Genomic DNA, 54,928 nt, shown 5'->3' with positions numbered 1-54,928 from the left:
TGTGTCCGCTGCACTGTCGGCATGTACTTCGGTTACAGGCCGCGATCGCTCGCACCGGCGCCGGCCTCGCTGGTGTGCCGCCGCCCCACGGGGGAACGCGCATGGTGATCCACCTCGCCCGCTACCGCCTCGACGACGAGATTCGGTGGGCGACCGTCGGCGACGGTGGCCTGTCGCCGCTGGCCGGCAGCTACGCCTCGACCGCGGACCTCATCCGTGACGGCGCCGACGACTGGCGGTCGGCCGCTCGGCGACCTGCCCGAGTGCCGACCGAGTCGGTGGAGCTGCTGTCCCCGGTGACCACGCCCTGCCGCGTCCTGTGTCAGGGCGCCAATTACCGGCAGCACGCGATCGAGTCCGGGATGGATCCCGACGCGCGGCCCTTCAACCTGTTCTTCGACAAGACGGACGCCGCGGTCACCGGTCCCGACACGCCCGTCACCCGGCCGGCCCACGTGCGGCTGCTCGACCACGAGATCGAGCTCGCCCTGGTGCTGCGCAAGCAGGTCACCCAGCCGGAGACCGTCACCGCCGAGAATCTCCACGAGTACGTCTTCGGCATCACCATCGCCGACGACCTCTCCGCCCGCGACGTCCAGCTCCCGCAGGGCCAGTACCTCAAGGGCAAGAGCTACCGCGGATTCTGCCCGGTCGGGCCCTATCTCGCGGTCCCGGAACCGGGCGAGTTCCCGCTCCTGGACGACCTGGAACTGCGCCTGGAGGTCAACGGCGAGCTTCGCCAGCACGACAGCACCCGCAACCTGCTCTACCGGCCCGCTGAGACTCTCACCGAGCTGACCACGTTCTGCGACCTCAGTCCCGGAGACCTGCTGCTCACCGGCACCCCCCACGGCTGTACCGCGACCACCCCGCCGGCGCTGGTCCGCCGCCTGGCCACGGCGCTGCTACCGGAGGACAGGCTCTGGCGGATGTTCATCCGCTCCAACCTCCGCAAGCCCTACCTCCAGCCCGGTGACCTCGTAACCGCGAGCATTCGCAGCCCCGACGGCTCCATCGACCTCGGCCGCCAGCACACCACCATCACCACATCCTGATAGGACCGATCATGGAAGCCGCCAAAGAAGTCGGCACCCACAAGCCCGCGTACGACACCGCGCCGGCCTTCGTCGCGCACTGGGTCGTCAAGACCGCCCGCCGCGACGAGATGATCACGTGGTACCGCGTGGTCTTCGGCGCCCGCGTGGTTCACGAGGGCCGGCAGGTCACCTTCCTCAGCTGGGACCACGAGCATCACCGGCTGGCGCTGGTCACGGTGCCGTCTGTCCTGCGCTACCTCTTCCCGCTGGCACGGCTGCGGCGCAAGCTTTACGGGATCGACCACCTCGCCGTCCAGTTCGCCTCGCTCGAACGCCTGCTCACCACCTACGAGCGACTCAAGCGGGCGGGCATCCACCCGGTCTGGTCCATCAACCACGGGCCGACCACCTCGCTGTACTACGAGGACCCCGACGGCATCCGCCTGGAGTTCCAGGTGGACAACTTCCCCACGACTGAGGCCGTTGCCGCCTTCTTCGGCAGCGAGGAGTTCGCCGCCAACCCGATCGGCACCGAGTTCGACCCCGACCACCTGCTTGAGCGGCTGCGCCGCGGCGACGACCCGGCCGAGCTGCTCCGGCCCGGCGCGGGCACCCCGCCCGGCGCCACGCCACGGGCCAACAGACGAGCGGTCACCTGGAAGACTCTCTAGGCCATGCGCACCGCACCGGTCGTGATCGCGGGCGCAGGCCCGACGGGAAGCCCCCTCGCACCACTGCTGGCCCGACACGGTATGCCCAGCACGTTGCTCGAACGCCGCGAGCAGCCCCTGATGCACCCTGCGGCCCACATCATCAACGCCCGCTCACTCGAGATCTGGCACCACACGTCACCCCGGCTGGCCACGGAGATCACCGCGCTGGCGCCGCCCATAGACACGATCAACATCATCCGCTGGTGCTCACGGCTCACCGAGTCGCTCGGCGAGATCGACCTGCTGTCGGACCCCGACCGTCTTACCGACCTGCAGGCGAATAGCCCTTTCCTGATCGCCCACATCGGACAGCACCAGCTCATGCCTGTGCTCTGGGCGGCGCTGGAGCGGGAGCCGCTCGTCGACTTCCGCCGCTCCAGGAACCGGGCACCGGCAGGTGTGAGTTCGAACCCGGCGGGTCGACCGGGTCAGAAGTTTCACGCCGAGTTCCGTCTCCAGCTGTTTGATCTGCTGCGACAGCGGAGGCTGGGCGATGTGCAGACGTTCCGCGGCGCGCCCGAAGTAGCACTCCTCGGCGACGGCGACGAAGTAGCGGATGTGCCGTAGCTCCATGCGGGGAGCATAAGGTCGCGGTTCCCGGCCCATACCGCCTGATCAGTGGGGAAGGACGCGCAGGGCCTCCAGCGCCGCCCCGAGATCGGCCAGGGTGCGGGGGTCGGACAGGGAGCGACCGGTCAGTTCCTCGATCCGGCGCAGCCGGTAACGGACCGTGTTCGGATGCACGAACATCCGCTCGGCGGTCTCCTGTGCCCGACCCCCTGCGGCGAACCAGTGGCGGAGAGTCTCCAGGAGGCGCGTCCGGTCGTGCGGGGGCAGAACGAGCACGGGTCTCAGGATGACGTGCACCAGGCGGATCGCCTCCTCGGGCGCCGCCGCGACGACCATGGCCAGCGGATGGTCGTCGAACCGGGCCACGCCTGCCGACTCCCCGGCCAGCCCGGCAAGCGCCAGCCGTGCGAAGCGCAGCGCCCGGGGGGCGTCGCCGAGCGAGTCGAACAGCGGGCTGATCCCCATCCGGGCGCGGCGCCGCCGCAGGGTCCTGAGGCTCAGCGTCTCGGCGTCCGGCACGGCGAGGGACAGCACACCGATCTGCTGGTCCAGCATCAGTCCCCAGGCCGAGGGCACGTGAGCCTCGCGCAACGCCGCCTCGATCCCGGGCAACGCCTCCTCCCCCGCCCCGAGGTCCGCGGCGACCACCACCGCATAGGGTCCGTCCTTGGGCAGCCCGAGGTGGCGCGCCGCGCCGTCGAGGCCGGCGCGGTCCGTGATGTCGCCCCTGCACACTGCCTCGACCAGTGCTGAACGTCTCGCCTCGCGCTGCCGGCTCAACTCGGTGGAGGTCTCCCGGTATGCGGTGGCGAGCACCTCCGCGTACCGGCCGAACAGCATCCAGATCTCCGAGGCTCCGGCTGCGAGCTGGGCCTCAGCCACCTCGGGGTGGCGCCGGGCTTCGTCGAGGATGCGCGCCCACAGCGAGTCGAACGCGATCCGGTAGGCCTGCAGGGTGTCCACGAGCGGGACACCCTGCTCGGCGCGGATCCGCCCGGTCTCGCGCGCCGGGCGGGTGTCGGGCTCGCTGCCCTCGGCGAAATACGCCAGGACGACGCGCGCATTGCGTTCAAGGGAAAGTCGAAGCGATTCCCCAGGAACAACCGAATCGTCGGCGTAGGAATCAACCTCGGCACGAATGCGCACCTCCAACGCCTCACTGAATTCGCGAAGGCGCTCCTGCAGCAGCGAAGCGACACCGGAGAGGTCCATCTCCGCAGCTTAGGGCGGTGTCCTTGTTCCTGGGAACAAGCAGTCCAGAGCGATGCTGTATGTGCCGCCATAGAACCCTCCTCGTCACGGGCGGCAGCATGCCGCCAAGCATCGCTGGGACGCGCGGTGCACGTAGTCGCAAGAGGAGACAGGCATGCCCAATCTCGCGGAGTTCCTGGTGGCGACGGCCGCCCGACAGCCGGAGCACCCGGCGCTGCGGCTGGGAACGGCGACCATCAGCTACGCGGAGCTGGACGAGGCGAGCGCCCGAGCCGCCGCTCTGCTGCGTGCCGAGGGGGTCCGGCCCGGCGACCGGGTCGCCCTGATGCTGCCCAGCTCACCCGAGTTCGTCATCCTCTACTACGGCATCCTGCGCGCCGGCGGCATCGTCCTGCCGCTGAACCCGCTGCTCAAGGAGCGGGAGGTCGCCTACCACCTGGGCGACAGCGGTGCCGTGCTGCTCTTCGAGTGGCACGAGGCGCCGGGTGAGGGCGACAAGGGCGCTGCCGCCGCCGGCGTGCGGCATCTGATCGTCGAGCCCGCCGACTTCGCCGAGCGTCTCGGGCGGCACGAGCCCGATCGACAGGTCGCCGCGGTCGACGGGGACGACATCGCGGTCCTGCTCTACACCTCCGGCACCACCGGGCGCCCCAAGGGCGCCTCGCTGACCCATGCGAACCTGCGCCACAACACCGAGATCATCGCCACCGACCTGGCCAGGATGAGCTCGGACGACGTGGTGGTGGGCTGCCTGCCGCTCTTCCACATCTTCGGCCAGACCTCCGCCCTCAACGCCGCGGTGAAGAGTGGCGCTCTGCTCGTGCTCGTCCCCCGGTTCGACGCGGAGACCGTGCTCGACATCCTCGCTCGTGAAGCCGCCACCGTGTTCCAGGGCGTCCCCACCATGTACGCGGCGCTGCTGCAGCACCCAGCTGCAGCGAACGTGGATGTGCCCACCCTGCGTACCTGCATCTCGGGCGGGGCCGCGCTGCCGGTGGAGATCCTGCACGGCTTCGAGCGCCGTTTCGGCTGCACGGTGCTGGAGGGCTACGGCCTGTCCGAGACCAGCCCCGCCGTCTCCTTCTGCCACCCCGACCGTCCGCGCAAGCCCGGCTCGGTGGGGAGGCCCGTCCGCGACGTCGAGGTACGGCTGCTGGACGCCGACGGACAGGAAGTGGCCACCGGCGAGGTGGGCGAGCTGGTCGTGCGCGGCCCGAACGTGATGAAGGGCTACTGGAACCGTCCCGAGGAGACGGCGGCGGCCATCCCCGACGGCTGGTTCCGCACCGGTGACATGGCCCGGCGGGACGAGGACGGCGACCTGTACATCGTCGACCGCAAGAAGGACCTGATCATCCGGGGCGGCTACAACGTCTATCCGCGCGAGATCGAAGAGGTCCTGCACGAGCACCCCGCCGTCGCCCTGGCCGCCGTCGTGGGCGTGCCGGACGACAAGCTCGGTGAAGAGGTGGCCGCCGCGGTCGTCCTGCGCCCCGGTGCGCAGGCCACGCCGGAGGAGCTTCAGGAGTTCGTCAAGGAGCGGGTGGCGGCGTACAAGTACCCGCGCCGCGTGTGGCTGACCGACTCCCTGCCGACCGGGCCCACCGGCAAGATCCTCAAGCGGGAGATCACCGCACCCAGCGTCTGAGGAGAAGGGATGAGGGCCTCCGAGCAGCTGTGGCGGCTCGGAGGCCCTTACGTCTGACTGGCGACAGCGGTCGGAACCGGGTGTGGTCGGCGCTATCCGATCCCGCCCGTACGCCCGGCGAACTGTGCGCGTCGCCGGGCCATCCACGCGGCGATCTGGGCCCGCGAGGTGAACCCGAGCTTGGCGAGGATCCGCTCGACGTGACCGTCGGCGGTGCGCTTCGCGATCACCAGCCGATGGGCGATCTCCCGGTTGGACAAGCCGGATTCGATCAGGGCGGCGACCTCCAGCTCCCGCCTGGTGAGTGGCTCGGTGGCATCGGCGCGCCGGGCCACGGCCGTACTCCCCTCGGCGCCCAGGGCCAGATCGATCACATCCCGCAGGCGCCACAGCGGAACGGAGGGCTCGCCACCCCCGGAATCCGGCAGATCGGGCCGGTGGGCGCAGTGGCGTTCCGCGAACTCCGAGAGCTGCGGCCCGAATGCGGCGATCGACGTGCCGAGGGAACGCCACACTCGCCGTGCCGCCTCGCACAGGGCGGCCGCGCGGTCCACCTCACCACGGTCGTAGGCCACCCAGGCCAGCAGGTCGGTGCACAGGGCTACGCCGAGCCCTTCGGACGGGAGCTGAACCCGCAGTGCCGCACGGGCCGATCGCTCCGCCTCCTCCAGGTGGCCCAACGTCCACTCGGCCAGGCCTTCAGCCCAGAGGGAGAAGGTGTGGGCGGACTTGTCTCGGTACGTCTCGCACAACGCCACCGTGCTGCGGCTGAGCTCCACGGCCTCGGCTGCCCGGCCGGCGCAGGCGAGCGCGGTGGCGAGCATATAGCGAGCGGCGAGTTCCAACTCACGATCACCGCGGTCGCGGTGTCCGTCGACAGCGGTCCGCAAGCCCTGCACCGCGGTGTCGGCGTCCCCGGTGAAGAGCGCCCACAGCGCCCCCCAGTGGGTGACACGCAGCTTCACGCCGGGGTCGTCCAGTTCCTCGGCGAGGTCCGCGAGTGTGCTGAGCCACCGTGCGGCACTGCGGTGGTCTCCCTGGATCAACGCGATCCAGATCATCACCCACACGCCCTCGGCCCGCTCCGGCGACGGCGCGGTGACCGCGGCGAGTGCCGCCTCCATCCGCGTCCGGCCGTCGGCGAGGAACCCTCCGGACAGCCAGTGGTAGCGCAGCCGTGCCATCAGGCGCAGAGCGGCTCGTTCCTCCCCCGGAGTGGAGAGGCTCCACTGCACTGCTGCGACATGGTCCGCGTGTTCCAGGCGCATCCGCTCCAGCAGGGCCTCCTGCTGGGGACCGCACCACTGGTCGAGGACCCCCTGGGCCCGGCGCAGCATCACGTCGCGATGTCTGCGCCGCAACTCGTCCGCTTCGCCTGCCTGTTCGGCGTGTTCGGCCGCGATCTCACGGACGGGAGCAAGCAGGCGGTACCGCATGGTGCCGACGTCGCGCTCGGCCAGCAGGATCGACTGCCCGACCAGACGCTCGATGGAATCGACGACGACGTCGGGGTGCAGTTCGCCAAAAGCGCAGACCTCTTCGGCGAGCTCAAGATCGAAGGTTGCGGGAAACACCGACAAACGGCGCCAGAGGATCTGCGCGGTCTGCGGGCAGAGCTGGTGGCTCCAATCCACCATCGCCCGCAGTGATCCGTGCCGCGGCCGGGACTCGGCGTCCGGCGCGGTCAACGATGCCAGTCGCCAGCCGAACCGTTCCACCACCTGCTCAACGGTCAGCGCTCGCAGTTTCGCTGCTGCCAGCTCGATGGCCAGCGGTATGCCTTCCAGTAGTCGGCACAGCTCGACCACGGCCTCAGCGTTGTCCTCGGTGACATCGAACTCGGGATCGACGGCATGCGCCCGCTCCACCAGCAGGCTCACCGACCCGTCCGCGATCAGCTGCGCAGCCGGGGTGGCCGGTTCGGGCACGCTCAGTGGCAGCACCGGCCGCAGCACCTCCCCCTCGACACCGAGGGGTTCCCGGCTCGTGGCCACCACGCGCAGCTGCGGAGCCTCGCGCAGCATGACCGGCACCGCCGCCCGCACGGAATCCAGCACGTGCTCGCAGTTGTCCAGAACCAGCAGCAGTTTGCGGTTGCTCAAGAAGGACAGCAGCTTCTCACGCGGTTGCGTGGCGGACTGATCGTTGATGCCCAAGGCGCTGACCACCGCGGACTCCACCTCCGCGCCCCCTGCACCGATGCTCAGATCGGCCAGGCGGACCAGCCACGCGCCGTCGGGGAAGCCGACGCGAGCTCGATAGGCCAGTTCCAGGGCCAGCCGCGTCTTACCCACACCGCCTGCCCCGACGAAGGTCAGCAACCTGGATTCCGAGAGTGCCCTCTGTGCGACGTCGAGATCGCTCCTTCGTGCGATCAAGCGATTCAGAGACGGACCGACCCGGTTCCCTCCTCGTTGAGGGGATGGGGCGCTAGTCATGCAGAGATCCTAGGCGAGTCCAACCCGAACACCACCCCCTTGCGGGCCTGATCAATGCCGGCGACCATCCACTCTTACAGACGACCAGCAGTCTGTACGAGTGGCAGCTGAACAATCTCAGAGCCGCAATGGGCAGATCCGCCCTCTCACACTCGCCGCACGTTCATTCCCCCGTCGATCACGGTGGCGGTGCCGTTGACGAACGAGGCGCCCTCCGAGGCCAGGTAGGTGGCCAGCGAAGCCACTTCCCCGGGTGTGCCGAGTCGTCCCTGCCCTCGGGTGATCAGATCCTTCAGCGGCGTTCCGGTGGCGGCCTCGAACTCTGTGAAGGCGCGCTCGATCATAGGGGTCTCGATGAAGCCGGGACAGATCGCGTTGGCGCGCACGCCAAGGTCGCGCAGCTCAAGCGCCATCACCTCGGTCATGCGGACGACACCGGCCTTGACCGCCGCGTAGGCGCCGAGCAGGGGGAACCCGACGACGCCGGCCAGCGAGGCGATGTTGACGATCGCGCCGCCGCCGTCCGTCAGCGCGGGAACCGCGTGCTTGTAGACCAGCCAGGTGCCCCGCAGGTTGACCGAGTACATCCGGTCGAACTGGTCCTCGGTCATTTCGTGGAGGGGACCGAAGTGCTCGACACCGGCGTTGTTGACCAGCACGTCGAGTCCGCCCAGGGCACGCGTGGCCTCGGCGACCGCCGCGGCCACGCTGTCGCCGGAGCGGACGTCGCAGGTGACGCCGACGGTGTCGTGGCCGATCTCCAGGGCTGCCTTGTCGGCCCCCTCGATGTCGGCGATCACGACGCGGGCACCCGCGGCCACGTACGCCTCGGCGACCGCGCGGCCGATGCCCCGGTGCGCGCCCGTCAGCAGCGCACGCTTGCCCTCCAGAATTCCGGTCATTCTGATTCTTTCCTCTCCGGTCTGCGTCATGGTGATCGTGGTGTGGTGTCCCGCCCTCGCACGCCGGACGGTGGCAGGTGTCCCCTGGCGTGCGATGGGCGAGCGTCAGCCGAGGAGCGCTTCGGCCTTCTCCGCGCCGGCCTCGGCCGACAGCAGCGGCGCGAGGAAGTCGCTGATGGCGTCCTGGATCTCGGCGGAGCGAGGGATCGCGCCGGAGAGGATGAACGTGGTGTGGATCAGACCGCCGAGGCGCTTGCAGACGGTCGGCACGCCGGCTTCCGTCAGCGCTCGCGCGTAGTCCTCGCCCTCGTCACGCAGCGGATCGACCTCCATGGTGACCACGAGTGCGGGCGGCAGGTTCGACAGGTCGTGGGCGTGTGCCGGGGCGGCCCAGGGCGACGTCACGTGGGCAGGGTCGCCGAGGTACCAGGCCGCCATGCGCCCGCCCAGCTCGGTGGAGATGATCGGACCGCGAGCGAAGGTCTTGCGGGACTCGGTGTCGGCGGTGAAGTCGGTCGGCGGAGTGACGAGGACCTGGGCGGCGAGGCGCGGTCCGCCCTCGTCCCGGGCGCGGAGCGCGGCCACTGCGGCCAGGTTCGCACCGGCGCTCTCGCCACCGACGGCGATCCGCGCCGGGTCGCCGCCGTACTCGGCGATGTTCTCGGCCGCCCAGCGCAGCGCCACCATCGTGTCGTCGATCGCCGCCGGGAAGGGGTGCTCGGGGGCGAGGCGGTAGTCCGGGGACACGACGAGAGCGCCGAGGCGCTGGGCGAGGGACGCGCAGGGCTCGTCGTACAGGTCCAGGCTGCCGGCGACCCAGCCGCCGCCGTGGAGGAAGACGACCACGGGCAGCGGGCCCTCGACCGGCGGCCGGTACAGGCGCACCGTCCGCTCACCACCGTCGGTCCGGTACTGGGTGTCGGTGATGCCGACATCCGCGGGAACCGGCAGCTGGAGGTGCTTGAAGGTCTCGATGCCTGCTCGGATCTCCTCGAGGGAGGACTCCTCGAGCGGCTTGGCACCCATGTTCATCAGGCCGCCGAGGAGGAACACTGCCGCACCGTCGATCTTGATCAGGTTCGGCAGGTCTCGCGCGTCCCCGTCGAGCGAGAAACCGGCGTACTCGGACGCCTGGACCTCCGCGCAGATGGCGCGGTACATCGGCGCGCCGGTGAACAGTGAGATCGGCCTGCGCGGCTTGCCCGGAATGTTGTCGCCCATGTACCAGGTGACCGCCTTGGGGAACAACGTCACGTCGGCGACCTCCGCGACCACCTCGTTGTACCGGTCCTCGGCCGCGGCCGTCACCTCGGCCGTCCGGTGACCGTGCGCGTCCGTATAGGCGATGAGGTCGGCGATGAAGTCGACACTGTCCTCGATGGCGGTCGGGTTGTTGAAGAGGGCCGCCGCGCTCTGCGGACCGTTGACGTGGAACAGGTTCGGGAAGCCGTGGTTGGCCATGCCGATGTACGCGCGCTGCCCGTCCGCCCAGTGGTCGGTCAGTTTCCGGCCGCCGCGGCCCACCACGCCCATCCGCATCAGGGCGCCCGCGCCCACGTCGAAGCCCGTGGCGAGCACGATCACGTCGAACTCGTACTCCTCGGCCGTGGTGGCGATGCCCTTCTCGGTGATCCGCTCGATCGGGGTCGTCCTGGCGTCGACGAGACGCACGTGCGGCAGGTTGAACGTCTCGAAGTACTTCGTCTCGAACGTGGCGCGCTTGGCGCCGTACGGGTGCCCCTTCGGAGTCAGCAGTTCCGCGGTCTTCGGGTCCTTGACCCGCTCCCTGATCCGGTCCCGGATGTAGTCCGCGGCCGTCTCGTTGGCGGCAGGATTGAAGATCAGGTCGAAGTAGGTGGACGCGAGCATCCGGAAGCCGCCGCCGTCGTAGTACGTGTCGTACGTCTTGCGGCGTTCCTCGGGGCTGTCCGCCATCGCGGAGCGCGTGGCGCGCGGGAACGCGGCGCCGGCCAGGCTGTTGCGCGACTCCTCCCGCAGCCTCGGGTAGTCGGCGACGGTCTGCTCGAACTCCTCGTCGGTGAGCGGACGGTTCCCGAGGGGACAGGCGAAGTTCGCGGTCCGCTGGAACACGGTCAGTTCGGCGACCTGCGGAGCGATCGTCTGGGTGACCTGGATACCGGTCGAGCCGGTACCGACCACGGCCACACGCTTGCCGGCCAGTTCGACGCCGTCGGCCGGCCACCGGCTGGTGTGAACGACCGTGCCTCGGAACGTCTCCTGGCCCGGGAAGTCGTTCGGCTTGTTCACCGTGAAGGCGCCGGCCGCGTTGATGAAGAACCGCGCGATGGTGACGCCGCCGTCGTCCGTGCCGACAACCCAGCGCTGAGCGGCTTCGTCCCAGACCGCAGACGTGACGCGCGTGCTGAACCGGTAGCTGCGGCGCAGGTCGAACCGGTCGGCCACATGCTCCAGGTAGGCCAGGATCTCCGGCTGCGCGGCGTACCGCTCTTTCCAGCGCCACTCCCTCTGCAGGTCCTCGTCGAAGGAGAAGGAGTAGAAGATGCTCTCGAAGTCGCAGCGCGCGCCGGGGTACCGGTTCCAGTGCCAGACGCCGCCCGGTCCCGAGGCCGCCTCGAAGGACTGAACCAACAGGCCCTGCTGGTTGCGAAGGCGGTGGGTGGCGTAGAGGCCGGAGAAGCCGGCACCCACGATGACTGCGTCGACATGTGTTTCGTTCATGTGCCGACTGTGGGTTCAGCACGTTGCGAGGGCTACGGGTAGGGATACCTGATGCCATACCTGATCCCGTACCTGTCTTCTGCCGGGACGGTCGGCTGAGGCAACCCGGTTCAGATGCGAAACCGCTGGTGAACGGGGTGAACAGCCTGATTCGCGAGACTTCGGCGATCTTTTGCAACTGATTGCACAAACGGGCTCCGGGGTCATAGAACTGCTCGCATGTCGCAGCACGACTCAGGAGCAGGATCCCTGCCGATGTCCCGCTACTCTCACCTGCTGAGCCCGCTCGATTTGGGGTTCACGACCCTGCCGAACCGTGTCCTGATGGGCTCGATGCACCTGAGCCTGGAGGAGGCCGAGCGGGGCTTCGAACGGATGGCCGCCTTCTACGCCGAGCGGGCCCGCGGCGGCGTCGGGCTCATCGTCACGGGCGGGATCGCACCGGATGAACGGGGTCGCCCCTTCCCGGGCGGTGCCAAGATGACCACGGAGGCGGAGGCGGAGCAGCACGCGCTCGTCACCGAGGCGGTGCACCGTGAGGGTGGCCGGATCGCCATGCAGATCCTGCACACCGGCCGATATGCCCATCACCCCGACCTGGTCGCCCCCAGCGCCCTCCAGGCGCCGATCAGCAAATACCTGCCGCACGCGCTCACCGATGACGAGATCGAGGAGACGATCGAGGCGTTCATCCGGGCGGCCGCGCTCGCCAGGGCAGCCGGCTATGACGGCGTCGAGATCATGGGGTCAGAGGGCTACCTGATCAACGAGTTCATCGCCCCGGCGACCAACCACCGCACCGACCGCTGGGGCGGCAGCTACGAGAACCGGGTCCGCTTCCCCCTCGAGATCGTCCGCCGCGTACGTGAACGTGTCGGCCCCGACTTCATCCTCATCTATCGCCTGTCCATGCTCGATCTCGTCCCCGACGGCAGCACCCTGGACGAGGTGGTCACGCTCGCCAAGACGGTCGAGGCGGCCGGCGCCACGCTCATCAACACCGGGATCGGCTGGCACGAGGCACGCGTCCCCACCATCGCGACCTCAGTACCCCGCGGCGCGTACTCGTGGATCACCCAGCGTCTGAAGGGATCCGTTTCCGTCCCCCTGGTGACCAGCAACCGCATCAACACCCCGGAGATCGCCGAGGAGTTGCTGGCGGAAGGCCGAGCGGACATGGTCTCGATGGCCCGTCCGTTCCTCGCCGACCCCCACTTCGTCGCCAAGGCACGCGCCGGACGCCCGGAGACGATCAACACCTGCATCGGCTGCAACCAGGCCTGCCTGGACCACAGCTTCAGCGGAAAGATCACCTCCTGTCTGGTCAACCCGCGTGCTTGCCGCGAGACCGAGCTGGTGCTGTCCCCGACGCGCCGCCGCAAGCGCCTGGCCGTGGTTGGGGCAGGTCCGGCCGGGCTGGCGGCGTCGGTGACGGCAGCCCAACGCGGCCACGATGTCACGTTGTTCGACGCCGACGACAAGATCGGCGGCCAGCTCAACATCGCCCGGCGGATCCCGGGCAAGGACGAGTTCGACGAAACTCTGCGCTACTTCCGCGTCCAGCTCGATGAGCACGGCGTGGACGTCCGCCTCGGCACGAAGGTCACCGCTGCGGTGCTGGCAGAGGGCGCCTATGACGAGGTCGTCGTCGCGACGGGCGTCACCCCGCGCGTTCCTGACATCCCGGGCCGGGAACGCCCGGATGTCGTCAGCTATCTGGACGTGCTGCGCGACCGGGTGCCGGTGGGCGAGCGGGTGGCGATCCTCGGGGCGGGCGGTATCGGGTTCGACACCGCGCTCTACCTGACCGACCCGGGCGACCAGGCCAGCCGACGTCCGGACGTCTACTTCCGACACTGGGGCGTCGACACCGAATACCGCACGCGTGGCGGACTGGGCCGGCCTGAGCGGCCCACGGTGCCGCGTACCGTTCACCTCCTCCAGCGCAAGTCCAGCAAGGTCGGCGCCGGTCTGGGCGCGACCACGGGGTGGATCCACCGGGCCGAGCTGAAGCACCGCGGGGTCACCATGGTCGCGGGGGTGACGTACCGGCGCATCGACGATGAGGGTCTGCACGTCACGGTCGACGGAGAGGAGCGAGTGATCCCGGTCGACACGGTCGTCCTGTGCACGGGCCAGGAACCCAACCGAAGCCTCTACGAGGAACTGCGCGAGGACGGGCTGCCCGCTCACCTCATCGGTGGCGCGGACCTGGCCGCAGAACTCGACGCCAAGCGGGCGATCCGCCAGGGCACGGAACTGGGGGCGACGCTCTGACGCCAAGCGACTCGGTACTCCGGCGACATTGAAGTTTTCAGGCTGCAGGAGCCGTTCGATCACGTGGGTGACGACGGCCCGGACAGGGAGAGAAGCCGTGTCTCGACTGAACGGAAAGATCGCGCTCATCACCGGTGCCGCCCGCGGTATCGGTGCGACAGTCGCCCAGGCGATGGCCGCCGAGGGTGCGAAGGTGGTCATCGGCGACGTGCTGGACGAGGAGGGAAACGCGGTCGCGCAGAAGATCGGGCCGTCCGCCACCTACGTCCACCTCGACGTGACGAACCGCGACGACTGGGACTCGGCGGTCGGCGCGGCGGTCGACACGTGCGGCGGCCTCGATGTGCTCGTGAACAACGCGGGCATCGCGATTCCCGGGCTCGTCGACCGACTCGACGAGGCCGCCTGGGACAAGACCGTCGCGGTCAATCTCACCGGCACCTTCAAGGGCATTCAGGCTGTCGTCCCCGCACTCAAGGGTTCGGGTGGCGGCACGATCGTCAACGTCTCCGCCCTGGCGGGGCTCCAAGGGATGCTGGGCTTGTCGGCCTACGTCGCGACCAAGTACGGCATCCGCGGCCTGACGAAGGCGGCTGCCATCGACCTCGGCCGGTACGGAATCAGGGTCAACTCGGTCCATCCGGGCTACATCAGCACTGCGCTGACCGCGGAGGTGCCGGTCAACACGGACGAGATCGCTCTGGGCCGGGCCGGCCAGCCGGACGAGGTCGCCAAACTCATCGTGTTCCTCGCGAGCGACGATTCGTCGTTCTCGACCGGCGCTGAATTCGCCGTAGACGGCGGCGAGGGCGCGGGAGCCGTCACGGGAGGCTCGCTCAGTTTGGTTCTCCAGGGGCTGGTCGAGGACGACCGGCACGTGGAGAGCGAACAGGCTCGTGGAAGTGCCGTTTCCTCCGCGTGAAAACGCCATCTTGACGGAAGTTTCGGGCTGTTGCGGAGACTGTTGTCCCCATATGCAGGAAGGAAACCGACATGTCAGCGCCGGATCTTGAGTTCCGCGTAGAAGTCCACATAGGCGAGGGTGTGCCTGTGGGACCCACCCTCTATGATCCATTTTCATCCTGAATTCCCAGGCCAGGTCGCTGGTGTGGGCGGAGAGTGGTGTGGTCGTGCTGCTCCGACGACTGGTCTGCAGCAGGTGATCGTCTGCCACGGGGATCTTCCCGGGTTCTTGGGCAGTTTGCCGGGGGGCCTCGTAGCTCCGCGGCAGGAGGGAGGCACAGGGTGGACGTGCTGACGTGGACGATCGAGCAGCGGATGCAGCTGGCCGAGCAGGCGGTAGTGCTGCGCAAGGAACTGGCGGAAACCGACGCCGAGCTGGCCCGGATGGAAGCCGCCGAGGTGGTGTTCGGGCAGTGGGCCGAGCGCGGCGGACAGCGGACGGCAGTCGTCGCGGACCGTGGAGCCCGGGCCCGGGCCGGATCCGGAGCGGGTGGTGGCGACACCCGGGGCGGCCGGGATGCGGCTGATCCCGGACCGTGAGGAGGGTATGTGGACAGAGGCGCTCACGCCGCGGTACCGGCGGATCATGGAGTCGTGACGACTGCGCCATCGCCCGAGTGATGGCCAAGGACATCGCCCTCGCGCTGGGCCGGGAGGACACCCCGGGCAAGGTCGAGCCGGTCCGCGGCCAGTTGCGCAAGCTACCGGACCGAGGCTGGCTGTCGCCCACGGGCTCCGGACTCTGTCTGCCGCGCTGACCACCGGCGGCGGTGGGGCTGGTTCCGGCCGTAACACGAGGGCCCCGGCGGGAGTTGGCGCCTGTGTGAAGAAGCAGCCGCCCGCCGAGGGCTCTCCCGGTGTTGCCTACCCGGTCGTCCTGTGCACAGGCCAGGAACCCAACCGGAGCCTCTACGAGTAACTGCGTGAGGACGGCTGCCGGCCCACCTCATCGGTGGCGCGGACCTCGCCGCAGAACTCGACGCCAAGCGGGCGATCCGCCAGGGCACGGAACTGGGGGCGACGCTCTGACGCGAAGCCGGCTCGGTACTCCGGCAGGTCCGCGATGTACCTTCGGCCACTTCGCACCTCGACGACCGCGTCATGGGATCAGTTCGTCAAGCTGCCGTTCCGCCCAGATCGTCTTGCCAGTCATGGAGTAGCGAGTGCCCCAGCAGCGAGCGAGCTGGGCGATCATGTAGAGCCCACGGCCGCCTTCGTCGAAGGTGCGGGCCCGGCGCAGGTGAGGACTGGTGCTGCCGTCGGAGACCTCGCAGATCAGACTCCGTTCCCTGATCAGCCGGAGCCGGATCGGCTCCGCGCCATAGCGAATCGCATTCGTCACCAGCAAAAGGGGGGCGCCGCACAGGGACAAGAGCCCACAGGACGGACAGGTCGAGGGCGACGCGCGGGTCGAGCGGCGCCGGGTCCGTCGGCGACACCGCGCCCGGCCAACCGCGGGGTTGGCGGCCCTGCGCTCGCACGAATGGTCGCGGTAGGAATCGACCAAGGTGGGCCGGTGGCACGGGGCACGGCGCAGGGCGTCGGGTTCCTTCCTGCCTGCGTAGCGTTTGACGGTGTTGAGGGCGAGGTTGCGGTGGCGGGCGCATTTGAGGAGGCCGACGCATTTGCCGAGGAGGTCGTGGACCTGGTGTCGTCACTCGAGGGTGGTCTCGGCGTAGGTGGCCGAGCCGTCGCGGTATACGACCTTGGCTTCGGGATGGGAGCGCAGCCAGGTGGCGAGGGTGGCGGCCTCGCGGTCGGGCAGCACGTCGATGCGTCGGCTGGTTTCGGCGTCGATGATGACGGTGGCGTAGGGGTGGCGGCGGAGCAGGGCGAAGTCGTCGATCCCGATCACCGGCGGGACACGGATCGGCGGCAGGGGGATGCGCCGCAGCAGGCGCAAGGCGGTGGCGTAGGAGAATGGCACCGTCGGCAAGTGCGTGAGCCGGGCGGAGGCCCGGCTCACGCAACTCCCCGACCATGGCGGTGATCTGGCCGGTCAGCCGCACGGTGCGGCGCTGCAGGCGCTCCAGCAGGCCGGGAATCTGCCTGCGGAAGGACAGAACGCCGCCGTCGCTTTCGCCGTCGGCATCAGCGGACTACCGCACCCGCGGCACAGTCGAGGCCAGTGCCGTCGTCCGTGACCATGACCAGCCGCAGCCGGGGCGCCCGTCCCTGCCCATGCGGCCACCCTACGGAATGAGGGTGGCCGCTGAGAGTCTCCACGACCTGCCCATCACGTGATCATCCGTGGGCAGTGCGTTGATCATTTGAGGCTGCCACCGTTTGCCGACAGCCGACGCGGCGGTCACCCGACCGTGATGATGAGCTTGCCCCCCTTGGACGGACGGTTGCGTTCGAACTCTGTGAGCGCCGTAATCGCTCCGGTCAGTGGCACGGTGCGGGCGATCGGCAGGCGCAGTGCTCCCTGCCCGGCGGCTCGCGCGACCTCTTCGAGGTCCTTCGTGACGGTTTGGGCGATCGCCACCTTGAAAGACCCCGGAAGGGCGCTTCGCGCGAACTTCGCAGGAGTGGGATTGATGTCGATGATGCGGCCGCCGGTCTTCAGTAGCGTCCGCGCCGATTTGATCGGGAGCGTGCCAGCGGTGTCGAAGACGATGTCGAACCGTCCCTTGAGGGGCACCGGGTCGAAGTCGAACTCGACAATCGGGTCGATGCCGAGGGTGCGCGCATCGTGTGCGGCGGTGGCGCGGACACTGCCTCCCACCGAGGCGCCATGCATCAGGGCGATCTGGACGGCGGCGCGGCCGACGCCGCCGAGGGAGCCGTGGACGAAGACCGCGTGTCCGGGCTGCAGCTTCCCTGTGCTGATCAGCGACTGGTAAGCGATGATCCCGACCGTCGGGAGCGCGGCGGCATCCTCGAAGGAGATGTTCGCGGGCTTCTTCACGACCGCCTTCTCGTCGGCAAGGACCATCTCGGCGAACGCGCCCGCCGCCTTGAGGGGAGCCCCGCCGAGCACTTCGTCGCCGACGCCGAGCCGAGTGACGCCGTCACCGACCGCCTCGACGACGCCCGCGAAGTCGATGCCAAGCCCCCGCGGGAAGCTCCGGCCGGTCACCAGCTTCATCTCGCCTTTTCGGCTCTTCCAGTCGATCGGATTGACTCCCGCCGCCCGCACCCGGACCAGCACCTCGCCGGCGCCCGGGCGTGCCGGCTCGAAGTCTTCGAGCCGCATGACCTCGGGCCCGCCGTACTGGTGGTACTGAACGCGCTTCGCCGTTGCCATCGTCGAAACCTCCATAGTGATGTCATCTGGTGACATCACTATAGCACGGTGATGTCACCAGATGACATCGCTTATGCTTGCACCATGGGACGGTGGGAACCTGGGGCTGGCAGCCGACTGCGCAAGGCCGCGCTGGATCTGTATCTCGAACGCGGCTTCGAGCAGACCATGGTGGCCGATATAGCCGAACGGGCCGGTGTCACCGCCCGCACCTTCTTCCGACACTTCGCCGACAAGCGCGAGGTTCTCTTCGCCGACTCGGCGGAGCTGGAGGAGAAGTCGCTCGCCGCTTTGGAGGAGACGCCGGCCACCGCGTCGGCGCTGGATGCCGTAGCCGCCGCGCTCGACGCCGTGGCCGAGATCATCGGGAGCGACCGTGAGTCCGCGCGGACCCGGCAGACGGTGATCATGGCCAACGCCGAACTCCGCGAACGCGAGCTGATCAAGTTCGCGTCCATGTCGGCCGCCCTGACCGACAGACTGCGACGGAGGGGTGCCGGCGACACCGAGGCCAGTCTGGCCGCCGAGACCGGCATCGCCGTGTTCCGCGTCGCCTTCGAGCGATGGATCAACACCACCGAGGAGCGCGACTTTCGTGATGTCGTCCGCGAGACGCTGACCCAACTGCGGATCCTGACCGCTTCCGGCTGATCGGATCCGCCCCTAGCTGTCCTGTACTTACTGTCCGCGCTTGCGCCGCGGCGCCGCCGACCTCGGCGGAACGGCGCGCATGTGATCGCGGACCCGGCCGAGGACGTCGCCGAGCACGGTGACGTCCTCGTCGTTAAGCGGCGTGAAGAAGATCCGCCGCACCAACTCGATGTGACCGGTCATCACCCGCCCCAGCAGCTCGCGGCCCTTCGGCGTGAGCGCCACGACGACGCTGCGCTCGTCCTCCGGCGAGGACTCCTTGGCCACGAGGCCTGATTCGGCGAGCTGCGAGACCTGGTAGGTCAGCCCGCTGCGGCTGTGCACGAGCTGGTCCGCGATGTCCGTCATCCGCTGCCGGCCCTCGGCGCTCTCTCCCAGCGCGGCCAGGATCTGGAACTGGATGTAGCTCAGCCCGCCCTCCTCGCGCAACTGCTGATCGACGGCGTGCTGGAGCAGATTGCCCACCTCCATCACGGCGAAGTAGGCGGCGAGCTGGTCGGGGCGCGGGGGTGCGGAGTCCTCGGGCATGCCGACCATTGTACTTGCTACGAATTCGAAGCAGGTGTAGCTTCGGCTTATGCTTCGAATTCGAAGCACAAGGGCGAACGAGCTGGAGGCTCCCCCATGTCCACCATGAAGGCGATCCGTTTCCACGCGTACGGCGACTCCGACGTGCTGCGCTATGAGGAGGCCGCGCGGCCCGAGCCGGCGGCGGGCGAGGTGCTGGTCGAGGTCGCGGCGACCTCGTTCAACCCGCTCGACGCCGCGCTCCGCGCGGGCTACATGAGCGGGGTCTTCCCGCTGGCGCTGCCGCACGTTCCCGGCCTCGACGTGGCCGGCCGCGTGGCCGCGCTCGGCGAGGGCGTGACCCGTTGGCAGGTCGGCGACCAGGTGTTCGGCCCCGTGCCGCCGGTGAGCGACGGGGCCGCGGCCGAGTTTGTCGCCGTGCCGCAGGACTTGCTCGCCGCGGCGCCCGAGAGCATCCCGCTGGCGGACGCCGCGGCGATCCCGCTGGTCGGCGTGACGGCCTGGCAGGCGGTCTTCGAGCACGCCGGAATCGAGGCGGGGCAACGGGTCCTGGTCAACGGCGCGGGCGGCATCGGCGGAATCGCGGTGCAACTGGCCAAGCGCGCGGGCGCCTACGTCATCGCGACCGCGAGCCCGCGCAGCGCCGACGCGGTCCGCGCGCTGGGCGCCGACGAAGTCATCGACTACACCGTGACGAGCCCGGCCAAGGCGATCACCGAGCCCCTCGACGCGGTGGTCAACACCGCCGCCGCCTCCGAGCCCGACATGGCCGCGCTGACCGGCCTGATCAAGGACGGCGGCGTGATCGTCAGCCTCACGACCCCCGCGGCGGGCGACACGGCCCGCGACGTGCGCGGCGTGAACATGCAGACGCGCGGCGACGCGAACCAGCTCGCCAACCTCGCGAAGCTCATCGACGCCGGAGAGCTCCGCATCGAGATCAGCGCGCGGTACCCGCTCGCCGAAACCGCGACGGTCCACGACATCTACGCGCGCGGCGACATCCGCGGAAAGGTACTGCTCACGCCGTGAACCGAGCGCTTATGCGAACTCCCCAACAGCCTGCCCCTGACGATCCAGGAGTTCGACGAGAACACTGACGCCAGCGCGGTCCCGGAGCTGCACGCGGGCTCCGGGCCGCGCACGATCACCGGCTTCTCGACCACGCTGTCCGCCTTCGCCAAGAAGGCGCTCCGCCCCAACTTCCCCGCCTTCACGCCCGAGCTCGCGAAACCGCCTCGGCAACGGCCCGGTCACCGCCACCGACACGAACAGCGCGATCAACACCCACTCGGCATCAGCCACATCACCACGCGCCACCCGAGACCTGGCCAACTGGCACACCGGCGCTCCCGACGCCATCCCTGCGGTCGGAGGGGCGATGGACTTGGCCATCGGCGCCAAGAAGGTCTTCGTCATGATGACCCTGCTCACCAAGACCGGCGCGCCCAAGCTCGTACCGCAGTGCACCTATCCGCTCACCGGGAGCAGCTGCGTCGACCGCGTCTGCACGGACCTGGCCATCTTTGACCTCACCTCCCGAGGCGTCGAGGTCCGCGAGACGTTCGGCATCACGGCCCGGGACCTCGCTCACCGCCTGGACCTGCAGCTTCTGCCTGTCCAGGAGACCTGAACGGCGGGGAAACGGGGCGGTACACCGGGTGTTTCAAAAAGAGCCGGGGAGCGGAGTCCCGGAACCGGCAGGACACAGGTGCCTGCTGAGGGCAGCTACTGGCCGGATGCCTGGGGTGCCGCGTCCAGTTGCCGGAACACGTCTATGACAGAACTCAGCTTCGCGTCACCGCTGGCGGAGATCTCGCCTACCAGGTCCGCGAGGCGTTCTCGGGTGTGCTCGGCACTGTTGCGGCCGATCACGAACCACAGGCCACGGGCCGCCTGTCGACCGCGGTTGACGTACATGCGCGGGCGCGTGGAGTCGAGACAGTAGGAGTCGCCGGCCCGGAGTTCATGCTCGTCGAACTCCAGGGCCAGCGTCAGTGATCCCTCGAGCAGGTAGGCATACTCGAAGCCGCTGTGGCGCATCAGCGTGCCTTCGGACGAACTGCTCGCCCCGCCTTGATAGGTCACGAGCAGGGCGTCGACGACGGCGCACCCGAGATCCCACTCGGGGGTGACCTCGCGCGGAGCGGCGGGCACTCCCTGCTACGTGTCGGGCCAGGTACGATCCGCGGACGGCAGCCCCCTCGCCGACGTACGCCTGGACGTGTGGGGAGCCAACGAGGACGGCTTCTACGACGTCCAGTACCCGGGCGACGGCTTCGCGGGACGCGGCTGGCTGCGCACAGCACCCGACGGAACGTACCGATTCTGGACCGTACTGCTGACGCCGTACGCGATCCCGCACGACGGCCCGGTCGGCGACCTGCTCACCGCCGCTGGCCGCAGGCCGACGCGACCGGCCCACCTGCGCTTCAAAGCCGCAGCCCCCGGACACCGTCCACTGATCACCCACATCTTCGTCGCCGGTGACCCCTACCTCGCCAGCGACGCAGTATGCGGCGTGAAGGCCAACCTCATCGTCGAGGCCGCACACCACCCCACCGGCACGGCCCCTGACGGAACCCGACCGAAAGGCGCCTGGACGAGCATGAACTTCGACCTCGTCCTCGTCGCCGACGACGTCAGCTGACCCTCACTCCCGCCAGCCGACAGCCCACAACACGCACGACCCCAGCCGTCCGTGAGTCCATCGCACGCCCGCGGTCGGCGCTGGATCGTGCTCGGCGGCTGCTTCCTGGCCCACCTGCTCGACGCGCTGGAGATCGTACTGCTGCCCCTGGCCCTCCCGCACATCCGGCAGGACATGGGCCTGTCGGCCACGCAGGCTGGTCCCTCCGCGCCCACCTGATCCCGGTCTCGGCCGCGCACTGCTTTCTCGGGCGCGCACGGGCCTATGGGCCCGGTCATAGCGAAGGGCCCCCGGCGCCATTGACGGGGGTCCTTCGCGTGGCGGAGAGCGGACTCAGACCGTGGTGACGACCTGCTCGTACTCCAGGCGCGGGGAGCGCGGGAACCAGGCGTCCTCACCCGGCTTGCCGATGTTGACGACCATCAGCGGGGTGTGGTCCTCGTCCAGGAACTCCTTCTGGACGCCCGCGAAGTCGAGGCCCGTCATCGGGCCGGCGGCGAGACCGGCGGCGCGCACGCCGATGATGAAGTAGGCGGCCTGCAGGGCGGCGTTCAGGGCGGCGTTCTTCTCACGGGCCTCGCGGCTGCCGGCGAACATGTCCTTGGCCTGCGGGAAGTGCGGGAAGAGGTGCGGCAGCTCCTCGTGGAACTCGTTGTCCGCGGAGAGGATCGCGACCAGCGGGGCGGCGGCGGTCTTCTTCTGGTTGCCCTCGGCCAGGTGCTTCACCAGACGCTCGCGGGCCTCGGCGGAGCGGACCAGCGTGACCCGCAGCGGCGACTGGTTCATGGACGTCGGGCCGTACTTGACCAGGTCGTAGATCGCCTGGATCTGCTCTTCGGTCACCGGCTCGTCGGTGAAGGTGTTCGCGGTACGGGCCTCGCGGAAGAGCAGGTCTTGGGCGGCGGGGTCGAGAACGAGAGACATGTGGGACCTTCCTCGGAATGACGCCGGGATCCTATCCGGACCGCGGTCCGGATAGGCTGACGTCACGAAGGTACGCCAAGGATTTCAAACTTCAACAAAACCCGGGCCGAGGTGATCCTCCTCACGCGAACCCTTCCGCGTACGGCTACTCGCCTTCCTTGCCCGGTCTCTTCCTTCTCCGCCAGCGCCGCGCCCAGCCGGGCGCGCCCCGTCCAGCCAGCGCCGGCAGACCTTGGACACGCCCCACAGCGCCAGGGACTCCTCCAGCGTCGCACCACCGGCCTCCAGCCGTCGTACGACCTCGCTCAACTCGTCCCGCGCCTGCTCGCAACCGAGTACCTCGTCCGTCTTGCCGGTCATGCGCCCGCCCCAAGATCCCTGACTGTCGCCCCGTACCGTGAACTCACCCTCAGCACGTCTTCTCCCGTTCCCGGGCCCCTCGGCCCCACACGACAGTCCGCAGTATTGCACCCTGCTCTTTACGTCTGTAAGGTTTTTACATGCGTAAGGTGATCGACCGAACAGGGAGCCGCTCACGCGACAAGCTTCTTGCGGCCGTCACGGAACTGCTGGAAGAGCGTGAGTCCACCGACGTGACGATCACCGATGTGGTCGCACGAGCCGGTGTGACGCGACCGACGTTCTACGCCGCGTTCGCCGACCTGCCCGACGCCTTCACCCAGGCCGCCCTGGGGCGACTGTCGGAGGCATTCGCGGATGAACGTGATCTGGACGTCCAACCGGCAGAGCGTGCAGCCGTGATGGGGGCGGCGATCGGTCGCATCCTTCAACGTCTGGAACACCATGCCGAGTTCTTCGCCCGAGTCCAACGCGGACCCTCCGGGTACGCCGTCCAGATGCAGATCGTGGCCTACGTCGCGAGGGAACTGCGCGAGAACACACCCGTCTCCATCCCCTTGGCGGAAGGACCCCTGCCCGTCGACATCACCTCAAGCGCACTGGCCGCCGGGGCCGTATGGATGATGCTCGCCTGGATCGCTGAAAACCCCCGTCCCCCGGTCGATGTCATCGCCACCCGTATTCGCGACTTCATCTACCACACCGTGTTCGGCGGCCTCGGCGCACCAAACTGAACAAGACGCCGGACGGCGGCCGCCTCGTGCGGCGAGCCCTCGGTGTACCCGCTCCCCTTTGCCTCCTGGTCGTCATCCCGTTCGCCCGGACGGGATGACGGCACGGCTCATCGGGTGCTGCCACCGGCCCGATCGCGGTTCTGGACCTTGTGCCTGAAGGCAGGCCCCCCGTCGCCACGGACATGCAAACCGCACCGTTCTGTCGGCGTCACATGACTCGGCGGTCTCCGCCCGGCCGAAGGCGGTCAATCGGCAGATCACAACGTGGTTCCAGACCTTGGCGCCACGTCACTCATAGGGATAAGGAAGGCCGGATCATGGACGACGAATCTCGGCTGGAACACCTCCGCTCACAGCGGCTGCTCGCCCGCCAGGCGCTTGAACGAGCGGGGAAGCTCTCATTCAAGCCCGTCTCATCGGCCAAGTGGACGCGCGTGACCACCAAGCCGCGCGGCTCGATCCATGCACAGATCGAGCACGACAACATCAAGGGCGTCACCCCCGAGATGGTGAAATGGTGGTTCGAGAACCTCTCCGGCACGACCACCTGGAACGGTGAGGACTTCACCGGACCCGAAATCCTCAACTACCACCTCTGGCACCATCGTGACCACATCTCCGTCACCCCGCTCACCAACGCTGCGAGTTCCGGCGCCAACAGGGGCTTCCAGGCCGGCGCCCTGTCGAGGATCGACGAGCAGTTCAACGACTACCGGGACCGGATCCACGGCACGGTACGCACGACGCGTCTCGACACCTCCGAGTTCAACACCGACATAGTCCTCGGACCACTCGTCGTCGGCAAGCTCAACCACCGCTATGCACCCGTCCCCGGTGGCGTCAGCTTCTACGCCGAGATAGTCATCGACGTCCGCATCCCGCTCATCGGGCCGCTGCTGAACTGGATCATCCGGCCTCGGCTCTTCTCGCGCGCCGCTGCGGACCACTGGATCCGGCACAACATCGAAGAGACCGGGCGCACAGAGGACATCGTCCCTGCGCTCTACCAAGCCGCCCACCCCGCCGCCGCCAGATAACTCCACGCTCCCCGAGTATTGGATCTTCGCGGCGGCGGCCGTAGCCCTCGGCTTCCTCATCATCTTCGCCTGATTGCGGCAGGACGTCGGCCCGACGATCCGTAGGTGACGGACGACGCGGGGCCCCACTCCCCCGGACCAGACTGGCGAACGCCCATAGCGCCCAGGCCCGTTCATCACCCCCCAACAGAGAGGTCTCCTCAGCGTGTCCAGCTTCCTCAGCAGACGACGTGTCCTGACCACCGGGGCGGGCGCCGCCCTCGGTCTCGGCATCACCGGCGCGACCACCTCCACCGCCTCCGCGGCATCCTCGCAACCGGTCGGCACCTCAGAGGAGACCGGCACCCTCGACGAGCTCTAGCAGGCCGCTCTGAAGGAGGGCGGGCAGCTCGTCGTCTACGCCGTCGGCGACACCCCGACCAGCAGGACGGCACCAAGGCAGCCTTCAAGGCCGGCTTCCCCGACATCGACCTAACGCTGGTCGTCGACTACAGCAAGTACCACGACGTCCGCATCGACAACCAGTTCGCCACCCACACCCTCGTCCCCGACGTCGTACAGCTGCAGAGCCTGCAGGACTTCGTCCGCTGGAGCCAGCAGGGCCGGCTGCCTGCACTACAAGCCCGCCGGATTCTCCAAGCTGCACGCTACCGGCTCCTACACCAAGCGGGCACCCGCATTCGGCCCCAGCACACTCACGGCCCGACCCGTGACATGAGGAAGCGGCCATGAGCGCCTCCGTCCGGGAATCGGCAATCGCGCCGGCGGATCCCCAAGAGCCGGCGGCACACGGATGCCTTCCTCGCACATCACACGGACGGTCGGTCAGGCCAGGGGCGCGGCAAGTCGGCGTAGGAGCGCTGTAATCGGTCGCAAGGGCCCGCACCTTCGGCTGCGCGGACGGTCACGAGGCGGACAGGTGCATGATCTCCAGTGTGTCGAGGATGTGCCGCTCCATCTCGGCCCGGGCCGTGGCGGCGTCCCGTTCCCACAAGGCGCGGCGGATCGCCTCGTGGTCGTGGTACCGGTCCTCGAGCGCCGCGTGCAGGGGGAACTCGACTCCTGACGTGTTGATCAGGAAGTCGCTCAGGTCCCACATTCGGTGACTCACCTCGGCGATGACGGCCTTCAAGACGGCACCCAGGGCGCCCGCATCATCGACGACCTGACCCCCGAACCGGACGACCTGGTGGTCACACATCCCCGCCTCACCGGCTTCCACGGCACGGACCTCGACGTGCTCCTGCGCGGCAGGGGAATCGACACCGTCCTGTTCACCGGTGTGGCCACGAACCTGTCCGTGGAGGGCACCGCCCGCGAAGCCGTGAACCACGGTTACCGCACTCTCCTCGTCACCGACGCCTGCTCGGCCGCGACCGACGAGGCGCACCGGGCCACCCTGGACACCTTCGGGCTCCTGGGCGAGGCCGTCACGACGGACACGATCATCACCGCGTTCGCGAACAAGCCGCAGGAGGCCCACGCATGACGGTGAAACCGACGGTGTGGAACGCCCTGAAGCCGGTGCCGTTCTCTCTGCAGCGGATCCAGGCGGGGAAGTGGCACACCCGGGTGCTACAGGCGGGCGAGGGCGAGCCGCTGGTACTCATGCACGGCACCTGCGGCCATCTGGAGGCGTACGCGCACACGATCGCTGCCCTCGCTGAGCGCTATCACGTCATCGCCTACGACTTCCCCGGCCACGGTTACACCACCCACGCCGCCGCAGACCTCGAACTCCCCCACTATGTGGACCACTTGGCGGAACTCCTCGATGCCCTCGGCATCGACCGGGCCCATCTGAACGGCGAGTCCCTCGGCGGCTGGGTGGCCGTCAAGTTCGCCGCGCAGCACCCCGAGCGGGCCGGGAGACTGGTGCTGAACACACCCGGCGGCACGATGTCACGTCCCGAGGTGATGGAGCGCATCCGGCAGCTGAGCCAGGCCGCCGCGGACGACCCGAGCCCCGAGCGCATCCGCGCCCGCCTCGAATGGCTGATGGCCGACCCCGCCACCGTCACCGAGGAACTCGTCGACATCCGCCGCACCGTCTACGCCCGACCCGGGTTCGCCGACTCCGCACGGCACATCCTGTGTCTGCAGGACGCCGAGGTCCGCCGGCGCAACCTCATCACCGACCAGGAACTCGCCGCCATCACCCCACCCTGGTCGTGTGGACCAGCGACGACCCTTCCGGACCCGCCGCCGCAGGGGCTGGAGATGGCCGAGAAGATCCACGACGCCCGCTTCGAGGTCATCCATGACGCCGGGCACTGGCCCCAGTGGGAACAGTCGGCGACCTTCAACAAGCTCGTCCTCTCGTTTCTGAGCGGGGCCGACCGTCATATGCAGGTCAGGGCTGAAGGACCAGCCTGATCGGGTTGCCTTCCTTGGTGTGCAAGCGCTGCACGGCCACGTTCGCCTGCTCCAGGGGCAGCACCTCCGTGACGGAAGCGGAGAAGTCGAGGCGCCCGCCTGCCACCAGGTCCACGAGCCGCGGCACCGAGTCCAGTTCTGTGCCGAAGCGCCCCCTGACCTGGTGCTTCAGGTAACTGAAGGTGGTGCTGTCGCTGAAGGTGAGGGGCCGCCCGGACAGCCCGACCAGAACGAGGCGGCCCCCCGGCCCCAGAACGGTCAGCGCCTGCTCGTGCACCGCCGAGACACCGGCGAAGTCGAAGGCTGCGTTCAGTCCGCTGCCCTTGGGTGATGTCGAGCACCTGCTCCCGGAAGGTGGGGTCGGCGGAGTCGACAACGAGGTCTGCCCCCATCCGCCGGGCGCGCTCACGCGCCGCCGGGGCCAGGTCGGCCGCCACGATCGGGAAGGCGCCGACAGCCCGCAGCAGCTGCACCGCGTGGATGCCCAGACCTCCGACCCCCACACACCCGCTCCTCGCCCGGCCGGATGTCCGCGGTGCGGACGATGGCGTCCCAAGGAGTCGACACGGCATCGGGGATGATCGCCGCCTGCTCGAACGGGATCGAGTCGGGCAGGGGGACGACGCCCCCCGCGTTCACCAGGGCGTACTCGGCCCACCCACCGTCGAAGTCGACCCCGCGCGTGTGCATCTGGCCGTCCTTGATCTCCCCGCCCTGCAGGACCACCCGCTGACCGACCTGCCAGGCGGTCACCTCGGGGCCCAGCTCGACTATGGTGCCGGAGACCTCGTGCCCGAGGGTGACGGTGTCACCCTTGAGGTGCGGCGGGAGGCCGAGGGTGCCGTCAATGAGGTGCACGTCGGACATGCACACCCCGGCCGCGGCTACCTTGATCAGCACCTGACCCGGGCCCGGGACAGGCTTGGGAACGTCCTCGACGGTCAGCGTGTGGGTGGGGAAGTGCAAGCGAGCGGCTCGCATGAGCTCCATGGAATGTTCTCCGTCGCAACAGTCGTCATTGTCTATTGGCTTTGTGGTGCCGGTTTCGAGCGCACGGCCGAGGGCAGCGCCCTGCGTGGGTGCGTGCGGCACCTGCGCCGACGAGGGAGTGGCCCCGCCGGCGGTGCACCGTCACCGAGCGGTCGGCGCCCCGAGCGTCCGCTTGAGGAAGGCGATCTGGTCGGGAACCACCTGGTCGAAGCCCTCCCCGACGTAGGGGTCCCAATGGCCGCCGCGGTAGGCGAGCAGCTCGCCGTGACGAGCCGCGGCCGCGAGAGCGGCACCGGGGCCCGGCGGTGTGAGGTCGTCGTGGTCCATCACCTGGACCAACAGGGGGCAGGTGAGCCGGGGGGCGGTCTCGACGGCGCGGAAGAAGGGCAGCGACAGGATCACGCGCGCGCTGACCTCGTTGTCGTAGGGCACTTCCGCAGGCAGCAGGCGCAGCATTCCCTCGTAGGCGTCCGCAGTGGCCAGCACGGCGCCCCGCTCACCGCGGCGGCCCACGGCCTTCACGGTGTACGGCTCACGGCCGAGGCGAGCCCCGAGGGCGTCCCGGACGCCCGCCACGCCCAGGCCCAGCACATGGGTCGCCGACCTCTTCACCATGCGCACCAGCGCGGCCCGGCCGTCGGCGAGGGGCGCCTGCGCCACCACTGCGGCGATGCTCGGGTCCTCCGCGGCGACCAGCACCACGGTGCCGCCCGACATGGAGCTGCCCCACACGGCGACACGCTCGGAGTCGACCTCAGGACGGGACCTCGCCGCGGAGACGGCGGCGTGATAGTCGGCGACCAGCCGCTTGATCTCGAGCAGGTTGCGCGGCCGCCCGCTGGATGCGCCGAAGGACCGGTAGTCGAAGACCAGGGCGCCGAGCCCCTCGGCGGCGAACCGCTCGGCGTAGGCTGCGAGCCGCATCTCCTTGATGCCGCCGAAACCGGCCGCCAGGACGACGCAGGGGGCGGGTCCGTCGACGCCTTCGGGGGCGTACCACCAGGCGTCCAGTTCGTCTCCGTCGATCGGGATGCGTATGGGCAGACGTTCGCCCATGGGCTCTCTCTCCTTACTGTGTCAGTTCACGGGCCTGGTAGCCGGGTTGGACATCAAGTCGAGCGCGATGTCCACGATCATGTCCTCCTGGCCTCCGACCAGGCCGCGCCGGCCGACTTCCAGCAGGAGGGTGCGGGCGTCGACGCCGTAGCGCTCGGCGGCGATCTCCGCGTGGCGCAGGAAGGAGGAGTAGACGCCGCCGTAGCCGAGGGTGAGCGTCTCGCGGTCGACCTGCACGGGACGGTCGCGCAGGGGGCGGACCAGGTCGTCGGCGGCGTCCTGGAGGTCGAACAGGTCGCAGCCGTGCTTCCAGCCCTGGATGTTCGCCACGGCGATGAACGCCTCGATGGGGCAGTTTCCGGCACCCGCTCCCTGTCCGGCCAGGGAGGCGTCGACGCGGGTGACGCCCTCCTCGACGGCGACGACACTGTTGGCGACCGACAGGGAGAGGTTCTCGTGCGCGTGGATGCCGATCTGAGTGCTCTCGTCGAGTACGTCGCGATAGGCGCGGACCCGTTCGCGTACGCCGTCCAGGGTGAGGCGGCCGCCGGAGTCGGTGACGTAGACGCAGTGGGCGCCGTAGGACTCCATGAGCTTTGCCTGCGCGGCGAGTCGGGGCGCCTCGGCCATGTGGCTCATCATCAGGAAGCCCGAGACGTCCATGCCCAGCTCGCGCGCCTTGGCGATGTGCTGGGCCGAGATGTCGGCCTCGGTGCAGTGGGTGGCGATGCGCACCGAGCGGACGCCGAGGGCGTGGGCGCGCTCCAGTTCGGCGATGGTGCCGATGCCGGGCAGGAGGAGGGTGGTGAGGACGGCGTTGTCGATCGCGTCCGCCGCTGCCTCGATCCATTCCCAGTCGGTGTGGCTGCCGGGGCCGTAGTTGAGGGAGCCGCCTGCCAGGCCGTCGCCGTGGGCGACCTCGATGGCGTCGACGCCAGCTGCGTCGAGGGCGGCCGCGATGCGGCCCACGTCGGCGGGGTCGATGCGGTGCCGGATGGCGTGCATGCCGTCCCGCAGGGTCACGTCCTGTATGTAGAGCTGGTGAGTCATCGGCTGGCCTCCGCGGTGACGGTGGTGCTGTGCCGGGCGATCGACTCGGCGGTGCGCAGGGCGGCCGAGGTCATGATGTCGAGGTTTCCGGCGTAGGCGGGCAGGTAGTGGGCGGCGCCCTCGACTTCGAGGAACACCGAGACACGGGTGGTCACCGGGCCGGCGCCCTCGGGGAGCAGGGTGTGCACGGGCTCGCCTTCCGCGATCGGGGTGAACTGCACCTCCTGCTTGAGGCGGTAGCCCGGCACGTACTGGGCGACCCGCTCGGCCATCTCCTTGACGGAGGCTCGGATGGCGTCGTGGTCCGCGTCCCCGATGAGGCAGAAGACGGTGTCTCGCATGATCAGCGGGGGTTCGGCAGGGTTGAGGATGATGACCGCCTTGCCGCGGGCCGCTCCGCCGACGCTCTCGACGGCGTGGGAGGTGGTCTCGGTGAACTCGTCAATGTTGGCGCGCGTGCCCGGCCCCGCCGACCTGGAGGCGATGGAGGCGACGATCTCCGCATAGTGGACGTCGGTCACCGCGGAGATGGCCGCGACCATGGGGATGGTGGCCTGTCCGCCGCAGGTGACCATGTTGAGGTTGTCCGCGCCGGCCGCCAGGTGCTCGTCGAGGTTGACGGGCGGGACGACGAACGGGCCGATGGCGGCGGGGGTGAGGTCGATGAGCCGCTTTCCGAGGGGCGCGAGCCGGTGGGCGTTGGCCAGGTGGGCCTTGGCCGAGGTCGCGTCGAAGACGATCTCGATGTCGTCGAAGTGCTCCATGGCGATCAGGCCCTCGACGCCCTCGTGGGTCGTCGGGACCTTCAGCCGGGCGGCGCGGGCGAGGCCGTCGGACTCCGGGTCGATGCCCACCATGGCGGCCACTTCGAGGGTGTCCGACAGGCGGAGGATCTTGATCATCAGGTCGGTGCCGATGTTGCCCGACCCGATGATGGCGACCTTGGTCTTTGACGTCTTGGGGGAAGTCATGCGTCCCTCTTCTCGGAGAATGCGGCGGTGACCTCGCCGAGCGAGCTGATCTCGGCGCGGATCCGGGTGCCGGGCGGGGCCGGGACCATCGGGCCCAGGGCGCCGGAGAGGACGACCTGTCCGGCCCGCAACGGGTCACCCAGGTCACGGGCCGTCCGGGCGAGCCAGGCCAGCGCGTTCAGGGGGTCGCCGAGGCAGGCGGCGCCGTTGCCCTCGGAGACGAGGACGTCGTCGGCGTACAGCCGCATCACGGTCTCGCGGGGCTCGAACTCGTCCAGCGTGAGGCCGCGTTCCGCCAGCACGAACAGTCCGCTGGAGGCGTTGTCGGCGACCGTGTCGGTGAGGGAGATGTCCCAGTCGGCGATACGGCTGTCGACGATCTCCAGCGCGGCGACGGCGTAGTCGACCGCAGCGTGCACCTGCTCCGGGTCCAGGTCGCCGTCGGCCAGGTCCTCCTTGAGGACGAAGGCGATCTCCGCCTCGGCCTTGGGCTGCAGCAGCCTGCCGGAGGGGACCTCGGCCTCGGCGGAGACGTCCATGTCGGCGAAGAGCACGCCGAAGTCAGGCTGGTCGACGCCGAGTTGGCGCTGGACGGCCGGGGAGGTCAGGCCGATCTTGCGGCCGACGACGACCGCACCGCTGTCCACTCTGCTGCGGGTGAGTTCCTGCTGTACGGCGTACGCGGCGTCGATGTCCTGGGTACCGAGCAGATCACGTACCGGGGCCACGGGCCGTCCCTCGGCGAAGGCGGCGGCGAGCCGGGCGGCCGCCAGCTCGACGGGTGTGACTGCCATGCCGGTCACCGCTCTTCCGCCGTAGTCACCGCGAATCCGGCGATCCAGGCGGGGATGGCCTCGTAGAAGCGGGACGTCATCTCGTACTTGCCGGTGGCCGCGAGAGAGGCGTACGCCGCGATCCAGGTGCGGACCTCGTGGGCGGAGCCGCCGCCCTGTGCGGCCATGTCATCGACGGTCCAGGAGTCGAACTCCGCGAGGTCGCCGCGCTCCAGGTGGTCGAGCAGGAGGTTGTCCCAGGCGGGGTTGATCGGGATCATCCTCGTCGACCCGGCGGCATAGTCGCGGCCGGCCTGGACGACCCGCTCCTCGCCCTTCGCCCGCTGCTCCGGGGTGGGCGGGTTTCCCTCGATGAGCGCGTCGGCGACCCGGGGCGGTGCGCCCTCGAGCACCGGCACCGGCGGGTCGTGGGACAGACCACCGGAGGCGACGAACAGCACCCGCTTGTCCAGGTCGGCCGCGGCCTGACCGACCGTGGTGCCGAGAGCGCGGATACGGCTGACCGGGCCGAGCGGGGTCGCCACACCGTTGACGAAGACGGGCACCACCGGCACGCGGTCGATACCGCCGAAGAGCACCCCCAGGGGCTGCGCGAAGCCGTGGTCCACGGTCATCCGGGCCGAGACGGTGAGATCGATGCCGCGGTCGAGCACCCCCTTGGCCAGAGCCTTGGCAGCGTCGGTGTCGACCGACAGCGGCCCGCCCTGGGAACCGAAGTCGCCCACCGCGTGGGCCTCGGTGGCCAGGCAGAACGGGGGCATCTCCTTGTAGAAGAAGCCGTTGTAGTGGTCGGGCGCGTAGAGGACGACGAGCTCCGGGTCGAAGCGGCGGACGAAGGCCCTGGCACTCTCGACAGCCTTGTCGACACGGGCCAGAACCTCTGGCTCGGGGTCGTTCCTGCCGATCAGGGGCGAGTGCGAGAGCCCGACGACAGCTGCGGTCATGGGAGAGGGTCCTTAACTCTGGGGGGCCGACGGGTGGATGACGAGCTTCCCGGTCAGACCGCCGTCGATCATGAGCTGGAAGCCCTTGTGGATGTCCGTGAGGGGCAGGGTGCGGTCGATCACAGGGCGGACTCCGGTGGCCTCCATCAGCCGGAGCAGCGCGACGAGCTCGCCACGGGTGCAGCCGGTGGAGCCAAGGACACGTCCCTGGAGGTAGAAGATGCGGGCCAGGTCCGCGGGCGGGTTGGCGCCGCTCGTCGCTCCCGCGATCACGACCGTGCCGCCGCGCCGCAGCGACTTCAGCGAATGGGACCAGGTCGCCTCGCCGACCGTCTCGATCACGACGTCCACCCGCTCGGGCAGCCGCTCACCGGGGGCCAGCGCGGCGCGCACCCCCCAGGTGAGGGCCTCGGCACGCTTGGCCTCGCTGCGGCTGGTGGCGTAGACGTCGGCCCCGGCGGCCACCGCAAGCCGGATGGCGGCGGAGGCGACCCCGCCGCCCGCGCCCTGTACGAGTACCCGGTCGCCAGCGGTGATCCGGGCCTGGGTGAAGAGCATGCGGTAGGCGGTGCCCCAGGCGACCGGCAGGCAGGCCGCCTCGTCGAAGGACAGCCACGCGGGCTTCGGCACCAGGTTGCGGGTGGGCACGGTCAGGTACTCGGCGAAGGCCCCGTCGTGCTGTTCGGACAGCAGCGCACGGTTCGGGTCGAGCGTCTCGTCGCCCCGGCCCGCGTCCGGGTCGCCGATCACCGGATGCACGATGACCTCGTTGCCGTCCTCGTCGTATCCGGCCGCGTCGCAGCCGAGCACGATGGGAAGGCGCTCCGGGGGATGGCCCACGCCACGCAGCGTCCACAGGTCGTGCATGTTCAGGGAAGAGGCCACGACCCGTACCCGGGACCAGCCGGGCTTCGGGTGAGGTACCGGTACGTCGCGCAGCACCAGCCCGGACAGCGGGTCGGCGGCGCTCTGGGAGATGGCGGTTGCTGCAAGCACGCAGCCACCGTCACCCGCACCCGGAGGCAGGACCTAGCCCGTGTGCCACGGTGCAGCACACGTCCGGGCTCCTGTTGAAACCTGCCGCCCTCAGGGGGATCGTGAACATGGTCAGCAAGTCCGGCAACAAGGCCACTCAGGGCACGACAACAAGGCCACCAAGGACACGACGATGACGTCCGACGAGCCGCCCTGCCGACTCCCTCCGGCGTCGACAGGGGCCTTCCTCGGCACGGCTGCGGCCATCGCGGTCACGGACCCGGACGGCCGGGTGACCCATTGGAGCAGCGGCGCCCAGACGCTGTGGGGCTATGCCCCCGAGGAGGTCATCGGCAAGCCTCTGGCCGATCTGTTCACCGCTGACTGGGCAGTGCTGCGGCACCGGGACGGCAGGCTGTCGGATGCTCAGGTGCGCCTCTATCCGCTGCCGTCCGACGAGCTGCCGACCGGGTGCCTGGTGATTGTCGTACCCAGGCCGGACTCCCCGGACGAGTGCTCACTCAAGCGATGGATGTTCCAGGAGCAGCCCCTCGCCCTTTCGATCTATGACCGCGAGGGACGCATGCTGTTCAGCAACGAGGTGATGGAGCAGGCGGCGGGCCTCTCCGAGCACGACGTCCGCGGCCGGTTCATGGCCGAGATCCTTCAGGGCCCCGTATACGAGGAAGTCGAGCAACGGATCCGCCGGGTTCTTCAGACCGGGAAGCCCGAATTCACCGAGCCCTTCGTGAGGCTTCCGGGCGAGCCGAAGGCGCACGCCTGGGCTCTCGACATTTTCCCGCTCACGGACGAAGCCGGCCAGGTGCATGGGGCGGGTCTGTCGGCGTACGACTACTCCCAGCAGTACGAGTCCCGGGAGCGGCTGGCCCTCCTGAGCGAGGCCCGGACCCGCATCGGCGCCAGCCTGGACGTGGTGGGCACCGCACGCGAGCTCACCGAGGTCGCCGTACCCCGCTTCGCCGACCTCGTCAGCGTGGACCTGCTCGACCCCGTCTTCCAGGGCGATGTGCCCGCACCTGTCCTGTCCGGTCCCGTCCCGTTGCGCCGGGCGGCATACGGGGTGGCGTCCGCGACGTCCGGAGAGCATCCGGCCCCGGACGAGATCAGCAACCATGTTGCTTCTTCGCCGATCGCCCGGTGTGTGGCCAGCGGCCGGGCGGAACGGCACCACGTCAACGACTCCCAGGTCGTCCGCTGGTTCGCCGACGACCCTGTCCAGGCGGCGCAGGCCCGCGCGTGCGGGATGCATTCGCTGATCGCAGCACCCATCCGCGCCCGTGGCACCACCCTCGGAGCAGTCATGTTCGTCAGATGCTCATCTCGCGAGCCATTCGGCCCTGACGATCTGGCCGTCACCGAGGACCTGGTCGCGCGGGCCGCGGTCTGCCTGGACAACGCCCGCCGGTTCACCCGCGAACGCGGCATCTCGCTGGCGCTGCAACGCAACCTGCTGCCGCACGGCCCGACCACGCATCCTGCCGTGGAGACTGCTTCCCGTTATCTCCCTGCGGGCGGCGGCGCGCAGGCGGGCGGCGATTGGTACGACGTGATTCCGCTGCCCGGCGCCCGCGTCGGCCTGGTCGTCGGCGATGTCGTCGGCCACGGCATCAACGCCTCAGCCACCATGGGCCGCCTGCGTACGGCGGTGCGCACCCTCGCCGACATCGACCTCCCGCCCGATGAGCTCCTCACCCACCTCGACGACATCGTCACCCACACCGAGGACGACACAGCCGCCACCGGTGAGATCCCCGGCGCCATCGGAGCCAGTTGCCTGTACGCGGTCTACGACCCCCTCTCCGGCATCTGCTCCCTTGCCCGGGCCAGCCATCCCCCGCCGATTCTGGTACACCCGGACGGCACCAGCACGGTCATCGACCTGCCCGCCGGCCCGCCTCTGGGGCTGGGCAGCCTGCCCTTCGAGGCGGCCGAGGTCACCATGCCCGAAGGAAGTCTGCTCGCCCTGTTCACCGACGGCCTCCTCTCGGCCGGCGATCGCGACATCGACGAGGAACTCGACGCCCTGCGCCACACTCTGGCCCGGCCCGCGTCCTCGCTTGCAGAGCTGTGCGACACCGTCCTGGGCACCCTGAGCCCCGAAGCGCGCACCGACGACATCGCCCTGGTCCTGGTCCGCACCCGTCTCTTCGGCGAGGACCGCGTCGCCTCCTGGGATGTTCCCGTCGATCCCGCGGTCGTCGCCGAGACCCGCCGCCGAGCCTGCGACCGGTTGGTCGCATGGGGCCTGGAGGAAACCGCGTTCGTCACGGAGCTGGTCATCAGTGAGCTGGTGACGAACGCCATCCGGTACGCCGACGGCCCGATCCGCCTCAGGCTGATCAAGGACGAGGCACTGATCTGCGAAGTCTCCGACGGCAGCAGCACCAGTCCGCACCTCCGCCGCGCCCGGGCGTTCGACGAGGGCGGCCGCGGCCTGTTCATGGTCGCCGAGCTCACCCGCAGATGGGGTACGCGCTACACCCGCACCGGCAAGACCATCTGGGCCGAGCTCTCTCCTGGCCACCTCTCCACGCGGTGAGGCGGTGGTCAGTGGGGCATGTCGTCGAGGGCGGTGGACATGTCGGCGAGGTCCGGCGGTTCGGCGGCGAACAGGACCACGCTGGCGTCGGGCAGGTCGGCCTCGGTGACCCGGAGGAGTCCGCCTGCCTCAAGGACGGCCTGGGTGACGGTGTCGCTCTCGTCCGGTGCGGCGACGATGCGGCGGCAGCGGGGGTCGGCGAGGAAGAGTGCGGGGACGAGGGCGCACAGCAGTTTCGCGGCAAGCGCCGGGCCGGACGGCCCGTGGTCGGGGAGGACCAGGCCCAGGGCAAGGTCGTGGGTGCCGTACGGATAGCAGCTGTGCAGCGGGTGGTGCGCGACGCGGTGGACGCGCAGGAGCAGCGTCGGACCGCCCTGGGCCTCGGTGACGGCATACGTGCGCGCCGTCTGCGGGGTTACCGTGGCGGGCTCGTCGACCGGGCGCAGCGTCCAGTCGGTACTCAGGACGGGTTCGGGCGGTGCCGGTACGACGGCGGTGTGGATGCTCATGGCCGGCTCACGGTGTCTCGGCGGGGCGCTGGGTCTCGACCCAGCTCCGCAGTTCGGACTTGACCAGCTTGCCGCTGGCGTTGCGGGGCAGCTGTTCGGCGATCAGCACCTGGGTGGGCAGCTTGTAGCGGGCCAGGTGCCGGCCGGTGAAGGCGCGCACCTCCTCCAGTGTGGGCGTGGTCCCGGGCTCGCAGGTCAGCACGGCGAGCACGGTCTCGCCCCACTTCGGATGCGGGACGCCGATGACGGCCGCCTCCAGGACACCCGGGTACGCGGCGAGAACGCGCTCGACCTCGGCCGGGTACACGTTCTCCCCGCCGCTGATGATCATGTCCTTGAGGCGGTCGACGATGTAGTAGAAGCCGTCCTTGTCCCGATGCGCGATGTCACCGCTGTGGAACCAGCCCGCGTCATCGAAGGCGGCACGGGTGGCCTCGGGGTTGTTCCAGTAGCCGGGCGTGACGTTCGGGCCGCGCACGCAGATCTCCCCGCGCGTGTCCGCGTCCTGCACGCCGGCCCCGGTGACCGGGTCGACGATGCGGATCTCCGTGTACGGCATGGGTGCGCCGGCCGATCCGGCCTTCTCCGCCGTGAGCCCGGCCGGGAGGTAGGTGGCGAAGGGCGCGGTCTCGGTCAGCCCCCACGCCTGCTGGAGCAGGATGCCACGTTCTTCGTAGTTTCTGATCAGCTGGGCCGGGACGGGGGCGCCCGCGACGATCGCGGACCGCAGGGCGGAGAGGTCGGCCGCGGCGAAGCCGGGCACGCGGGTCAGGGCGCTGTACATCGCGGGGACCGCGAACAGGGTCGTCACGCGGTGCTGGACGAGGTCCTCCAGGCACTGGGCGGGGTCGAAGCCGCGGCGCACGACGACGGTGCCGCCGCGCACGAGGGTGCGCAGGGTGAGGGCGTTGAGGCCGCCGATGTGGAAGAGCGGGGCGACGGCGAGGTTCACGTCGTCCGGGCGGGTGTCCACGACACTTTCGACGTTGACCGCGTTCCACCAGAGGTTGCCGTGGGTGAGCATGACACCCTTGGGCCGGCCGGTCGTGCCGGACGTGTACATGAGCGCCGCCAGGTCGTCGTCGTACAGCGCCACCGGCTCCGTGCCACGTCGGTCGGGACCGAGCAGCTCCGAGAGCGGTGTCCAGACTGCGGCGGGCGCCGTCGCCGCGGGGCACCGCGGATCTGTGTCGACCAGCACGTGGAAGCGGGCGGGTATGTCGCTCATCACGGACTCGACGAGTGCGCGATGGCCCTCCTCGACGACCAGGCTGTGCGCACCGCTGTCGCTGAGGATGTGGCGCACCTCCTCGGCCGCGAGCCGGAAGTTGACCGGCACGAAGACCGCCCCGAGGTGGGCCGCGGCCAGCAGCGTCTCGAAGAAGGTCACGCTGTTGAGGCCGAGGTAGGCGACCCGGTCGCCGCGCCGCAGTCCACGTTCGGCCAGCCCGGTGGCCAACTCGGCCGTCCTGCGGCTGAGTCGGGCGGCAGAGATCTCATGGTCCTCGTAGACGAGTGCGCAGGCGGTGGGGTACTGGGCTCTGCGGTGCAGTGCCGCGGCGGGGCTGATGTCGACGGCGGCCATGCGGCGGCTCCTTCGATGGCTGTCGTGCGGAAGTGAGAAGGGGAGACGGTTCAGAGGCCGGCGCCACCGGCCGGGGAACGGAATCCGCGGACGGCGATGCCGCCGTCGGCGGGGATCACGGCACCGGTGACGGTGCCGCTGTTGGCGCGGGAGGCGAGCAGGACGTACGGGCCGGTGAAGTCCTCCGGCTCGACGCTGGAGTCGTACAGCGGGATGAGCGGTTGCTGTTCCTGTCCGGACGCCTCGTTCTTGGCGAAGGAGGCTTCGAGCGTGCGGTTCTGAAGGCCCAGGCTCTGCGGGCCGCGCAGCTTGGTGCGCATGCCGCCGACGGCGACACCGTTGACGCGGACGCTCGGCGCCAGTTCGTAGGCGAACTGCCGGAGCAGGCCGAGGCAGGCGTGCTTGCTGGCGGTGTACAGGGGGCCGCCACCGTCGGTGTGGAAGGAGGCGTTGGACAGGGTCATCACGATGCTGCCGCGCGTGGCGACGAGTTCCCGCCAGGCCGCCTCGACGGCGAGGACGTAGCCCTTGACGTTGATGCCGAAGACCTCGTCGAACGCCTCGGACAGCTCCTTGCCGTCGAGCTTGGTGACGCTGCGGTGGTAGTCCCAGATCCCGGCGTTGGGGACGAGGATGTCCAGCTTGCCGAACCTCTTGACGGTCGCGTCCACCGCCCGGTGCAGATCGTCCGGAGAGCGTACGTCGCCGGTGAGGGGCAGCACCCGGTCACAGAGGTCGCCCGCCGCGGCGACGACCTCCTCCAACTGCGCGGCCCCACGGCCGAGGACGGCGACGCTCGCGCCTTCGGCGAGGTAGCGCAGGGCGACAGCGCGACCGATGCCGGAGCCCCCGCCGGTGATCAGGGCGACCTCGCCCTCCAGCCAACCCATGATTCAGTGCTCCCCGAGGAAGTCGGTGACCAGGCGCTCGAACTCGGCCTGCCGCTCCAGCTGGACCCAGTGGCCGCAGCCGCCGAAGACGTGCAGCTGGACGTCGCGGATCTGCTTGAGCATGAGCTGGGCGCCGTCGAGGGTGATGGTGCGGTCGTCGCGGCCCCACAGCAGGAGGGTGGGCGCCTTGATCTTGTGAACGCGCTGCCACAGCGGGTCCATGCCGTGCCGCTTGGCGAAAGCGGCGTTGTAGGCGTGGTAGAAGGCGATGTGGGACTCGTCGAGGGACGCCTCGTAACGGGCCTGCGCGGTGTCGGCCCAGCGCTTGGGTTCGGCGGTCATCACGCCGATGAAGTCCCGCATCTTCTTCAGGGTGGGGCCCTCGCCGTTGTAGTAGCGGAACATGGCCTTCTGGCCCTCGGTCGGGGTCGGTCCGAAGGGCAGCCAGCCCCCTCCCGGCGCCATCAGAACCAACTTCTCGACCCGGCCCGGGACTTCGAGTGCGGTGGCGATGGCGGCGGCCCCACCGAGGCTGTTGCCGAGCAGGTGGAAGCGGCCGATGCCGAGGGCGTCCAGGGTCTGCAGCAGGGCGTCGACGGTGATCTCGGTGATGCTGCGGGCGTCGAGGTCGGCCTCGGTGGGGCGGTAACTGCCGCCGAAGCCGGGCTGGTCGGGCAGGATGACGCGAAAGTGCTCGGTGAGCGCGGGGAGGTTCTGGCGGTAGTTGGCCACCGCGCTCGCGCCGGGGCCGCCGCCGTGCAGCATCACCAGCACCGGACCCTCGCCGGCCTCGCTGACCGCGACGGTGCCGAGCGTGGTCTGCACGGTGTGCTCGACGAGCTTCACCTCTGTGGTCTGTTCAGTGGTCACGAGCGGGCTCCGGTTCACAAGGGCTTACAGGAAGGTGCTGATGTTCTTGGCGAGCAGGACGTTCTGGTCGATCAGGATGGTGCGGCGCGCGATCAGCAGCCGTCCGTCGTCCGGGTCCCGGCGCAGCTGGTCGGTGCGGCCGCCGGCGTAGAGGTCGACCTCGCGTTCCAGGCGGTTGCGGTAGCAGAGGAACGACGACTCGGCGACGTACTCGCCGGGCTCGTCGGCCGGCCAGACCAGGATGTTGGTGATCAGATGCCGGGTCCGCGACGGCGGGTCCTCGGCCCAGGCCATGCCCGAGTCGAAGCGGCGGATGCGCCAGGCCAGGCTCGCCTTGGTCTCGTCGAAGATGGCGACCTCGCCGGGCGAGCCGTCGGCCAGGGCCTGCTGGCGCCGCAGGCGGTTGGTGCGTACCGGCGCCCAGTAGTGCAGGTCGTCGGTGAACAGCTCCAGCCAGTCGGCGTAGCGGTGCTGGTCGAGCAGCTGTGCCTCGACGGCGTACAAGCGCTGTACCTCGAAGTGGAGCCGAATGTCCTCGTCGACGGCGGGTGCGGTCGTCCGGGGGGTCTCCGGGGGGTGGATGCTCATCGGGGGTCCTCCTGCGGGCCGCGCCGGGTGGTGCCATTCCAGCGCGGAGGGGGCGGTTCGGGGAGCGCGTGTGCCACAAGGCGGCACGTGGCGGTTCAGCGCTTCAGCAGCGTGCGCAGATCCGCACTCTCGTCGGACAGAACGGCCGCGTCGACAGCGACACCGCGATCGATGATCCGCCGGGCTGCCTTGATGTCGCGTGGTCGGTCGATGGCGGCCGCGGCCACCAGCCGGTCGCCCAGCAGCCCGAAGACGGTGAAGGCGCCGTCGTCCGGAGCCCCGCGCAGCACGGTGCGCTCGGCGTCTGCCATGGTGCCGACCGCCTCCAGCCGGGAGCCGTGCCGGTCGGACCAGAACCAGGAAGCGCCGAAGGACGGCAGGGGGCGGCCGAGGATGCCGTGGGCTGCGGCCTCGCCGTCGCGCTGGGCGGCCTCCCAGTGCTCATGACGGACCTTGTGCCCTTCGGGGCGGGCGACGTCGCCGACGGCGAGGACATTGGGGTGGGAGGTGCGCTGACCGGGGTGGACGACCACACCGTTGTCGACGTTCAGCCCCGCGGCCTCGGCCAGTTCCGTGGCCGGACGCATGCCGATGCCGACCACCACGGTGTCGGCGAGCACGGGTGCCCCGTAGCCGGTGAGGTGCAGCACGACTCCAAGGTTGCCTGGACGGCGCTCGATGCATTCGACGCCGGCGGTCAGGACGCCGATGCCTTCGGCGGAGTGCCTCCGATGCAGTGCGTTCGCGATGTCGTCCCCGACCGCTGCGGTCAGTGGCACCGGTAGCGGGTCGATGAGGGTGACGCGGCAGCCCAGGGCGTGGGCGACGGCCGCGGTCTCCGCACCGATGAGCCCCGCCCCGACCACGACCACCCGGGCGCCCGGCAGCAACCGCTCCCGCAGCCGTTCGGCGTCCTGCCAGGTGCGCAGCAGGTGTACGGCCGGGTCGTCGCCGCCCGGCACCGGCAGGGGGCGCGCGGTGCCGCCGGTGGCCAGCACGATCCGGTCGGCTGCGGCAAGCTCGCCGTCGGCCAGCTCCAGTCCGCCCTCGTGCGGGCGGATCGCGCGGACCGGGGTGCCATCGCGCAGCTCGATGCGCTGCTCGTCGTACCACTGCTCGGGCCGCAGCAGGATGTCCTGGCGCCGGGACTTGCCGAGCAGCACGTCCTTGCTGAGCGGCGGGCGGTCGTACGGCAGCCCCTGCTCTGCGGAGAACACCACGAGCTCGCCGTCGTAGCCCTGGGCGCGCAGGGCGTCGCAGGTCGAGACGGCGGCCAGGCCCGCGCCGACGACGGCGATACGCCGTGGCGCGCTCATGCGTCGGCCTCCTCGCCGGGGTGCAGCCAGACCTCACCCTCGCGCACCTCGACCCGGTGGGTGCGCTGGGCGAGGGTGGCGGGCATGCACTGCGGTTCGCCGGACTTGAGGCAGAAGCGGGCGCTGTGCAGCGGGCACTCCACCTCGCCGTCCTCGATCCAGCCGTCGGCGAGCGATGCCTGGCCGTGGGTGCAGGTGTCGTCGAGGGCGTAGTAGGCGCCGCCCTCGTGGAAGACGGCGATGGCGTCGGTGTGGCCGGTGGTCTCCGCGGGCACCTTCAGCGCCTCGCCCTCCTCGATGTCGCCGACGGCGGCGACCCGGATGCCGGTGCCCGTGGTGCTCATGGGGTGTCCTCGGGGTTCTTCTCGGTGTTCTTCTCGTGCCAGGCGGGCGTGTTCATCAGGTCGCGCCAGCGGGCGTAGAAGCCGCGGGCGGCGCCGTCGCTGTAGAGGCGGCCGGTGGTGCCGGGGTGGACGCCGTCCTCGGACTGAAGCCCCAGTCCCATCTGGTAGTTGAGCGTCATGGAGCCGGCCATGAAGCCATGGGCGGTGGCCTGGCACTCGCTCCAGTTCTCGCCGTCGTCCTGCTCGAAGATGCCGCTCGGCCCGAACGTGCGCAGGTTGTAGATGCGTTGGGCGTTCTTGACCTCGTCCGGCATCGACTTGTCGACGATGGTCCAGGCCCAGACCTCCATCTTGTCCGGGCCCTTGGGGTGCCACACGCGGATGGAGCCGTTGACCGGCAGGTAGGAGAAGTTCGGGAAGACGGTGCCGTGCCCGGTGGTCATCGGTCCCTCGACGCGGGCGTCACCGAGCCGTTCGCGCAGCGCCTCGTAGTCGGTCCACTCGTGCACGACCCGGTCGTCGAAACGGCTCTTGGGGTGGGTCGGAAAGCCGTGCCCGTGCCCCAGCGAGTCGGTGTACTGCCGGCCCGGCGTCTGCACGATCTCCGTCTTGGGGCCTTTGCCGGTGGGCGACATGACCATCAGCGCGGAGGCGTGCGAGATGTTGACGTGGTACCAGTCGGAGGCGAACTGCTCGGCGGCGAGCTTCCAGTTGCCCTCCAGCACCCACTTGTGCACCCCGCCGACGGCCTCGGTGCCCTCCGGATCGTGGTCGAGCATCGCGTCCAGGTACCAGGTCAGTCCGCCGAGCGCCTCCACGAGCGGCGGCGCCTCGGGGTTCCAGGTGGCGAAGACCAGCCCCTTGTACGTGTCGAGCTGGGCCACCTCGATCAGTCCCCACTGGTCCTGCTCGAAGTGGGCAGGGTAGTCCCCTCCGTTGGGGACGTTGATCAGCTTCCCGGAGGTGTCGTAGGACCAGCCGTGGTAGCTGCACGTGAACGCCTTCGTCGCCCCCGCGTCGGCGCGGCACACCCGCATGCCGCGGTGGCGGCAGGCGTTGAGGAAGGCACGCAGTTTCCGGTCCTTGCCCATGGTGACGATGACCGGGTCTTCGCCCATGTAGCTGGTGAAGAAGTCACCAGGCTTGGAGAACTGGCTCTCGTGCGCGAGGAACAGCCAGCTCGGCGCGAAGATCCGGCGCAGCTCCTGCTGGTAGACGGCCTGGTCGCTGAAGATCGTGCGGTCGACCAGACCGCGGTCGAGGTCGAAGTAAGGGCTGACGTCGACGGCCGGCTCGGGTACGCGAGCCAGGCGGTCCTCCCCCACCATTCGGGCGGGAGGTGCTCCCAGCCGGGCGGGCGTGGTTGTCATCGCTGGGCCTCCTCGGGCCGGATCGGGCGCGCGCTGCGCCGCCCTCGTGGGCTGGTGGTTCGGTGTGCGTTCATGTGCACACCCGAAGGGTCGAAGCGCTCCGGTTCACGCGGTGGCATGGCGGCTCCCCCGCTTCCTTGCTCGTGGTTCATCGGACGGTGACGGTCAGTTCGGGCAGGCGGCCGGTGCCGGACCGCACGGCGAGCCGAGAGCCCGGTGTCCGTGGGACGCCGGCGTGCACAGACCCGGTGAGCAGCAGCTCGCCCGGGTGGAGAGCGCTGCCTTGGCCGTGGAGCGTCCGGGCCAGCCAGGCCACGGCCCGAAGCGGATCGCCGAGGACTTCGGCCCCCAGGCCGAGCGCGACGCGCTCCCCGTCGGCGTACAGCCCGACGCGCTCGTCCCGGAGCCCGGTGAGCAGGTCGTCCGTGGCGTCGGCGGGACGGCCGACGGCGACGCGCGCCGAGGAGGCGTTGTCGGCGACGGTGTCGGCGTGGGAGACGCGCCAGTCGGCGATGCGGCTGTCGATGATCTCCACGGCCGGCGCCACCTGGGAGACGGCCGCCCGGACCTCCGCGTCCGTCACGCGGGGTCCGGACAGCCGCCGGCCGAGGACCAGACCGACCTCTGCCTCGGCTCGCGGGGTGATGAGCTCCCGCGTGTCGATGGTGCCGCCGTCCGGGATCACCATCGACTGGAACAGGGTCCCGAAGCTCGCTTCGGGCAGGCCGAGTTGCTCGCGCGTCGGCAAGGACGTGAGGCCCACCTTGCGTCCGACGAGGTGCTCACCCGCCGCGAGACGGATCCGTACGTTGGCCTCCTGCACGGCGTAGGCGCCGGCCAGGTCCAGGTCCTCGTACTCCTCGGTGAGTGGTGCAACGGGAATCCTCCCCCAGCCTTCGGCCGGGAGGTGCCCCCAGGCCTCGGCACGCCGCAGCACCGCCGCCGGCTCCTCGACGAGCTGTGCGTCGGGGGAAGCCGGGGCGGCGAGGACGGCGGTCGTGGCCACGGTGGCGTGTCGCTGCATGGCCACAGCAGACGCTGCTCCCGGCCGCTGCGCCCAGCCCCCGTGCCGAGATACGGCACGGGGTGACGATCGGATCCGTCACACAGAGGCAAGCGGGGTCCCCGGTGTTTTACAACCATGAAACGATCTATTAAGCTGGACATGCGTCCATTTTAATGGTCACCTGGATCCCCATCGGAGCCCGCCATGTCACTCCCCTCCCCGCCTTCCGCGCAGCCCTCAGCCACGGCGACCGGCGAGCCCGACCAGCAGACCGCGGTCGACAAGGCGCTCTTCCTCCTGAAGTCCCTCGCCGAACTGGACGGGGAAATCGGCGTGAGCGAGCTGGCCCGGCGGACACGGCTGACCAAGTCGACCACCTTCCGACTGCTGGGCATCCTCCAACGCAACGACCTCGTGGAACGCGTCGGCAGCAACTACCGGCTGGGATCCCAGCTCTTCGACATCGGCGTACGGGTCTACGGCCCCAATCCCCCGCTCTTGCAGGAGTGCCTGATGCCGCATCTGGCGGACCTGTACGAGATGACCCACGAGACCGTGCACCTGGCCGTGCTGCACGACACCGACATCGTGTACGTCAACAAGATCCAGGGCCACCGAGCGACCCGCTCCCCCTCCCGGATCGGCGCCCGCCTGCCCGCCTACTGCACCGGCGTCGGCAAGGCCCTCCTCGCCTTCGACCACGACGCCATCGAGGCCGCGATCGCCGACGGACTCGCGGCACGCACTGAGTACACATGCACCGATCCCTGCCGTTTCCGGTCCGAGCTGCGCCGCATCCGCCGGGAGGGCGTCGCCTACGACCGCCAGGAAGCTGTTCCCGGCCTCACCTGCGTCGCCGTACCGATCATGGGTTCGGCCGGGCGGCCCGTGGCCGCCTTCTCCGTCGCGAGCGCCGACCGCCGCTTCGAGCCCGCCCGGTTCGCGCCGGCTCTGCGACGGGTGGCCTACGAAGCGGCACGCGCGGTCAACGCGGCCACAGCAAGCCGGCAGGCGGCCCCCTGGAGGCTCGACAGTCTGTCTGCGGCTTGACCCTCGCACGAGAGCCAACAGGCCACCCACCTGGACGGCGACCCCGGTGTGTGCGGCACCGAGGTCGCCTCACGGACGGGCCGGGCCCAGCGGAGTGGCCTGATCCCGACCAAGTTCACCGCTGTCCTTGCCAGGAGTGGTCAGCGGTGATGTCGCCCCCGACGTCCACCGGCGGCTGACGCCAGCATTCCGGGTCGGCGCCCACCGCGGCGAGAACACGTGCCGAAGGACGGCACAGCGCATCCGGATCAGCGCCGGACGCCGCCGCGCGTCCGCGCCACGCTGACACCGCCAGTGCCGGGCTGCACGCGAGGCACGATGTGCACCAGGCTCTCGCCGTCCAGCGACTCGTAGACGTGCGGACGGTCGCCCGGATAGCGCACGAAGTCCCCGGCCGACAGCTCCACCGGGGGTCTGGCCGCCGGGCAGACGGGAGCCATCAGCTCGGCGTCCCTGGTGAACCTTGTTCCTTACGACGTGCATAGCGCGTGGGTGACTGTGAATAAGGGCGACGAGGGGATGAAGGCCGTGTCGGTGAGTGCGACGCGGCATTCCGGGTTGGATCTGAAGTCGTTCCAGAACCTTGACCATGCTGGGGAATGGTTTGTCTTTGCTGGCTTTGTGGCCTTCATGTGGTTCCGCTTGTTGCGGCAGGAGGTGGAGTCCGCGCGGGATGCGGACCTTGGGCTGGTGCCGCGGGAGGACGACCAGCCGACAGTGCGACGCCAGTGCTGCTCCGCGACCAGCTGCTGCCGCATCTCGTGGACCTGTACGAGCTGACGCACGAGACCGTGCACCTGGCGGTCCTGCGTGGCACCGCCATCGTGTACGTCAACAAGATCCACGGCCACCGGGCCGCCCGCTCCCCCTCCAGGATCGGCGGCCGGCTGCCCGCATGCTGCACCGGCGTCGGCAAGGCCCTGCTGGCCTTCGACCACGACGCGGCCGAGGCTGCCGTGTCGGCCGGCCTCCCGGCCCGCACCGAGTACACCCTCGCCGACCCGCGACGGTTCCGGGAGGAGCTGCGGTGCATCCGCCAGGACGGCATCGCTTACGACCGGCAGGAAGCCGCCCCCGGTCTGACCTGCGTCGCAGTGCCGATCATGGGTGCCTCTGGACGTCCGGTGGCGGCGCTCTCGGTCGCCGGCGCCCACCACCGCTTCGAGCCGTCCCGATACGCCCCGGCCCTGCGCCGCGTGGCCTTCGAGGCGGCACGCGCCCTCACCGCAGCGAAGGGACGCCAAGCGGCAGCGCCGTACGACGTGAGCAGGCCGCCGGCGGCCTGAGCGGACCGCCGGTGCCCCCGGCATGCGCGGCACCGAGGTCACCGGGCCGGCGGATCGGACCCGACCCGGCCGATCCGCCTGCCATGCCGTCGCGGACTGTCCGGCCTCACCCGTGTGTGGAGGGATCCCGGTCTCCGACATGACCACCCCTGGTCCGGACGCGGAGAACGGTGGCCGGCCAGGCGTGCGCGCAAGAGCACCACGGTATAGCCCGGACGCTCACGCCTGGCGGCCCCGGACCGCCCTGTCGAGCGGCCAACGCCAGATTCCGCCCTGTCCCGGGGGTGGGCCAATCGGTTGTGCCGGGATGCGGCACACCAGGTGCGGCGAAGCTCAGCGTTTTTCGTTCCCGTGGGTCCGCGCCAGGTTCGTACCGCCGGTGCCGGGCTGGACGCGCGGCACGCTCACCACGATGTGCACCAGGCTCTCGTCCGCCAGGGACTCGTACACGTGGGGCCGGTCGCCCGGATAGCGCGCGAAATCCCCCTCGTCAAGCTCCAGCGGGCTGTCGACAGGCCCCACGCGTACCTTGCCGCTGATGACGTAGAGGTGCTCCAGCGTGCCCACCGGGTGCGGTTCGGACGGCATGTCCGCACCGTCGCTGTGCCGGCCGATGCGCACCACGTAGTTCTCGATGACACCTGAGCCGTAGATGTGGTCGAGCGACCGTGACTCGTACCTTCCGTGCTGCTCCCAGACAACCTCGTCGCCCCGCTGCACGGTGATGACCTGTTCTCGCTCGGCGACCAGCCGGGTCACCGGCACGCCGAGGGCCGTGGCTATGGAGAACAGGGTGTCGACCGTGGGGTTGCCCGTGCCCTGCTCCAGATTCGACAGTGTCTGCTTGGCCAGCCCCGCCCGGCGGGCCAGCTCGGCCAGGGACAGGCCGCGCTGCTCCCTGAGAAGGCGCACATTGCGCGCGACGACGGCGTTTCCTTGTGACACACAGCCACTGTACGAGCTCCGGTCGGCGTCCTCCGCGCCGCCCACCATTCGGAGATGGGCCGGCAACGCCGCCCCGACGGCCGCGGCAAGGGCGTCGCAGCAGGCGGCGTAGCCGATCGGGTCGGCGGTAGCGAGGTCCTGCAGGAACGTCTTCCCGAGGGAGGTCGCGGCTGTGCCGGGATCGGCGAACCAGCGGCCGGGCATGGCCTCGAGCAGGGCGCCGGTTCCCTCGCGTCGTACGAGAGCGGCGCGCTTCTGCCAGAACTGCGGCGGGCCGAAGTACGCCGAGGAACAGACCAGCGCAAGCGAGGCGATGTGGTCCGGCTGATGCAGTGCGAGGTGCACCCCCACACCGCCGCCGAGCGAGATGCCTGCGTAGTGGAACCGGTCCCGGCCGTGGTGGGCGACGAGGTCCAGGACCATGTGGGCAAGGTCGCCGACTGTCGTACGGCCGGGCGTGTGATCCCGGACGAGATCGCTCGGCGAGCCGCCGTGCCCTGGAAGGTCGTAGCGCAGTACGCGGTGGCTCTCGGCAAGCACCGCCACATGGGGGTCCCATACGGTCGTCGATGTGCCGAGCGAGGGTCCCAGGACGAGCAGCGGCGCGTCGATGGGACCGAGCACCTGGTTATGCAGCAGAGGGCGGCGTTTCACTGCGGCTCCTGTGGAGTGTCTCAGCGTTCGAGGAGGAGGGCGAGGCCCTGGCCTACGCCGATGCAGAGGGTTGCGATGCCGGTGCCGCTGCCCCGGCGGGCGAGCTGGTGGGCGACGGTGCCGGCGAGGCGGGCGCCAGAGGCGCCGAGGGGGTGGCCAAGGGCGATGGCGCCGCCCTGGGGGTTGAGGAGCGCCGGGTCGAACTCGGGCCATTCGGCGAGGCAGCCGAGGACCTGGGCGGCGTAGGCTTCGTTGGGTTCCAGGACGTCGAGGTCGGCGAGGGTCTTGCCGGCCTTGGTCAGGGCGCGGTTGACGGCCTCGACTGGGGCAAGTCCGAAGTAGTGCGGGTCAATTGCCGATGTGCCGCTGGCGCTCACGCGGGCGAACGGCTCACGACCGGTGGCTTTCAGGCCCTCCTCGTCGACCAGCAGTAGGGCTGCCGCGCCCACCGGTACGAGTAGCTGTGGGGCGTGGCGCTCGACGAGCCGGGTCAGGCGCTGGTTCAACTCATTGATCTGCCCGGTGAGCTGTTCGATGCGCTCGGCGAGCATACGTAAGGTCATGTGGGTGGCCTGGGCCACCGTGTCCTCGTCTCCCCCGTCATCGGGTGGGCCGACGGTCGCGCAGGTGCGGAACAGCTCGGCATTGCCCAAGCTCGACAACCGTTCCCGCAGGGCGGGGTCGGCGATGACCAGGACGGCCTTGAGCTGGTTGATCGCCTGGGTACGGGCCTTGACCGCTGAGTCCTTCGCCAGCTTGAAGATCCGGGCGCTGTGCACCGGACCGTCGCCGGATTTTGCCCGGGCCCGGGCGCGACCGCTGAGCACGGCTCGCGCGGCGGCCTGCGCATCGAGCGGGTCCGACTTCCCCAGCAGCCGGCGGGCCGAGCGGTCGGGCCGGTTCACTTCGAACACCTGGATCTCCTGGGCCAGCAGGTAGCGGGACAGGGCCGCGCCGAAGGTGCCGGTGCCCTCCACACCGGCCCGGCACACTTTCCCAGCTTGCGGGCCCAGGTGAGCAGCCGACGGTAGCCGGCCGCCGTGGCCGGAAAGGACTCGGTGCCCAGGGCCTTCCCCAGCGGGGAGACCACGGCGGCAACATGAACCTCGCCGTGCGTGTCCACGCCCAGGACGACCTCGCCCGGAGCGGGACGATCCGTGCTGGAGGAGGTGCTGCGTTGTTCGGTTCTCATGGTGGTTCGCTTCCCGCGTGGTGGCGTGCTGGGTGGATGGCACCGGCCTGGTCGAGCGGTCTGAACCGTGATGGCGCCTGATCGTCGGCAAGGTCCCTATGGGGACACGCCCTGTGGCTCGGTACCAGCAGGCACCATCCCTCAACGGCAGTCGACAGGTCTGTGACTGGACACTTCGGTCATAGATCTCATGAGTCAGACCCCCGTCCGGGACGGCACTGTGCAACCGTCCCACCGGCCCCGGCACACCGGCACGAACCGATCACGGCCGCATGGCTTCGAACGGATCAGCGCTCAACCTGGCCTGGACGGGCCGACAATGATTTGACTCCTCGTCCGCTCGTGACCGGCGTCGACGGACAGCCACGTGGCCCGCCTTACCGGCTGTCCGTCGTCGACCATGGCGCGAACAGACTCGGACCCTCTTGTGGTAGGCCGCTGGCCACAACTCCTGTACCTGCCGCGCGAGGTCCTCACCGGCTCCCCCCAGCTCCTCCACGTCAACTTCTGCCAAAGGCCGGACAGAGATGGTCTCCGCGGTTACGCCGGCCATGGAATCGGCCGGATGGTCCGCACCTGGCGCCCCATTGTGGCGCTGGGTCCATGTGGTCCCAGGTGATGGAGCAGTTTGTTGCCGAGGTGACGGCGGCGATGGAAGCCGAACGGTGCCGTGGCACTGCTCCCGAGGGGATTCCCACCCGAGATCTCGCCACCTCTCTGAACTGGATGGTCGAACGCGCCCTGTTCAGCACCTTCAGCGGACAGGCACCGGCCGTTGACGAGGAACGCCTACTGGACACACTCGTGTCGGTCTTCATGGGCGCGATCTACCGGCGTTCCGGCGGCTGAGTCGGCTCACTGGCTATGGCACAAAGACCGGCTCCGGGAATCCGACGGGCTCCCTCTCGCTCAGCTCGGCCCAGACCGTCTTGCCGTGCCGCGCGTGACGTGTCCCCCAGTGCTCGGCGAGCTGGGCGACCAGCAGCAGGCCGCGTCCGCCCTCCTCGAAGGCGCGGGCCCGGCGCAGATGAGGGGTGGTACTGCCGGCGTCCGACACCTCGCACAGCAGGGCACGGTCGCGAATGAGGCGCAGCCGGATGGGGGGCCTGCCGTAGCGGATGGCGTTGGTGACCAGTTCGCTGACCACCAGTTCGGTGGTGAATTCGAGGTCTTCCAGTCCCCAGGCGGTCAGCTGCCGGGTGACGTTCGAACGAGCGCCGGCGACGGCTGCCGGGTCGGCGTCCAGCTCCCAGGCGGCGACCTGGCCGTCCCCGAGGGCGCGGGTACGGGCCAGCAGCAGGGCGACGTCGTCATGGGACCGGTCGGCGGGCAGAAGGGCCTGGAGCACGGTGTCGCAGGCGGCCTCCAGGGAGGCGTAGGGCCGGCCGAGAGCGTGGCGCAGCAGTGCGAGGCCCGAGTCGACATCATGGTCGCGGGCTTCGATCAGACCGTCGGTGTAGAGCGCAAGCAGGCTGCCTTCGGGCAGGTCGACCTCCGCCGTCTCGAACGGCAGGCCGCCCAGGCCCAGCGGCGGGCCGGGCGGCAGATCGAGGAGGTCCACCTTTCCGTCGCGAGTCACCACAGCGGGCAGCACATGCCCCGCGCGGGCCAGTGAACAGCGGCCGGCGACGGGGTCGTAGACGGCATACAGGCAGGTGGCACCGACGTCCCCGGCCGTCTCCGGGTGTGGGTGTGGGTCCGAGTCCGGACCCGGGTCGGGATCGGCCGAGGCTTCCGCGGACAGACGGATGACGACGTCGTCCAGGTGCGTCAGCAATTCGTCGGGCGGCAGGTCGAAGTCGGCGAGGGTACGGACCGCGGTGCGCAGCCGCCCCATCGTGGCGGCGGCGTGGATGCCGTGGCCGACCACATCGCCCACCACCAGGGCGACCCGGGCACCGGACAGGGGAATCACGTCGTACCAGTCACCGCCCACGCCGACCTGGGCACCCGAGGGCAGGTAGCGGCAGGCGACCTCGACCGCGGACTGCTCCGCCGTGCGCTGGGGAAGCAGGCTGCGCTGCAGCGTCAGGGCCGTGGCGCGGGCGTGCGTGTAACGGCGGGCGTTGTCGACGGCCAGCGCCGCCCTGGCCGCGATCTCCTGCGCGAGGAGGAGATCCTCGTCGTCGAAGGGCTCGGGGTTGCGGTGACGGGAGAACTGCGCGACGCCGAGGGTGGTGCCGCGGGCGCTCAGCGGCACCACCAGTGTGGAGCGGATCCGGTGGGCGCCGTTGGCCCCGGTCGGGCCCGGCGGTGCCGTGTGCCGCGAGGGCTGCCCGCTGGCCAGGGCACGAGCCGTGGGCGAGCCGTCGGGGCAGGTGTGGAGCTGCCGCAACCGGATCGTCGGCTCCGGGCCGTTGTCCGTCCCCGACGCCTCGGCAACCCGGAGCAGCATGGGCGGATCCGCCGCCGAGGCGTCGTCCCCATGGATGGCCGTGTCCAGAAGGTCGACGGTGGCGCGGTCGGCGAAGTGGTCGATGGCGAGGTCCGCCAGTTCCTGAGTGGTGCGGGCGATGTCCAGCGTGGTCCCGATGCGCAGCCCGGCCTCGTTCACCAGGGACAGCCGCCATCGCAGTCGGCGGTCCCGTTCCTCCTGGAAGGCCAATACGCCCTGCTCCGATGTGCGGTCGACGTACCCGGTGGCCATCGCGAGCATGCGGCGCGATGCCGCGCCGGCCAGCTCCAGGTCGTTCGTCAGCCGGGGCAGCTCCGCGAGCATTCTGTCGAGGACGATGCCCTCCCCGAGCCGGTGCGCCCGCAGCATCGCGGTGACGGGTCTGCTGTGCCGGGCCAGCCGACGCGCACGCTCCACGTCCGCCGGCGGCGGCTCGATGTCACTCGGCTCGATGCCGAGCTCCAGGCCGGCCAGCACACCGACGACGTGGTCGGCGATGTTCTCCGCGGTCATTCGCGCGAGGTCCGGGTCGTCCCACAGCTCGGGAACCTCACTGCGCAGGCACCGCTTCACTTCGGCGATGAGCTCGTCCGCCTTCGAGGCGAGCTCATGCGCGGCACGGGACATGAGAGCGTCGGCCGTGGGGTCCACATAGACGACGTTACGCCGAACGGGAGGCCCATGACCGCTGACGGGCCTCCGGGAGGCGGCACACATCCCGGCCCATCAGCCGACGGCCATCGCCACCCCGGCGTATGCCACCGCTGCCAGGGCCAGCACGGTTGCGGGCAGGGCACGCGCGGGCGGATCGCCGTGGCGCAGGTGTACCACCGCCGCTGCGGCCATCAGCAGCGCCGGCCCCGCCGCGGCAGCCACACCGATCGGGAGAAGGCCGGTCCGAGCGGCAGGCCGACGGCTCCGGCCACCTCGAGGGTCCCGACGACGCGGTAGAGCCCGGTCGTCATGCCCAGGTGCACCGCCGCCCGGCGCATGATCGGCACCGCAGCGATCTTCGCCAGACCCAGCGGGACGAAGACCAGGGTCAGGGCGACGGCGAGGATGACGTGTGCCGTGATCATGCCGACCGGTCCCGGCGTGCGGCTCCCAGTCGAGCGTAGTGGTCGATCAGCTCGGGGGTATCGACGGCGGCGGGGTTGACGACCTGCTCGACCGGAGCCCCCTGGAGGAGGCGCTTGACGGGGACTTCGAGTTTCTTGCCCGTGCGGGTGTGTGGGATGCCCGGGACTTCGAGGATCTCGTCGGGGACATGGCGGGGGGAGGCCCCGGTGCGGATCGCGTCCTTGATCTTCTCGCGGAGGGCGTTGTCCAGAGTCGTCCCGGGGGCCGGGACCACGAACAGCGGCGTCCAGTAGCCGCCGTCGGATTCTTCCGCGCCGATGACCAGGGCCTCGGTGATCTCGGGGAGGCGTTCGACGACGTCGTGGATGTCGGCGCTGCCCAGCCGTACGCCGTTGCGGTTCAGGGTGCTGTCCGAGCGGCCGTGGACGATCACCGAGCCGTGACCGGTGACCGTGATCCAGTCGCCGTGCCGCCAGACGCCGGGGTAGGAGGAGAAGTAGGCGTCACGGTAGCGGGTGCCGTCGAGGTCGTTCCAGAAGTACAGCGGCATCGACGGCATGGGCCGGGTGACCACCAGCTCGCCGACCTGGTCGGTGACCGCAGCACCCTCGGCGTCGTACGCGGCCAGCGCCACACCCAAGTGCGGCGCGGACAACTCCCCGGCCCAGACGGGGGTGTTGGGCGCACTGCCGGCGAAGCCGGACACCACGTCCGTGCCGCCGCTGATGGAGGCGAGCAGGGCGTGGTCGCCGACGTGGTCGCGGACCCACGGGTAGGCGGAGGCCGGCAGGGCGGAGCCGGTGCAGCCGACCACGCGGATCGACGACAGGTCGTGGACGGACGGGTCGATGCCGTACTTGGCCATGCCCAGCAGGTACTGGGGGCTGGTGCCGAAGACGGTCACCCGGTGGCGCGCTGCCAGCTCCCACAGGACGTCGAGCTTGGCGAAGGGCGCCGGGCTGCCGTCGTAGGTACAGGTCGTGGCACCGGTCAGCAGGGTGGAGGCGACCAGGTTCCACATCATCCAGTGCGTGGTGGTGTACCACAGCAGGCGGTCGCCGGGGCCGAGGTCGGAGTGCAGGGCGAGGGTCTTGAGGTGCTCCAGCAGGACGCCGCCGTGGCCGTGGACGATGCCCTTGGGCAGGCCGGTGGTGCCGGAGGAGAACACGACCCACAGCGGGTGGTCGAACGGTACCGGCGCGAAGGTGAGTTCCTCGGTCCGGGTGGAGGCGTCCTCCCAGGGGATCACGAGCGAAGGGTGGTTCTGCGACGGCCACGGCAGGCCCATATGGTCCACCAGCAGCGTCGCCTTCAACGTCGACAGTGAGCGGGCCAGTTCGAGGGCGGCTTCGCGGCGGTCATGTGTGGTCCCGTTGAAGAGGTAGCCGTCGGCGACGATCAGAACGGTGGGTTCGAGCTGGGCGAACCGGTCGGCGGCGGCCTTGGGCGCGTAGTCCTGCCCGCACACCGACCACACCGCGCCGAGACTCGCTGCGGCCAGGAACGCGACGATCGCGTGCGGGGTGTTGGGCAGGTAG

50 protein-coding genes and 9 pseudogenes (1 of these 59 cut by a window edge) are annotated in these 54,928 nt (G+C 69.8%); 23 read left to right on the top strand and 36 right to left on the bottom strand.

The features are described from left to right. Positions 1–101: 101 nt before the first annotated feature. From ACZ7HQ_RS09095 to ACZ7HQ_RS09085, 3 genes and pseudogenes are all read left to right on the top strand, one after another. The gene (locus ACZ7HQ_RS09095) at positions 102–1,055 is read left to right on the top strand and encodes a fumarylacetoacetate hydrolase family protein (RefSeq protein ID WP_470986636.1); all 954 of its coding nucleotides are present in this window, start codon (positions 102–104) and stop codon (positions 1,053–1,055) included. Between the two features lie 11 nt (positions 1,056–1,066). Next, positions 1,067–1,708, top strand: a complete 642-nt coding sequence (locus ACZ7HQ_RS09090) for a VOC family protein (protein ID WP_470986634.1) — start codon at positions 1,067–1,069, stop codon at positions 1,706–1,708. A gap of 3 nt (positions 1,709–1,711) precedes the next feature. Beyond that, positions 1,712–2,071 (top strand): annotated as a pseudogene (locus ACZ7HQ_RS09085) (FAD-dependent monooxygenase); the annotation flags it as partial. A gap of 53 nt (positions 2,072–2,124) precedes the next feature. Here ACZ7HQ_RS09085 and ACZ7HQ_RS09080 read toward each other — a convergent pair. Then, a pseudogene (locus tag ACZ7HQ_RS09080) lies at positions 2,125–2,323 on the bottom strand (LysR family transcriptional regulator); the annotation flags it as partial. A gap of 42 nt (positions 2,324–2,365) precedes the next feature. Further along, entirely contained in the window at positions 2,366–3,532 is a 1,167-nt protein-coding gene (locus ACZ7HQ_RS09075; RefSeq protein WP_470986632.1) for a PucR family transcriptional regulator, read from the bottom strand. Between the two features lie 154 nt (positions 3,533–3,686). Here ACZ7HQ_RS09075 and ACZ7HQ_RS09070 point away from each other — a divergent pair, with 154 nt between their 5' ends. Continuing rightward, positions 3,687–5,180: a long-chain-fatty-acid--CoA ligase gene (locus tag ACZ7HQ_RS09070; protein WP_470986630.1), complete on the top strand. Its 1,494-nt coding sequence runs from the start codon at positions 3,687–3,689 to the stop codon at positions 5,178–5,180. Between the two features lie 92 nt (positions 5,181–5,272). Here the strand turns inward: ACZ7HQ_RS09070 and ACZ7HQ_RS09065 are convergent, their stop codons facing one another. From ACZ7HQ_RS09065 to ACZ7HQ_RS09055, 3 genes are all read right to left on the bottom strand, one after another. Beyond that, a complete protein-coding gene (locus tag ACZ7HQ_RS09065; RefSeq protein WP_470986628.1) occupies positions 5,273–7,474 on the bottom strand; it encodes an ATP-binding protein in 2,202 nt (733 codons plus the stop codon). 290 nt (positions 7,475–7,764) lie between these two features. Next, positions 7,765–8,520 carry an SDR family NAD(P)-dependent oxidoreductase gene (locus tag ACZ7HQ_RS09060; protein WP_470986626.1) on the bottom strand — a complete coding sequence of 252 codons (756 nt, stop codon included), beginning with the start codon at positions 8,518–8,520 and terminating at the stop codon, positions 7,765–7,767. A gap of 105 nt (positions 8,521–8,625) precedes the next feature. Then, positions 8,626–11,220 carry a flavin-containing monooxygenase gene (locus ACZ7HQ_RS09055; protein ID WP_470986624.1) on the bottom strand — a complete coding sequence of 865 codons (2,595 nt, stop codon included), beginning with the start codon at positions 11,218–11,220 and terminating at the stop codon, positions 8,626–8,628. A 255-nt stretch (positions 11,221–11,475) separates the two neighbouring features. Between ACZ7HQ_RS09055 and ACZ7HQ_RS09050 the strand changes: the two genes are divergently transcribed. The 4 genes from ACZ7HQ_RS09050 (at position 11,476) to ACZ7HQ_RS09035 (ending at position 15,218) form a co-directional block, all read left to right on the top strand. Beyond that, a complete protein-coding gene (locus ACZ7HQ_RS09050) occupies positions 11,476–13,497 on the top strand; it encodes an oxidoreductase (RefSeq protein WP_470986622.1) in 2,022 nt (673 codons plus the stop codon). A 97-nt stretch (positions 13,498–13,594) separates the two neighbouring features. Beyond that, a complete protein-coding gene (locus ACZ7HQ_RS09045) occupies positions 13,595–14,419 on the top strand; it encodes a glucose 1-dehydrogenase (protein WP_470986620.1) in 825 nt (274 codons plus the stop codon). A 323-nt stretch (positions 14,420–14,742) separates the two neighbouring features. Continuing rightward, positions 14,743–15,000, top strand: coding sequence for a hypothetical protein (locus ACZ7HQ_RS09040; protein ID WP_470986618.1), 258 nt, complete (start codon positions 14,743–14,745; stop codon positions 14,998–15,000). 80 nt (positions 15,001–15,080) lie between these two features. Continuing rightward, a complete protein-coding gene (locus tag ACZ7HQ_RS09035) occupies positions 15,081–15,218 on the top strand; it encodes a hypothetical protein (RefSeq protein WP_470986616.1) in 138 nt (45 codons plus the stop codon). A 341-nt stretch (positions 15,219–15,559) separates the two neighbouring features. Here ACZ7HQ_RS09035 and ACZ7HQ_RS09030 read toward each other — a convergent pair. From ACZ7HQ_RS09030 to ACZ7HQ_RS09020, 3 genes and pseudogenes are all read right to left on the bottom strand, one after another. Beyond that, positions 15,560–15,805, bottom strand: a pseudogene (locus ACZ7HQ_RS09030) (ATP-binding protein); the annotation flags it as partial. 105 nt (positions 15,806–15,910) lie between these two features. Next, positions 15,911–16,520, bottom strand: a pseudogene (locus ACZ7HQ_RS09025) (transposase); the annotation flags it as partial. A 248-nt stretch (positions 16,521–16,768) separates the two neighbouring features. Then, entirely contained in the window at positions 16,769–17,710 is a 942-nt protein-coding gene (locus ACZ7HQ_RS09020; RefSeq protein ID WP_470986615.1) for an NADP-dependent oxidoreductase, read from the bottom strand. Positions 17,711–17,794: 84 nt separating this feature from the next. On the opposite strand from ACZ7HQ_RS09020, the gene ACZ7HQ_RS09015 reads away from it, so the two are divergent. Continuing rightward, on the top strand, positions 17,795–18,361 hold the full coding sequence (locus tag ACZ7HQ_RS09015) for a TetR family transcriptional regulator (protein WP_470986613.1): 567 nt from the start codon (positions 17,795–17,797) through the stop codon (positions 18,359–18,361). Between the two features lie 27 nt (positions 18,362–18,388). Here ACZ7HQ_RS09015 and ACZ7HQ_RS09010 read toward each other — a convergent pair whose 3' ends face one another. Next, a complete protein-coding gene (locus ACZ7HQ_RS09010; protein ID WP_470986611.1) occupies positions 18,389–18,889 on the bottom strand; it encodes a MarR family winged helix-turn-helix transcriptional regulator in 501 nt (166 codons plus the stop codon). Positions 18,890–18,985: 96 nt separating this feature from the next. Between ACZ7HQ_RS09010 and ACZ7HQ_RS09005 the strand changes: the two genes are divergently transcribed. Both ACZ7HQ_RS09005 and ACZ7HQ_RS09000 read left to right on the top strand, forming a co-directional pair. Then, complete coding sequence (locus ACZ7HQ_RS09005; RefSeq protein WP_470986609.1) at positions 18,986–19,921, top strand: NADP-dependent oxidoreductase; 936 nt, start codon at positions 18,986–18,988, stop codon at positions 19,919–19,921. Positions 19,922–20,204: 283 nt separating this feature from the next. Continuing rightward, positions 20,205–20,522: pseudogene (locus ACZ7HQ_RS09000) on the top strand (CoA-transferase); the annotation flags it as partial. Positions 20,523–20,617: 95 nt separating this feature from the next. Here ACZ7HQ_RS09000 and ACZ7HQ_RS08995 read toward each other — a convergent pair. Then, complete coding sequence (locus tag ACZ7HQ_RS08995) at positions 20,618–21,046, bottom strand: cupin domain-containing protein (RefSeq protein WP_470986608.1); 429 nt, start codon at positions 21,044–21,046, stop codon at positions 20,618–20,620. Between the two features lie 10 nt (positions 21,047–21,056). Here ACZ7HQ_RS08995 and ACZ7HQ_RS08990 point away from each other — a divergent pair, with 10 nt between their 5' ends. Both ACZ7HQ_RS08990 and ACZ7HQ_RS08985 read left to right on the top strand, forming a co-directional pair. Further along, positions 21,057–21,539, top strand: coding sequence for a dioxygenase family protein (locus ACZ7HQ_RS08990; RefSeq protein WP_470986606.1), 483 nt, complete (start codon positions 21,057–21,059; stop codon positions 21,537–21,539). Positions 21,540–21,590: 51 nt separating this feature from the next. Beyond that, positions 21,591–21,758 (top strand): hypothetical protein, encoded by a 168-nt coding sequence (locus ACZ7HQ_RS08985; protein WP_470986605.1) that lies wholly within the window; start codon positions 21,591–21,593, stop codon positions 21,756–21,758. A 114-nt stretch (positions 21,759–21,872) separates the two neighbouring features. Here ACZ7HQ_RS08985 and ACZ7HQ_RS08980 read toward each other — a convergent pair whose 3' ends face one another. Together ACZ7HQ_RS08980 and ACZ7HQ_RS08975 are read right to left on the bottom strand one after the other, a co-directional pair. After that, positions 21,873–22,463 (bottom strand): malonic semialdehyde reductase, encoded by a 591-nt coding sequence (locus ACZ7HQ_RS08980; RefSeq protein ID WP_470986604.1) that lies wholly within the window; start codon positions 22,461–22,463, stop codon positions 21,873–21,875. A 164-nt stretch (positions 22,464–22,627) separates the two neighbouring features. Continuing rightward, positions 22,628–22,823 (bottom strand): annotated as a pseudogene (locus ACZ7HQ_RS08975) (exodeoxyribonuclease VII small subunit); the annotation flags it as partial. A gap of 140 nt (positions 22,824–22,963) precedes the next feature. Here ACZ7HQ_RS08975 and ACZ7HQ_RS08970 point away from each other — a divergent pair. From ACZ7HQ_RS08970 to ACZ7HQ_RS08960, 3 genes and pseudogenes are all read left to right on the top strand, one after another. Next, complete coding sequence (locus ACZ7HQ_RS08970) at positions 22,964–23,557, top strand: TetR/AcrR family transcriptional regulator (protein ID WP_470986603.1); 594 nt, start codon at positions 22,964–22,966, stop codon at positions 23,555–23,557. A 317-nt stretch (positions 23,558–23,874) separates the two neighbouring features. Next, positions 23,875–24,594, top strand: a complete 720-nt coding sequence (locus ACZ7HQ_RS08965; RefSeq protein WP_470986601.1) for a hypothetical protein — start codon at positions 23,875–23,877, stop codon at positions 24,592–24,594. Positions 24,595–24,799: 205 nt separating this feature from the next. Continuing rightward, positions 24,800–25,240, top strand: a pseudogene (locus ACZ7HQ_RS08960) (ABC transporter substrate-binding protein); the annotation flags it as partial. Between the two features lie 258 nt (positions 25,241–25,498). Here ACZ7HQ_RS08960 and ACZ7HQ_RS08955 read toward each other — a convergent pair. Next, entirely contained in the window at positions 25,499–25,693 is a 195-nt protein-coding gene (locus ACZ7HQ_RS08955; protein ID WP_470986600.1) for a hypothetical protein, read from the bottom strand. A gap of 3 nt (positions 25,694–25,696) precedes the next feature. On the opposite strand from ACZ7HQ_RS08955, the gene ACZ7HQ_RS08950 reads away from it, so the two are divergent. Beyond that, positions 25,697–26,083 (top strand): cysteine hydrolase family protein, encoded by a 387-nt coding sequence (locus tag ACZ7HQ_RS08950; RefSeq protein ID WP_470986599.1) that lies wholly within the window; start codon positions 25,697–25,699, stop codon positions 26,081–26,083. Further along, positions 26,080–26,970, top strand: coding sequence for an alpha/beta fold hydrolase (locus tag ACZ7HQ_RS08945; protein ID WP_470986597.1), 891 nt, complete (start codon positions 26,080–26,082; stop codon positions 26,968–26,970). Before ACZ7HQ_RS08950 ends, ACZ7HQ_RS08945 begins: the two co-directional genes overlap by 4 nt. Here the strand turns inward: ACZ7HQ_RS08945 and ACZ7HQ_RS08940 are convergent. From ACZ7HQ_RS08940 to ACZ7HQ_RS08910, 7 genes and pseudogenes are all read right to left on the bottom strand, one after another. Then, positions 26,948–27,960 (bottom strand): annotated as a pseudogene (locus ACZ7HQ_RS08940) (zinc-binding dehydrogenase). The gene ACZ7HQ_RS08945 and the pseudogene ACZ7HQ_RS08940 overlap by 23 nt on opposite strands. Positions 27,961–28,101: 141 nt before the next feature. Then, positions 28,102–29,016: an alpha/beta hydrolase gene (locus tag ACZ7HQ_RS08935; protein ID WP_470986595.1), complete on the bottom strand. Its 915-nt coding sequence runs from the start codon at positions 29,014–29,016 to the stop codon at positions 28,102–28,104. 21 nt (positions 29,017–29,037) lie between these two features. Beyond that, positions 29,038–30,066 carry a 4-hydroxy-2-oxovalerate aldolase gene (dmpG, locus tag ACZ7HQ_RS08930; RefSeq protein WP_470986593.1) on the bottom strand — a complete coding sequence of 343 codons (1,029 nt, stop codon included), beginning with the start codon at positions 30,064–30,066 and terminating at the stop codon, positions 29,038–29,040. Next, a complete protein-coding gene (locus ACZ7HQ_RS08925) occupies positions 30,063–31,037 on the bottom strand; it encodes an acetaldehyde dehydrogenase (acetylating) (protein ID WP_470986592.1) in 975 nt (324 codons plus the stop codon). Before ACZ7HQ_RS08925 ends, dmpG begins: the two co-directional genes overlap by 4 nt. Beyond that, positions 31,034–31,831 carry a 2-keto-4-pentenoate hydratase gene (locus tag ACZ7HQ_RS08920; RefSeq protein WP_470986590.1) on the bottom strand — a complete coding sequence of 266 codons (798 nt, stop codon included), beginning with the start codon at positions 31,829–31,831 and terminating at the stop codon, positions 31,034–31,036. Before ACZ7HQ_RS08920 ends, ACZ7HQ_RS08925 begins: the two co-directional genes overlap by 4 nt. A 5-nt stretch (positions 31,832–31,836) precedes the next feature. Beyond that, entirely contained in the window at positions 31,837–32,775 is a 939-nt protein-coding gene (locus ACZ7HQ_RS08915; RefSeq protein ID WP_470986589.1) for a 3-carboxyethylcatechol 2,3-dioxygenase, read from the bottom strand. Between the two features lie 12 nt (positions 32,776–32,787). Beyond that, a complete protein-coding gene (locus tag ACZ7HQ_RS08910) occupies positions 32,788–33,771 on the bottom strand; it encodes a zinc-binding dehydrogenase (RefSeq protein WP_470986587.1) in 984 nt (327 codons plus the stop codon). A gap of 172 nt (positions 33,772–33,943) precedes the next feature. Between ACZ7HQ_RS08910 and ACZ7HQ_RS08905 the strand changes: the two genes are divergently transcribed. Beyond that, positions 33,944–36,310, top strand: coding sequence for a SpoIIE family protein phosphatase (locus ACZ7HQ_RS08905; protein WP_470986586.1), 2,367 nt, complete (start codon positions 33,944–33,946; stop codon positions 36,308–36,310). A gap of 8 nt (positions 36,311–36,318) precedes the next feature. Here the strand turns inward: ACZ7HQ_RS08905 and ACZ7HQ_RS08900 are convergent, their stop codons facing one another. The 9 genes from ACZ7HQ_RS08900 to ACZ7HQ_RS08860 all read right to left on the bottom strand — a co-directional run bounded on the left by ACZ7HQ_RS08900 (position 36,319) and on the right by ACZ7HQ_RS08860 (position 44,806). Further along, positions 36,319–36,819 (bottom strand): GNAT family N-acetyltransferase, encoded by a 501-nt coding sequence (locus tag ACZ7HQ_RS08900; RefSeq protein ID WP_470986585.1) that lies wholly within the window; start codon positions 36,817–36,819, stop codon positions 36,319–36,321. 7 nt (positions 36,820–36,826) lie between these two features. Further along, positions 36,827–38,404 (bottom strand): acyl-CoA synthetase, encoded by a 1,578-nt coding sequence (locus tag ACZ7HQ_RS08895; RefSeq protein WP_470986583.1) that lies wholly within the window; start codon positions 38,402–38,404, stop codon positions 36,827–36,829. Between the two features lie 50 nt (positions 38,405–38,454). Beyond that, entirely contained in the window at positions 38,455–39,294 is an 840-nt protein-coding gene (gene hcaB / locus ACZ7HQ_RS08890; RefSeq protein ID WP_470986582.1) for a 3-(cis-5,6-dihydroxycyclohexa-1,3-dien-1-yl)propanoate dehydrogenase, read from the bottom strand. A 3-nt stretch (positions 39,295–39,297) separates the two neighbouring features. Then, the gene (locus tag ACZ7HQ_RS08885) at positions 39,298–40,164 is read right to left on the bottom strand and encodes an alpha/beta fold hydrolase (protein WP_470986581.1); all 867 of its coding nucleotides are present in this window, start codon (positions 40,162–40,164) and stop codon (positions 39,298–39,300) included. Between the two features lie 24 nt (positions 40,165–40,188). Further along, positions 40,189–40,752 carry a 3-phenylpropionate/cinnamic acid dioxygenase subunit beta gene (locus ACZ7HQ_RS08880; protein ID WP_470986580.1) on the bottom strand — a complete coding sequence of 188 codons (564 nt, stop codon included), beginning with the start codon at positions 40,750–40,752 and terminating at the stop codon, positions 40,189–40,191. 95 nt (positions 40,753–40,847) lie between these two features. Then, the gene (locus ACZ7HQ_RS08875; RefSeq protein ID WP_470986579.1) at positions 40,848–42,068 is read right to left on the bottom strand and encodes an NAD(P)/FAD-dependent oxidoreductase; all 1,221 of its coding nucleotides are present in this window, start codon (positions 42,066–42,068) and stop codon (positions 40,848–40,850) included. Then, positions 42,065–42,412 carry a bifunctional 3-phenylpropionate/cinnamic acid dioxygenase ferredoxin subunit gene (locus tag ACZ7HQ_RS08870; protein ID WP_361188703.1) on the bottom strand — a complete coding sequence of 116 codons (348 nt, stop codon included), beginning with the start codon at positions 42,410–42,412 and terminating at the stop codon, positions 42,065–42,067. Before ACZ7HQ_RS08870 ends, ACZ7HQ_RS08875 begins: the two co-directional genes overlap by 4 nt. After that, complete coding sequence (locus ACZ7HQ_RS08865) at positions 42,409–43,782, bottom strand: aromatic ring-hydroxylating dioxygenase subunit alpha (RefSeq protein ID WP_470986577.1); 1,374 nt, start codon at positions 43,780–43,782, stop codon at positions 42,409–42,411. Before ACZ7HQ_RS08865 ends, ACZ7HQ_RS08870 begins: the two co-directional genes overlap by 4 nt. Positions 43,783–43,930: 148 nt before the next feature. After that, positions 43,931–44,806, bottom strand: a complete 876-nt coding sequence (locus ACZ7HQ_RS08860) for a 2-keto-4-pentenoate hydratase (RefSeq protein WP_470986576.1) — start codon at positions 44,804–44,806, stop codon at positions 43,931–43,933. Positions 44,807–44,992: 186 nt separating this feature from the next. On the opposite strand from ACZ7HQ_RS08860, the gene ACZ7HQ_RS08855 reads away from it, so the two are divergent. After that, entirely contained in the window at positions 44,993–45,838 is an 846-nt protein-coding gene (locus ACZ7HQ_RS08855; RefSeq protein ID WP_470986574.1) for an IclR family transcriptional regulator, read from the top strand. A 248-nt stretch (positions 45,839–46,086) separates the two neighbouring features. On the opposite strand, the gene ACZ7HQ_RS08850 is transcribed toward ACZ7HQ_RS08855, so the two are convergent. Continuing rightward, positions 46,087–46,278, bottom strand: coding sequence for a hypothetical protein (locus ACZ7HQ_RS08850; RefSeq protein WP_470986572.1), 192 nt, complete (start codon positions 46,276–46,278; stop codon positions 46,087–46,089). Here ACZ7HQ_RS08850 and ACZ7HQ_RS08845 point away from each other — a divergent pair. After that, a pseudogene (locus ACZ7HQ_RS08845) lies at positions 46,238–46,618 on the top strand (SURF1 family protein); the annotation flags it as partial. The gene ACZ7HQ_RS08850 and the pseudogene ACZ7HQ_RS08845 sit on opposite strands and share 41 nt — an antisense overlap. Beyond that, the gene (locus ACZ7HQ_RS08840) at positions 46,567–47,124 is read left to right on the top strand and encodes an IclR family transcriptional regulator (protein WP_470986570.1); all 558 of its coding nucleotides are present in this window, start codon (positions 46,567–46,569) and stop codon (positions 47,122–47,124) included. The pseudogene ACZ7HQ_RS08845 and the gene ACZ7HQ_RS08840, both read left to right, overlap by 52 nt. A gap of 333 nt (positions 47,125–47,457) precedes the next feature. Here ACZ7HQ_RS08840 and ACZ7HQ_RS08835 read toward each other — a convergent pair whose 3' ends face one another. Beyond that, positions 47,458–48,723 (bottom strand): alpha/beta fold hydrolase, encoded by a 1,266-nt coding sequence (locus ACZ7HQ_RS08835; protein ID WP_470986568.1) that lies wholly within the window; start codon positions 48,721–48,723, stop codon positions 47,458–47,460. 20 nt (positions 48,724–48,743) lie between these two features. Then, positions 48,744–49,700, bottom strand: a complete 957-nt coding sequence (locus tag ACZ7HQ_RS08830; RefSeq protein WP_470986566.1) for an IS110 family transposase — start codon at positions 49,698–49,700, stop codon at positions 48,744–48,746. 818 nt (positions 49,701–50,518) lie between these two features. On the opposite strand from ACZ7HQ_RS08830, the gene ACZ7HQ_RS08825 reads away from it, so the two are divergent. After that, entirely contained in the window at positions 50,519–50,764 is a 246-nt protein-coding gene (locus ACZ7HQ_RS08825; RefSeq protein ID WP_470986565.1) for a hypothetical protein, read from the top strand. Between the two features lie 13 nt (positions 50,765–50,777). On the opposite strand, the gene ACZ7HQ_RS08820 is transcribed toward ACZ7HQ_RS08825, so the two are convergent. The 4 genes from ACZ7HQ_RS08820 to ACZ7HQ_RS08805 all read right to left on the bottom strand — a co-directional run. Then, positions 50,778–52,937 (bottom strand): ATP-binding SpoIIE family protein phosphatase, encoded by a 2,160-nt coding sequence (locus tag ACZ7HQ_RS08820; RefSeq protein ID WP_470987132.1) that lies wholly within the window; start codon positions 52,935–52,937, stop codon positions 50,778–50,780. A 99-nt stretch (positions 52,938–53,036) separates the two neighbouring features. Continuing rightward, positions 53,037–53,156, bottom strand: coding sequence for a hypothetical protein (locus ACZ7HQ_RS08815; RefSeq protein ID WP_470986563.1), 120 nt, complete (start codon positions 53,154–53,156; stop codon positions 53,037–53,039). Continuing rightward, positions 53,156–53,389 (bottom strand): DoxX family protein, encoded by a 234-nt coding sequence (locus ACZ7HQ_RS08810; RefSeq protein WP_470986562.1) that lies wholly within the window; start codon positions 53,387–53,389, stop codon positions 53,156–53,158. The genes ACZ7HQ_RS08815 and ACZ7HQ_RS08810 overlap by 1 nt, the downstream gene beginning before the upstream one ends. Beyond that, positions 53,386–54,928, bottom strand: partial view of an acetoacetate--CoA ligase gene (locus tag ACZ7HQ_RS08805; protein WP_470986560.1) — the 3' portion only. Its footprint extends 431 nt past the window's final position; the window shows 1,543 of its 1,974 coding nt (coding positions 432–1,974); the start codon falls outside the window, past its right edge; its stop codon occupies positions 53,386–53,388. The genes ACZ7HQ_RS08810 and ACZ7HQ_RS08805 overlap by 4 nt, the downstream gene beginning before the upstream one ends.

The sequence above is a fragment of the Streptomyces sp. NPDC037290 genome (assembly GCF_055603245.1).
Note: the sequence above shows the minus strand (reverse complement) of the source record. Positions and strands in the feature narration are given on the sequence as shown.

Coding starts and splice junctions, on each gene's coding strand:
- ACZ7HQ_RS09095 (WP_470986636.1), top strand. CDS start 102: ATGGTGATCCACCTCGCCCGCTACCGCCTCGACGACGAGATTCGGTGG.
- ACZ7HQ_RS09090 (WP_470986634.1), top strand. CDS start 1,067: ATGGAAGCCGCCAAAGAAGTCGGCACCCACAAGCCCGCGTACGACACC.
- ACZ7HQ_RS09075 (WP_470986632.1), bottom strand. CDS start 3,532: ATGGACCTCTCCGGTGTCGCTTCGCTGCTGCAGGAGCGCCTTCGCGAA.
- ACZ7HQ_RS09070 (WP_470986630.1), top strand. CDS start 3,687: ATGCCCAATCTCGCGGAGTTCCTGGTGGCGACGGCCGCCCGACAGCCG.
- ACZ7HQ_RS09060 (WP_470986626.1), bottom strand. CDS start 8,520: ATGACCGGAATTCTGGAGGGCAAGCGTGCGCTGCTGACGGGCGCGCAC.
- ACZ7HQ_RS09055 (WP_470986624.1), bottom strand. CDS start 11,220: ATGAACGAAACACATGTCGACGCAGTCATCGTGGGTGCCGGCTTCTCC.
- ACZ7HQ_RS09050 (WP_470986622.1), top strand. CDS start 11,476: ATGTCCCGCTACTCTCACCTGCTGAGCCCGCTCGATTTGGGGTTCACG.
- ACZ7HQ_RS09035 (WP_470986616.1), top strand. CDS start 15,081: ATGGCCAAGGACATCGCCCTCGCGCTGGGCCGGGAGGACACCCCGGGC.
- ACZ7HQ_RS09020 (WP_470986615.1), bottom strand. CDS start 17,710: ATGGCAACGGCGAAGCGCGTTCAGTACCACCAGTACGGCGGGCCCGAG.
- ACZ7HQ_RS09015 (WP_470986613.1), top strand. CDS start 17,795: ATGGGACGGTGGGAACCTGGGGCTGGCAGCCGACTGCGCAAGGCCGCG.
- ACZ7HQ_RS09010 (WP_470986611.1), bottom strand. CDS start 18,889: ATGCCCGAGGACTCCGCACCCCCGCGCCCCGACCAGCTCGCCGCCTAC.
- ACZ7HQ_RS09005 (WP_470986609.1), top strand. CDS start 18,986: ATGTCCACCATGAAGGCGATCCGTTTCCACGCGTACGGCGACTCCGAC.
- ACZ7HQ_RS08980 (WP_470986604.1), bottom strand. CDS start 22,463: ATGTCTCTCGTTCTCGACCCCGCCGCCCAAGACCTGCTCTTCCGCGAG.
- ACZ7HQ_RS08970 (WP_470986603.1), top strand. CDS start 22,964: ATGCGTAAGGTGATCGACCGAACAGGGAGCCGCTCACGCGACAAGCTT.
- ACZ7HQ_RS08965 (WP_470986601.1), top strand. CDS start 23,875: ATGGACGACGAATCTCGGCTGGAACACCTCCGCTCACAGCGGCTGCTC.
- ACZ7HQ_RS08955 (WP_470986600.1), bottom strand. CDS start 25,693: ATGTGGGACCTGAGCGACTTCCTGATCAACACGTCAGGAGTCGAGTTC.
- ACZ7HQ_RS08945 (WP_470986597.1), top strand. CDS start 26,080: ATGACGGTGAAACCGACGGTGTGGAACGCCCTGAAGCCGGTGCCGTTC.
- ACZ7HQ_RS08935 (WP_470986595.1), bottom strand. CDS start 29,016: ATGGGCGAACGTCTGCCCATACGCATCCCGATCGACGGAGACGAACTG.
- dmpG (WP_470986593.1), bottom strand. CDS start 30,066: ATGACTCACCAGCTCTACATACAGGACGTGACCCTGCGGGACGGCATG.
- ACZ7HQ_RS08925 (WP_470986592.1), bottom strand. CDS start 31,037: ATGACTTCCCCCAAGACGTCAAAGACCAAGGTCGCCATCATCGGGTCG.
- ACZ7HQ_RS08920 (WP_470986590.1), bottom strand. CDS start 31,831: ATGGCAGTCACACCCGTCGAGCTGGCGGCCGCCCGGCTCGCCGCCGCC.
- ACZ7HQ_RS08915 (WP_470986589.1), bottom strand. CDS start 32,775: ATGACCGCAGCTGTCGTCGGGCTCTCGCACTCGCCCCTGATCGGCAGG.
- ACZ7HQ_RS08905 (WP_470986586.1), top strand. CDS start 33,944: ATGACGTCCGACGAGCCGCCCTGCCGACTCCCTCCGGCGTCGACAGGG.
- ACZ7HQ_RS08900 (WP_470986585.1), bottom strand. CDS start 36,819: ATGAGCATCCACACCGCCGTCGTACCGGCACCGCCCGAACCCGTCCTG.
- ACZ7HQ_RS08895 (WP_470986583.1), bottom strand. CDS start 38,404: ATGGCCGCCGTCGACATCAGCCCCGCCGCGGCACTGCACCGCAGAGCC.
- hcaB (WP_470986582.1), bottom strand. CDS start 39,294: ATGGGTTGGCTGGAGGGCGAGGTCGCCCTGATCACCGGCGGGGGCTCC.
- ACZ7HQ_RS08880 (WP_470986580.1), bottom strand. CDS start 40,752: ATGAGCATCCACCCCCCGGAGACCCCCCGGACGACCGCACCCGCCGTC.
- ACZ7HQ_RS08875 (WP_470986579.1), bottom strand. CDS start 42,068: ATGAGCGCGCCACGGCGTATCGCCGTCGTCGGCGCGGGCCTGGCCGCC.
- ACZ7HQ_RS08870 (WP_361188703.1), bottom strand. CDS start 42,412: ATGAGCACCACGGGCACCGGCATCCGGGTCGCCGCCGTCGGCGACATC.
- ACZ7HQ_RS08865 (WP_470986577.1), bottom strand. CDS start 43,782: ATGACAACCACGCCCGCCCGGCTGGGAGCACCTCCCGCCCGAATGGTG.
- ACZ7HQ_RS08860 (WP_470986576.1), bottom strand. CDS start 44,806: ATGCAGCGACACGCCACCGTGGCCACGACCGCCGTCCTCGCCGCCCCG.
- ACZ7HQ_RS08855 (WP_470986574.1), top strand. CDS start 44,993: ATGTCACTCCCCTCCCCGCCTTCCGCGCAGCCCTCAGCCACGGCGACC.
- ACZ7HQ_RS08850 (WP_470986572.1), bottom strand. CDS start 46,278: ATGGCTCCCGTCTGCCCGGCGGCCAGACCCCCGGTGGAGCTGTCGGCC.
- ACZ7HQ_RS08825 (WP_470986565.1), top strand. CDS start 50,519: ATGTGGTCCCAGGTGATGGAGCAGTTTGTTGCCGAGGTGACGGCGGCG.
- ACZ7HQ_RS08820 (WP_470987132.1), bottom strand. CDS start 52,937: ATGTCCCGTGCCGCGCATGAGCTCGCCTCGAAGGCGGACGAGCTCATC.
- ACZ7HQ_RS08815 (WP_470986563.1), bottom strand. CDS start 53,156: ATGGCCGCAGCGGCGGTGGTACACCTGCGCCACGGCGATCCGCCCGCG.
- ACZ7HQ_RS08810 (WP_470986562.1), bottom strand. CDS start 53,389: ATGATCACGGCACACGTCATCCTCGCCGTCGCCCTGACCCTGGTCTTC.